Raw genomic sequence first — 57,671 nt, 5'->3', positions numbered from 1 at the left:
CCGACCGCGGGAACATCGGGGACGTCGCGTCCCCCCGCTCGACGACAGCTGCGCCGGCGGCATCGAGGGCCACCGCGGTGCCGTGATGCTCGCTCTCGACGAATCCCGAGCGGACGACGTGTGCCAGCAGCGCGTGAACCATGGCGCGCAGCGTAGGGGTTCGAGAGGTGCTCGGGCGGTGCGTCCGGGCCGTGTCAGTGCCCTGCCAGTGTGCGAGGGCCGGGGCCAGTTTCGGGGCCGGTTACAGGGCTGGGTCAGGGCAGGGCGATCGGGACGTGCCCGGCCTGGTAGCGCCGGGCGATCTCACCGGTCAGCCGATCGACCACGTTCTGCACCTGGCGACGAGAGCGGCTCAGCCGTGCCTCGACGTCCGCGAGGTGGTCGATCGCCCCGCGCAGTTCCGGTTCGCCGAGGTGGGCCAGGTCGGAGCCACCGACGTCGGAGACCGCCCGCTCGGCCTCGCGCCGGTTCTCACCGATGCGGCTCGGGAGCAGGGCGGACAGGTGACGCCCCAACCCGCGACTCTGCCGCGGCGGGTCGGCCAGCGCCTTGGCGAGGCGCTCGGCCAGCTCGGCGTCCGTCGACTGCCCGGGCGGACGGCCGGCCATGCCGCTCTCACCACGCGCGCGGGCCTCCTGCTCGGCGCGCAGGATGTCGAGCCGACCCTGCAGCAGCCTGCGGGCGTAGGACAGGTCGGTCTCCTCCTGCTCGGCCTCGGTCTTGCGTGCCCGGAGTTCGTCCATGTCGAACTGGTCGATGCCCTCGAGGTAGTCCGGGGCCAGGACGCGGTCGATCCGGCGGCGTCCACCCACCATGTACTCGGTCATCTCCGCGCTCCTCCCGTCGACCGTGACCAGGAGCCTACCGTGAGTGATGCCTGAACGTGTCGTTCTGACTACTCAGAGGCATAACTGGTGAGAATCGGGCTCACCACGGGCCGTACGGGCCGGGCTGCCCGCCACCCCCGCGGATCTGCCGGACGGCGGGGCGCACATCGGCGAGGTACACCGCCGCGGCCGCGAAGGCGATGATCGGCAGGAAGTTGAGAATGGTCATGAAACCACCCGGCAGCGCCAGGAACCCCACGGCCGTGGCGACACCCAGGATGCTGAGCCACTTGGGCTTGCTCAACTTGCCGGCGACCGGAAAGGCGTCGGCGCGGGTGCGGGCCGCATCCACGAGGGCGTAGACCTCGGCGCCGAACGCCACGACGCCCAAGCCCCACAAGACGTACAGCTGCAAGTCACCCATGCCCGTCAGGGTACGTAACTTCGGCCGCAGATGCCCGCGACCCACCCTGCCCTGATGGCGGGGTGGGTCGCGGAACGCTCATCCCAGGCGAGCGCGATGTCACGTTGCGCTCGCTGGACGAGCGCGATGTCACGTTGCGCTCATGCCGGATGGGCGCGACCGCGCGATCGGCGCTGAGTCAGTCGCCGATGGTCTCGGCGGCCTGCTCGGCGGCCTTGGCGGCCTTGGACGCCGCGCCACGGGCGGTGGTGGCCGCACGCTTGGTCGCGCTGCGTGTGGTGGCCGCCTTGGTCTTGGCGGTGGCGGCCGTCTTCTTCACGGCTGCCCGGGTGGACTTGGTGCCCTCCACCACGGCCTGCTCGACCTCGTCCACGACCTCGTCGAGCTCCTTGCGGCCGACGGTGAGGGTGGCCTTGGCGTCGGCCAGGGTCGCCTCGGCGGCGTGCTGGGCCGTCGTGACCAGGGCCTTGCCGCGGCTGACGGTGGCCTTGCTCTGCTGCACGAACTCCTGGGTGGCCGGGGCCTCCTCGAGACGCAGCACGAGCTGCTTACCCCGCTCGGCCAGGTCCTCGTAGCGGTGCTCGACCTTGCCGGCCATCTCGAGCGCCCGGGTCAGGGCGAGCGCCGGAACCTCCTTGGCCTGCGTCTGCAGTGCCTTCGGGTCGAACGTCTTGGCCAGGAACTTCTGCAGGTAGGCGGGGTCGATCGAGCCGACCGCCTTCTCGACCCGCAGCTGGATCTTGGTCACCCGGGCCTCGAAGCCCTCCTGCAGGTGGCCGGCCTCGGCCACGGCCTGACGGACGCGCTCGACGGCCAGGTCGGTGACGCCCACGGCGGCCATCACCGGAGAGGCCTGGGACACGGTCTTGCGGATATCGGTACGAACGGACATGAGTCCTTCTCCTCGCTTCACCCGTCGGAGGACGGGTTCTGTTGGGTCTTGGCAGTTCTTGATGTCTTGGGAGCGCCGGCCTTGGTCGTCGCCTTCTTCGCAGCGGTCTTGCTCGCCGCACGGGTCGTGGCCGCACGCTTGGTGGCCGGGGTCTTGGTGGCCGAGCTCTTGGCGGTCACGGGCTTCGCGGTCACGGGCTTCGCGGTCACGGAGGACTTGACGGTCGCCCGCTTCGCGGTCGCGGTCTTGGCCGCCGGAGTCTTCGTTGTCGCGGCCTCGGCCGCCGAGGCCTTGGTGGCCGAGGCCTTCGACGTGGCGGTTCGGGCCATCCGCCGAGCGAGCGGACGACGAGCCGGCGGCGCGGCGTCCAGACCCACCCGGGCGTTCTCGGCACAGAAGGAGGTGTAGATGTCGAGCAGCGCGCGGCGCTGCCGGTCGGTCAGTGCCGGGTCGGCGCCGATGGCGGCCTCGACGTCCGGGCGGCCCTCGCCGTCCAGGATGCCGGCCCGCACGTAGAGCGCCTCGGCCGAGATCCGCAGCCCCTTGGCGATCTGCTGCAACACCTCCGCCGACGGCTTGCGCAGACCCCGCTCGATCTGGCTCAGGTAGGGGTTGCTCACCCCGGCGAGGGTGGCGAGCTGACGCACCGACAACTTGGCACCCTCCCGCTGCTCGCGCAGGTAGTCACCGAGGTCGCCGACCTTCTCCGAGATGCTTGCCACAGCATCCATTCTGCTTGCATTTGTTAGCACCCGCAAATCGAAACCGACATGATCCGGCTCACACCCCAGCGCGCCGGCCCGGCGAGATCAGCCGCGATCAGGACGATCAGGCCGAATCACTCTCGTCCGCGAGAGTCCGGGTCAGGCCGCCGGACGGATCGCGAGCAGCGCGCGGGCGTCGTCCGGACTCATCGCGGGGCGCTGCACGATCGATGCCAAACTCGCTGCCCGCTCGACGAGTTCGGCGTTCGAGGCCACCGGGCGACCCTTCGCGTAGGTGAGCGTGTCCTCCATGCCCACGCGCAGGTGGCCACCCAGCGACAGCGCGCCCGGCATCACCGTGAGCGAACTACGGCCGACACCCGTCGCCGACCAGGACGTCACCTCGGGAACCTGGGCCTGCAGCGCAGCAGCCATCGTGGCGAGCGCCGCGCCCGTGGCCGGCGCCGCCCCGGGCACCCCGAGCACCAGGTCGCAGTGCACCCGGCCGCCGTAGGGCAGCCCACACAGATCGATCAGCCGGCGCAGCGAGGCAATGTGGCCCAGATCGAACAGCTCGAACTCGGGTACCACCCGGGCCTCCTGCGCCGCCCGGTACAGGTCCACCATGAACGGCCACGGATTCAGGAACACCTGGTCACCGAAGTTGACCGTGCCACACGTGAGCGAGCACGAGTCCGGGGCGGCGTCGAGCACGCCGAGCCGGTGACCGAGCGGGTCGTGCACGCTGCCCCCGGTCGAGAGTTGGACGACGAGCGAGGTCGCCTCCCGCAGCGCCGCCACGGTGTCGGTCAACCGCGCCAGGTCGAGCGACGGCCTCCCCGCGTCGTCCCGGATGTGCACATGAATCAACGCGGCACCGGCCGCCTGACACGCGACAGCCGTCTGGACCAACTCGGCCAGGGTCACCGGCAGCGCCGGAGCGTCCGCCTTGTCGGTCTCGGCCCCGGTGGGCGCGACCGTGATCAGGGTGCGGTTCGCGATCGAGACGGGATTCGGCGAAAGGCTCACGCTGCCCAGGCTATGACGCAGCGAAGCGTCGACACCAGCCGCCGAACGGGAAGACCTTCGGTCGATGAGGCGCGTTTCAGGAGATTGTCGCGTCCGCGACGATTGCCTCCTGAGACGCCGCCTGACCCCGTTCACCATCCGGCGACGCACCCGCGGGGAGCACCCGCAGGGCAGCGTCCGTGGGGAGTGACCGTTTGACCAGCGCGAGGGCGATCGGGCCCCATTCGTGGTGGCGTACCGGGCTGGTGACCTGCCCGACCGGCCGGCCCTGCCGCACCGAGGCGACCCCGTCGGGCACGTCGGCGGACTCGTCGGGATCGCCAGAGCCGCCCCCGGCCCCGGCCCCGGGCATCAGGTAGACCGGGTCACCCGCCGCCGGCAGGTCGTGCTCGGAGCCGTCCAGGTGCAGCATCACCAGCCGGCGCGGTGGCTTGCCCAGGTGATGCACACGCGAGACCGTCTCCTGCCCGCGGTAGCACCCCTTGTTCAGGTGCAACCCGGTGCGCATCCAGTCCACCTCGTGCGGCAGCGTGCGGTGATCGGTGTCGCAGCCGGCTCGGGGTCGCCAGGCCGCCACCCGCAAGGCCTCGCTCGCCCACGACCCGGCCAGCGGTAGCGCCGCGACGGCGTCGGCGAAGCCGGCTCGCGGCACCCACACCTCGCGCCACGGCCGGCGCCACCCGGGGTGATCGTCGAGGGTGCCGGCGGTGTACAGGCCGGTGTTCTCCCCCGGAGCCGGCCATGGGTCCTGCCACGACGGCGGCACCGGCCCGGTGCCGTCCGGCGCGCCTGCTGCCGCGAACGCAGCGTCGACCGCAGCCTGGACAGCGGGCGGCAGCGCAGCGTCGGGGGCCAGCACCATCCCGATGGCCGCCCACTGCCCCGTGACGTCCTCGATCGTCACCCGAGTGCGAAATCGCATGCTGCGCAACCAGTCTGCCAAGGGCTCGGCCGTCGACGCCGGGTCGAGCGCGGGGCGCATGGACGTCGCGTCGACCGAGATCCAGGCCCGCTCACCGTCGTCCACGAGGTGCAGCGCGTGCTCGACGTGGCCATAGGGGCTGAGCACCAGCGACTCGACCGGTCGGCCCGGCGCCAGATCGCTCACCTGCTGGGTGGTCAACGCCTGCAGCCAGCTCAGCCGCGCCTCACCGGTGACGATCAGCAATCCCCGGTGCGACAGATCGGTCACCGCCTCGCCCGCCGCGAGCAGGCGTTGCTCGCGCATCGGGTCGCCGTAGTGCCAGGCCACCCCGGCATCGGGCGCGGACGCCGTCCCGCCCGGTGTGCCCCCGCCGCTGGGCAACGGCACGGCCCCCGGCACCCGGTCGAGCAGCGGCGAGTCAGGTGGCTGCTGCCCTGCGGACGGTGTGGTGGATTGCGTGGTGGATGGTGTGGTGGGCGATGGTGCCATCAGGTCACGACCTCGGTGGACGCGCAACGGACGCAGAGCCCGTGCAGGGACAGGTGGGACAGGTCGGTGACGAAACCGTGCCGGGCGAGCACCGCAGCGGCCAGTTCGACCGCCAGCGCGGCGTCCGCCTCGGCCACGGCCCCGCACCGATGGCAGACCAGGTGGATGTGCTGCTCGTCGCCCCGGGCGTGGTAGGTCGAGGCACCGTGGGTGAGGTGGGTGTGGGTGACCACGCCGAGTTCTTCGAGCAGTTCGAGCGTGCGGTACACCGTCGACAGACTCAAGCCGGGAGTGCTCTGTTGCACCCGCTCGCACACCTGCTCGGGCGTGGCGTGGCCCAACGCCACGACGGCATCGGCGACCAACCGCCGCTGGGTGGTGGCACGCAGGCCCCGGGCGCGCAGCGCGGAGCCCAGCAGGTCCGAGCCATCGACAGGCGCGGTCAGCTCAGATTCACCCGCTTCAACTGCGCCGAGACGTGCGGCGTGAGCGGCGTGCCCATGGCGGCCATGTCCATCGTCCACAACAGATCCCCCTCGACCAGGCCGTAGAGGCGGGAGGCTCCGGTGTACTCCTTGGCCGTCGACGTCCGGGCGACGACATCGGTGGCCATGGTGATCCGCGGCCCCTCCACGGCACCGTGGTAGATCTCGACGAACCCGGTCGGGTGGGTCAGCAGGAGTTCGACCTCGGTGCCGCCGGCCTCGGCCGGTCCGCCGGTGCGCCAGAAGCCGGTCTCGGTGGCCAGCGGGCGCACCTGGTTGCCGTCCTCGTCCAGCAACCAGGTCCGCGACCTGTAGGACAGGAACGGCCGCCCGTCGTGACCGAACTCGACCTCCTGGCCGAAGCGCTGGTCCTGCGCCATGGTCGGGTAGCCGACCACGCCGGCCCCGACCCACACCCCCACCAGCCAGCTCAGCGGAACCAGGGGCGGCGGCATGTCTGCGGAGAGCTCGATGGGCATGTGCCCATCTTGCTATGTCGAACCCGAACCGGACGGCTCAGTTGCCCGACAGTCGCGCCACCGCATACGCCACGGTGCCCACCGCGCAGACCGGACCGGCTGCCGCCGCGGGCAAACCGATCAGCCGAACGGCGGCGTGCTGGGACTGCAACAACATGGTGGTGCCGGACGCCACAGCCGCCACGGCCACCCCGACCAACGCCGTGGCCAGCAGATCGCCGTCCGAGACCACCACGGCGGCCAGCGAGGCGACCACGGCCCCTGCGGCGAAGGCAGCCCAGCCGCGCACATTCGACTCGATCGGCAGGCCGACCACGACGACCGAACCCGCGAGGGCAGCGGCGGCGACCGTGAGCCCGGCCAGGCCGAGCCGGGTCTCGGGCAGCAGCATCCACCCGGCACCGAGCACCGCGATGACCTGACCGGAGAGTGTGGCAGTGACCGATTCGACCAAACCGCCGCGTCCGTCACGCCGCAGCAACTGATGGGCGAAGGCCAACAGGACGCAGCCCGCGATCAGCCCGGCGAAGGCGGCCAACGGCTGAACCCGTTCGGCGGTGCGCAACGCCAGCCCGACGCCGCCCAGGCCACTGACCGCGATCACCACCGCGGTGGTGACTCGCGAACGTTCGAGCTCCAGCAACGCACCCCAGCCCAGCGCGACCAGCACCACGGCGAGCGCCACGGCCCCCGCGAGCGCCGTGGCACCCCAGTGCGCCGCAGCGACGAGACCGACGGCCAGGGCCACCGAGACCAGTGAGCACAGCAGTGACATCACGACCGGCATCCTGACAGATCCCGGCGAGCTGACCCGCGCGATCTCCCGGTCGCTATCCTGGGTGGACGTCTCGCTTCCCGCAGTGACGCGGCGCGGCCCGATCGCATTCGCGATCACACACCAGGCGGGTCATCGAACCCACCTGGGAAGGAGGCCTCGTGGCCCAGTTGCTCCTGCTCACCAACGCACTGGCGCCCTCGTCCGAGGTGCTACCCGCTCTGGGGCTGCTGGCCCACCAGGTGCGCGTGCTGCCGGCCGAGCCCGCCGTCCTGGTCGACGCCCCGGTCGCCGACGCGATCCTGGTCGACGGTCGCCGCGATCTCGCCGGCGCACGCTCGCTGTGCCGGCTCTTGCGCACGACGGGATTGTCGTCGCCCCTGTTGCTGGTGCTGACCGAGGGTGGCCTCACCGCCGTCGCCGTCGACTGGGGCATGGACGACGTGCTGCTGGACGCCGCGGGCCCGGCCGAGGTGGAGGCGCGACTACGCCTGGCCACCGCCCGCAGTCGTGCCCTCGAACTCGATCGGGAGCCGGAGTCCAGCGAGATCCGCAACGGTGACCTGGTGATCGACGAGGCGACCTACAGCGCCCGGCTGCGACGTCGCTCCCTCGACCTGACCTACAAGGAGTTCGAGCTGCTCAAGTACCTCGCACAGCATCCCGGCCGGGTGTTCACCCGGGCGCAGTTGCTGCAGGAGGTCTGGGGGTACGACTACTTCGGCGGAACCCGGACGGTCGACGTCCATGTGCGCCGATTGCGCGCCAAATTGGGCACCGACAACGAGGCCCTGATCGGCACCGTACGCAACGTGGGGTATCGCTTCGTCCCCAGTGGGCGCGCCGTCGATGCAGACGGCGACACCCCGGCCGAGGTCGAGGCATCCCCCGGACGCGTCGACGCCTGAACCACGACCCACCCCACCCCACCCCCCGAATCACCCCCCAAACCGCGTCATGCTCCGCGGGTGACACGCGACGCCGGCGAAAACCGGTCGAAATGCGTCACCCGCGGAGCATCAGCGGTCACCCGCGGAGCATGAGCGGGTTCTCGGGGTTGGGTTGGGTTGGGGTCAGGGCAGGACGGTGATGCGGGTGGGGCTCGGGGGTGCGGTGGCGGGGTGGGTGCCGAGCCAGGCGACGAACTCGTCGAGATCGACGCCGCCGCCGACGCGGTTGGTGCCGTTCTTCAGCTCGGCGAAGCCGTCACCGCCGTCGGCCAGGAAGTTGTTCACCGTCACCCGGTAGGTCGCGGTCGGGCTGAGGGTGACCCCGTCGAGCTTGATCGTGGCGGGGTCGATCTTGCTGCCCTGCGGCGCCGAGGCCGAGTACGAGTAGGTGAACCCGCGCGAGACCCCGTTGATCAGGATCGGGCGCGACCGGGCACTGTTGAACTGCTGCTCCAGCACGGTGTCGATCTGCGCGCCGGTCAGGGTCAGGGTGACGAGCAGGTTGCCGAACGGCTGGACGGCGAACGCCTCGCTGTAGGTCACCTGGCCGTCGCCCTCTCCGGCAGGCGACCCGGCGTAGAGCAGGTCGGCTCGCACGCCGCCGGAGTTCATGAAGGCGATCTGGGCGCCGTTGGCCGTCGTCCGGTCGAGCTGGGCGTCGGCGATCAGGTCACCCAGGCTGGATTCGGCGGCCCGGTTGTCCGGCGTCCCGTCGGCATTGGTGGCCCGCTTGATGTCGGCCGTGATCGACCCGACCAGGCGATTGCCCAGCGGCGCGGACAGCGCGTCCCACTTGGCGATGATCGCGCTCTGCACCGGATCGGGCGTGACGGTGCGCAGCACGGGCCGGTTCACCGCGACCACCGACGAACGGATGACGTCCTTGGTGCGACGGTCGAGCTTCAGGTTGGTCTCGGTCACCAACCGGCCGAACGCCATCGCACTGGTCACCGATCGCGGGTTGCCCGCCGGGTCGGGGATCATGCAGGTGTACGGCTGGTGGGTGTGCCCGCTGACCACCATGTCGATCCGGGCGTCGAGGTTCCGGGCGATCTCGACGATCGGACCCGAGATCGACGATCCGGTGTTCTCACCGGTGCACGGGAAGTTGTAGGCGGCACCGGTGGGCGGCACGCCACCCTCGTGAATCAGCACCACGATCGCCTTGACCCCGCGCTGGGCCAGGTCGGCCGCGGCCAGGTTGGCGCTGGCCACCTCGTCCTTGAAGGTCACGTTCTTGATGCCGGCCTGCGCGACCAACTCGGGGGTGGCCTCGAGGGTCATGCCGATGAAGCCGACCTTGACATCGCCGACCTCCTTGACCCAGGTGGGCGGCAGGATGGTGCGACCGGTGCGCGACCTGAACCAGTCGCCGTAGTCCCGGCTACCGGCGGGAGCCTTGACCTTGACGCCGTTGGCGTAGGCCACATTGGCCGCCAGGTACTGGAACCTCGCCCCGCGGTACGGCGTCGGCAGGTAACACCCGCTGTCGGTGCGGCAGCCGCCGTACTGCATCCGCAGCAACTCGCTCACGCCCTCGTCGAACTCGTGGTTGCCCACGCTCGAGACGTTGAGCTTCAGCGCGTTCAGCGACTCCACGCTCGGCTCGTCGTGGAACAGACCGGACAGGAACGGACTGCCCCCGATCAGGTCACCCGCGGCCACGGTGAGCGTGTTCTTCTTGCCGGCACGCAACGCCGACAGCGTGCTCGACAGGTACTCGACCCCGCCGTGAGCGGTCGTACCCTGGCCCGGTAGCTGGCTGTCGGCGCCCGCCGGTGGCTTCAGGTGACCGTGGTAGTCGTTGAAGCTCAGGATCTGCAGGTCGACCGGCGTGGGTGCCGCAACGGCCGCTGAGGACATGGACACGGCCGCCACCGTGGCGCTTGCCACGGCCAGCCCGAGAAGAGTGCGCCGTCGGCGCTCCTGTCGCAACATGGTTGTCTCCTCCGGGGCCAGGATGCCCCCTCGCCGAACTCCGCCTGATGGTGTCCGGGACGGTACTGCCCCGCGCCCTCCTCGTCACCCGAACGGGCCACGCCGACCCCGCCGACTCCGCGCGACACTGCCTCGTGACCACGCCACCCGGCCAGGCCTCGTAGGGTCTGCGCATGAGTTCGGTGACCGTGCGCGTCGCCCCGCTGCTCACCCCTGCCCAGGTGAGCGCCGTGACGGCGGTGTGTCACCACGCAGCGCACGCCGACGGCACCGAGCCGTTGAGCGAACACGTCCGGTTGCACCTGCTCCGCGGTGGGGACCACGACGGCCGGCCGGACGGCGGAGACCGACACCTGCTCGCCCTGCGGCCCGATGACCGGATCGTCGGATATGCCCATCTCGACCCGACCGACCTGGTCGACGGAGCGGCCGCCGAGGTGGTGGTCGACCCTGCCGAGCGAGATCAGGGGGTGGGGCGTGCTCTGGTGGAGGCGACCGTCGAGGCCTCCCCCGACGGCCGGCTGCGACTGTGGTCGCACGGCTCGCACCCGGCCGCCCGCCGGCTCGCGGCGTCCCTGGGGTTCGCCGAGGGGCGACGGCTGGAACAGTGGCGCCGTCGACTCGACGTGCCACTTCCGCCGGTCGCGCTGCCGGACGGCGTCCGGCTGCGCAGCTTCGTCCCGGGCTCGGACGACGCCCCGTGGCTGGCCTTGAACGCCCGGGCGTTCGCCGATCACCCGGAGCAGGGCGGTTGGACCAGCCGTGACCTTCAGGTACGTCTGGCGGAGACCTGGTTCGACCCGCAGGGGTTTCTCATCGCCGAGGAGGGTGAGGCCGAACACCCCGAGATGGTCGGCTTTCACTGGACGAAGGTGCACGGCTCCCCGGCGGGACATGCCCACGAGCCGATCGGCGAGGTCTACGTGGTCGGCGTCGACCCGGCGCACCAGGGTCGTGGGCTGGGCCGCAGCCTGACCCTGGCCGGGCTGCACCGGCTCGCCGAGGCCGGGCTGAACAGCGCGATGCTCTACGTCGAGGCCGACAACGCCGCAGCCAAGGCGGTATACCACTCGCTGGGTTTCGCCCACCACGAGACCGACGTGATGTACGTGCGGCGATCAGGTGGCTCGAAGGTGCCCTGAGTCCCTAACGGCAAGTTGCCTCGCCGTGAAACGATGCCGGGCATGACCAGCTCCGCGACGACCCCGGCGTCGCCTGCCGGCCCTGCCCGGCGGCCGCGAACCTCTCGTACCCGCACCTCCGTTGCCGCCGTCATGGCCGCGTCGAGCGCCAAGGACGCCGCGCCCTCCAACGGTGCCGCCGCGCCGCTTCCGGACGAGGCAGCACCCACCTCGCCGCCAGCGCCCGGCGCCCCGGTGTCGGGCGCCGCGAGTGACGGCCGGGCAGTCGGCGTCCCGGCCGAGCCCGAACCGCTGCGCAGCGACCGGTTCCTCGATCGCGAACTGTCGTGGTTGGCCTTCAACACCCGGGTGCTCGAACTCTCGCGGGACGAGAACCTGCCGTTGCTGGAACGTGCCCGGTTCCTCGCGATCTTCGCCAGCAACCTGGACGAGTTCTTCATGGTGCGCGTGGCCGGTCTCAAGCGCCGGATCGCGACCGGGCTGGCGGTGACCGCGGCCAGTGGCCTCGAACCGCGTGACCTGCTCGAGGCGATCAGCGAGCGCGCTCACGAGATGATGTCGGAGCACGCGAAGATCTACACCGACGAGGTGGCCCCATCGCTGCGCGAGGCCGGTATCGCCCTGGTGCACTGGGACGCTCTGTCCGCCTCCGAGCAAGACCGGTTGCACACCTTCTTCCGCGAGCAGGTCTTCCCCGTGCTGACCCCACTGGCGGTCGACCCGGCGCACCCGTTCCCCTACATCTCCGGCCTGTCGCTCAACCTGGCCGTCATCCTGCGCAACCCGGTGACCGACAAGGAGCACTTCGCCCGGGTCAAGGTGCCGCCGCTGCTGCCCCGCTTCATCCGCGTGGACGGCGACGACCTGCACCACTCCCGGTTCGTGCCGGTCGAGGACGTGATCGCGGTGCACCTCGATCAGCTGTTCCCGGGCATGGAGGTCCTGCAGCACCACACCTTCCGGGTGACCCGCAACGAGGACCTCGAGGTCGAGGAAGACGACGCCGAGAACCTGCTGCAGGCCCTCGAGAAGGAGCTGTTGCGGCGCCGGTTCGGGCCGCCGGTGCGGCTCGAGGTCGCCTCGACCATCGACAACCACGTGCTCGAGCTGCTGGTTCGCGAGCTGGGTGTGAGCGGCGCCGAGGTCTACAACCTCTCCGAGCCCCTCGACCTGCGCGGTCTGAACACCATCGCGGATCTCGACGTCCCCGAGCTGCACTACCCCAAGTACCTGCCCAAGACCCACCGCCACCTCAACGAGGTCGAGACCGCCAAGCCGAGCGACGTGTTCGCGGCGATCCGGGCTCGCGACATCCTGCTGCACCACCCGTACGACTCCTTCTCGACCAGCGTGCAGGCCTTCCTGGAGCAGGCAGCCGCCGACCCGCGGGTGCTGGCGATCAAGCAGACCCTGTACCGCACCAGCGGTGACTCCCCGATCGTCGATGCCCTGATCGACGCGGCCGAGGCCGGCAAGCAGGTGCTCGCCCTGGTCGAGATCAAGGCCCGGTTCGACGAGCAGGCCAACATCAGTTGGGCGCGCAAGCTGGAGCAGGCCGGCGTGCACGTGGTGTACGGCATCGTCGGGCTCAAGACCCACGCCAAGCTGAGCCTCGTGGTGCGCCAGGAGGCCGAGGGCCTGCGCCGCTACTGCCATGTCGGCACCGGCAACTACAACCCCAAGACCGCCCGGCTCTACGAGGACCTGGGCCTGCTCACCTGCGACCCCCAGGTCGGCGAGGACCTCACCCGGCTGTTCAACCAGCTGTCCGGCTACGCGCCCAAGACCGCCTACCGGCGGCTGCTGGTCGCCCCGCGGTCGCTGCGCAGCGGTCTGGTCGATCGCGTCAACCGTGAGATCGCCAACCATGCCGAGGGTCACCCGGCGCGGGTGCGGTTGAAGATGAACTCGATCGTCGACGAGGTGCTGATCGATGCGCTGTACCGCGCCTCGCAGGCCGGGGTTCCGGTGGACGTCGTGGTGCGCGGTATCTGCGCGATCCGGCCGGGTGTGCCCGGGCTGAGCGAGAACATCCGGGTGCGCAGCATCCTGGGTCGCTACCTGGAGCACTCCCGCGTGTTCTGGTTCGAGAACAAGGGCGAGCCGGTGGTCTACATCGGCAGCTCGGACATGATGCACCGCAACCTCGACCGCCGGGTCGAGGCCCTGGTACGCCTCAGCGACCCGGGTCACCTGACCGAGCTGGATCAGATGATGACCCTGGCCATGGACGAGGAGACGATCTCGTGGCACCTCGGCCCGGACGGTGACTGGGTGCGCCACGGCGGAACGGACGGCCAGCCAGGTCGGGACCTGCAGGCACACATGATCGCGACCCGGCCCAGCCGGCGCGCAGTCACCCGACGACGCTGAAACGGAGCGCCTTTGTCCACCTCGCCGGGGGTCGAGTCCAGCGCGGAGCAGCCCGCAGATGCGGCTTTGCCGTCGGCCGAATCGGCGGCATCGGCCGGGTCGGCAGCGACGGCGAGCACCGCGCGAGGGTCGGCGGCGTCCAATGGGTTCGCGGCGGCCTCGCTCAACGGGACCGCGCCAACGGTGTTGGCCGCCGGCGTCCTGTGCTGGCGGACGACGCCTGCCGGCCTCGAACTGCTCATGGTGCATCGGCCCAAGTACGACGACTGGTCGTTCCCCAAGGGAAAGCTCGAAGTCGGTGAGAGCCTGCCCGAGTGCGCCATCCGGGAGCTGGCCGAGGAGACCGGTGTCGAGGCGGTCCTGGGCCGCGCGCTGCCCTCGGTGCGCTACATCGACCAGAACGGCGCGGTGAAGCAGTCCAGCTACTGGGCCGGACGGGCGCTGCATCAGGGCCGGGCCACGGCTCCGACGACCGAGGTGGACGGCGTGGCGTGGGTGCCGCTGGAGCAGGTCGGTGAGCTGCTGGCCCACCCGACCGACGCGGCGCCGCTGGATGTCCTGGCGGCGATGGCTGCGGACGGTGAGTTGGACACGACCCCGGTGCTGATCATCCGGCACGGCACGGCACGGCCGCGCGATGCCTGGGCCAGGGCCGACGCCGACCGACCGCTGATCGCCTCGGGCCGACGACAGGCAGCCTCGCTCGCCTCGCTGCTGGCCTGTTGGCAGCCCGAGTACCTGCTGAGCTCGTCCTGGCGTCGATGCGTCGACACCGTCACCCCGTACGCGGCGCTGGCCAAGGTGAAGATCCGCACCAAGGGTGGACTCACCGAACGAGCCTTCCGGCGCGACCCCAACAAGGCGCGCCGTCACCTGTTCGACCTGATCGAGCGGGAGCGGCGGTCGGCGATGTGCACCCACCGCCCGGTGCTGGCGGGGGTGTTCCGGGCGCTTCGCGAGCGGACCACGCGAGAGTTGATCAAACACGTACCGCAGGACGACCCCTATCTGGCGCCCGGCGAGGTCTTGGTGGCCCATGTGATCCACCCGAGTGGACGTCGCGCCACGATCGTGGGGATCGAACGGTACGTCGCACTGCGCTGACGTCTCGCTCGCTCAGCCGTCTCGCTCAGCCGTCTCGATCAGCCGTCTCCCTCGGCCGTCTCGATCAGCGTCAGCCACGCCCGCCGCACCGGACAGGCGACGCTGTGTGACGGATCACAGGCGCGCTCGTCCAGATCGGTCACACTCTGCCCCGATTCGGTGACAACGCTGTCGATGAACCGACCGCCGAGGTTCACCTGCCGTGTACGCCGCGCGATCCAACCGGCTGCCCTGGCTCTCTAGCGTCGTCCTCGGAGCCGGCCCGCGCCGCCGTGGTGGGTGGGCGCGGGTTCGGCTCCGACACCCGGTCCGCAGTGTCGCGGCCAGTCCACACATACCCGTCGAGAGGGACGCATTCCCGTGACGAAGACCCGCATCCTCGCGTTCACCGCGGTCGCGATGACCAGCACCCTGGGCCTGGCGGCCTGCGGAAGTGACGCCAACACCACCGGCTCCACCACGACCGGATCTGCTGCCGGCGGCACCTCGGCCGCCTCGGCCCCCGCCGCTGACTGCCCGTCGGGCACGCTCAAGGCCGAGGGATCCTCGGCGCAGAAGAACGCCATCGAAGCGGCGATCTCCTCCTTCCAGAGCGCCTGCGCCGACGTGACGATCAACTACAACCCGACCGGATCCGGCGCCGGCATCAAGCAGTTCGTGGCCGGGCAGGTGGACTTCGCCGGCTCGGACTCGGCGCTCAAGCCCGAGGAGGCCACCGCCGCCGCGGCGACGTGCAAGGCCCCGGCGTGGAACCTGCCCATGGTTGCGGGCCCGGTTGCCATCGCCTACAACCTGCCCGGTGTCGACAAGCTGATCCTCAGCTCCGACGTCGCCGGCAAGATCTTCGCCGGAAAGATCACGGCCTGGAACGACCCGGCGATCGCCGCCCTGAACGCCGGCGTGACGCTGCCGAGCGACCCCATCAAGGTCTACTTCCGCTCGGACGAGTCGGGCACCACGGACAACTTCCAGAAGTACCTCACCGCCGCAGCAGGCACGTCCTGGGGCCTCGAGGCCGGCAAGAAGTGGAACGGCCCGTCCGGCGAGGGCAAGGAGAAGTCCGCTGGGGTCGCCGGCGCGGTCAAGGCGCAGAAGGGCGGCGTGACCTATGTGGAGTGGTCCTACGCCCAGCAGAACGGCCTCGGCATCGCCTGGGTCGACAACGGTGGCGGACCGGTCGAACTGACCGGCGCCACCGTGGGCGCCATGATCGGCGGAGCGAAGCAGAAGGGCACCGGCAACGACCTGTCCCTCGAGCTCGACTACGCGACCAAGACCCCCGGGGCCTACCCGATCAACCTGGTCACCTACGAGATCGTCTGCTCGAAGTACAGCGACGCCGCCAAGGGCAAGGCCGTCAAGGCCTTCCTGAAGCACTTCGGTGGCGCCGAGGTCCAGGGCGGGCTCGAGAAGCTGGGCTACGCCCCGCTGCCGACCGAGGTCGCGGGCAAGGTCACCGCCGCGATCGACGCGATCGGCTGAGCGGGTCCTCGTGAGCGCGATGCGGGGGCAACCGGCCATGGCATCCGAGGCCTCGTCACGGTATGCCGCGGCGGGTGGCCCGCGGCCCACCGTTCCGGGCGGTACGCCGTCCGGGACGGTGGGCACCGCCGTCCGCCGGTGGCCCGATGTGGTCTTCGTCGGCACCGCCCGCGGTGCCGGAATCCTGGTGGTCGCACTGGTGAGTCTGATCGGGGCGTTTCTGCTCTCGCAGGCGCTCCCGGCGCTGGCCCGCAACGAGGCGAACTTCCTCACCTCACGCGAGTGGACCGTCGACGGCGATCACCCACGTTTCGGCGTCGCCGACCTGGCCTGGACGACGGTGAGCGCCTCGGTGATCGCGATGCTGCTCGCCGTCCCACTCGGGGTGGCGGTCGCCCTGTTCATCACCGAGTACTCCCCGAGCTGGCTCAGCCGGCCGGCCGCCACCCTGGTCGACCTGCTCGCGGCCGTGCCCTCCATCGTCTACGGCCTGTGGGGGCTCATCGTCGTCCGCCCGATGTTCACCCCGATCGAGACGTTTCTGAGCAGCCATCTGGGGCGGATCCCGCTGCTGGAGCCGACCGGGATCACCGGTGGCACCCTCTTCTTCATCGGGGTGGTCCTGGCGGTGATGATCCTGCCGATCGTCACCGCGATCTCGCGAGAGGTCTTCGCCCAGACGCCGACGCAGCACAAGGAAGGCGCACTCGCCCTGGGAGCCACCCACTGGGAGATGATCCGCACCGCCGTCCTGCCCTTCGGCACCCCCGGCGTGATCAGCGCCGCGATGCTCGCCCTCGGGCGGGCGCTGGGCGAGACCATCGCCGTCACCTTCATCGTGTCGACGCTCGCCACGGGTAGTCCGTGGAGCTGGTCGGTGTTCAACGGCGGCGAGACGTTCGCCTCCCGGATCGCCAACAACGCCGCCGAGTTCGACTCCCCCGCCAAGACCGGCGCGTTCATCGCCGCGGGCCTGGTGCTGTTCGCCCTCACCTTCGTGGTGAACGCCCTGGCCCGGATCGTCATCGAGCGCAGGAAGGCGTTCAGCGAGTGACTTCCGCAGAGATTCCCTTCACCACCTCCCGACTCGAACTCGTGTCCTCCGACGTGGACGCCGAGCGCGAACGCTCGCCCCGGCTCGACGGCCGGGGCACCGACGCGGCGCGAGCGCTGCGCGACCGTCTCGCCCGGGTCGTCGCCTGGGGTGCGTTCGGCACGGCACTGATCCCCCTGGTCTGGATCCTGTGGACGGTGGTGTCCCAGGGCATCGGCCTCCTGGCGACCAGCACCTGGTGGACCCATTCGCAGCGCAACATCAACGCGGCCGACGTCGGCGGCGGCGCCGTCCATGCCATTCAGGGCACCCTGATCCAGGCCGCCGTCACCGCGGCGATCTCGGTGCCGATCGCCGTGTTCACCGCGATCTACCTGGTGGAGTACGGCCGCGGCAAGCTCGCCAGGACGATCTCGTTCATGGTCGACATCCTGTCCGGGGTGCCGTCGATCGTGGCTGCTCTGTTCATCTACGCCGTGTGGGTGACCACCTTCGGGCTGCAGCGGGTCGGGTTCGCCGTGAGCCTGGCGTTGGTGTTGTTGATGATCCCGGTGGTGGTGCGCTCCACCGAGGAGATGCTCAAGCTGGTGCCCAACGAACTGCGCGAGGCCTCCCTCGCCCTCGGGGTGCCTCGGTGGATCACCATCACCAGAGTCGTGTTGCCCACAGCCTTCTCGGGCATCATCACCGGCATCCTGCTCGGCCTGGCCCGGGTGATGGGCGAGACGGCGCCGTTGCTCATCCTCGGCCCCTACACCAAGAACATCGCGACCAATCTGTTCTCCGGCTACATGCCGACGTTGCCGACGATGATCAACCAGGACCGCACCGAGACCGGTATCGACTCGGCCGTGGAGCGCATGTGGGCCGCCGCGCTCACCCTCATCCTGCTCGTGCTGCTGCTCAATCTGACCGGGCGACTCATCGCCCGCTTCGGCGCCGTGCGGTCCTGACTCGTCCCGCCTCGACACCCGACCCAGCCCTCCGCCACCTCATCCCCCGAAGGCGAAACCCATGGCCAAGCGCATCGACATCGACGATCTCGACATCTTCTACGGCACCTTCAAGGCCGTCGAGGGCGTGAGCATGACCGTGCAACCCAAGTCGGTGACCGCGTTCATCGGCCCCTCGGGCTGCGGCAAGTCCACCGTCCTGCGCTCGCTGAACCGGATGCACGAGGTGATCCCCGGCGGGCGCATCGAGGGTCGGATCACCTTGGACGGCCAGGATCTGTACGCCGGCTCGGTCGATCCGGTCACGGTGCGCCGCACCATCGGCATGGTGTTCCAGCGTCCGAACCCGTTCCCGACCATGTCGATCTACGACAACGTCGTGGCCGGCCTGCGGCTCAACGGAGTCAAGAAGTCATCGGTGCTGGACGAGGCCGCCGAAGCCTCGCTGCGCGGCGCGAACCTGTGGGACGAGGTCAAGGACCGATTGGCCAAGCCCGGCGCCGGCCTGTCCGGCGGTCAGCAGCAACGACTGTGCATCGCCCGCGCCATCGCGGTGCGTCCCCAGGTGCTGCTGATGGACGAGCCCTGCTCGGCCCTGGACCCCATCTCGACGCTGGCGATCGAGGACCTGATCGACGAACTCAAACAGGACTACACCATTGTGATCGTGACCCACAACATGCAGCAGGCCGCACGGGTCAGCGACCAGACGGCGTTCTTCAACCTCGCCGCCACCGGGAAGCCGGGCAAACTGGTCGAGATCGGCGACACCAAGGTCATCTTCAGCACCCCGAGCGTCAAGGCCACCGAGGACTACATCAGCGGCCGATTCGGCTGAGCCCCAGGACGTCGGCTGCGCCTGCGCCTGCACCCGACCGGCGCCCTCAGGTGGCCAGCCGTCCTGCACCCACCGACGCCGCCGCGAGCGCGAACGTCACCACCGGAGTAGCCACCCAGGCGAGCACGATCCGGCGCGCCGTCCCCCACCGGATGGCGCGCAGGCCTCCGCTCGCCCCGGCGCCCATGATCGAGGCCGTCACGGTGTGGGTCGACGACACCGGGATGCCGACCAGGCCCGCCGAGGCGTACAGCATGGCCGAGGCGACGCTCTCGGCGGCGAAGCCGGTCGCCGGGGTCATCCGGACGATCCGTCGCGAGAGTGTCCGGATGATCCGCCACCCCCCGGCCAGGGTTCCCAGGCCCAGGGCGCCGGCGACCAGCAGTTGCAGCCAGGTGGGGGTGACCGCGCCGGTGCTCGCCCCCGCACCCAGTGCCAGGGCGATCACGCCCATGGTCTTCTGCCCGTCCTGCAGGCCGTGCCCGACGGACATGGTTGCCGCGGTCACCGACTGGGCCATGCGAAACCCCTGGATCGCCCGCTCGTGAGCCGCATCGCGGAACACCCGTAACACCACGATCATCAGCAGCCAGGCACCGAGAAACCCGAGTACGGGCGAAATGACCAGGGGCAGCGCGAGCCAGATCGTCAACAGCTCCCAGTCGACCTGCAGACCCGCGGCGAACCCTGCCCCCGCCAGCGCACCGATCAGCGCATGGGACGACGAGGAGGGCAATCCGAACCACCAGGTCACCAGGTTCCACCCGAAGGCACAGACCAGGGCCTGCAGGATCACGGACGGTCCGGGCCCGTGCACCGGAACCGCGACCAGACCGAGGCCGAAGGTCTCGGCCAGGCGCACCCCGAGCACGGCTCCCACGACGTTGAGCAGGGCCGACATCGGTAGCGCCACCCGGGGAGTCAACGCCCCGGTCCCGAGGGACGTCGCCACGGCGTTGGCGGCATCGTGCATGCCGTTCATCCAGGCGTAGGCGACGCCGGCGAACACCACCAGCACGACCAGCGTGGCCTCCACCGATCAGCTCTCCGTCACCACGACGGTCTGCAGGGCATCGGCAACGGAGTCGACCGCATCGATCAACCGACGCAAACTGGTAGCGGCCTCGACATGGCGCATCAACAGCGTCGGCTCGGAGATCGTCGTGGTGATGTCGAGCAGCAGCCGACGGTGCAGTTGACCTGCCTGCTTGACCAACACCGTCAGGTCCACCCACGGCGTGGCCAGGTTGCCCGGATCACCCAGCCGCGGCACCGCGGCGGCGATGATCTCGGTCGCCCGCACCACGAGTTGCACCAACTCGGCGGTGCGCGGGGGCAGGTCGCCCAGCCGCAGCACCTCGAAGGTGTCCCCGACGGCATCGGTCCGGGCGGCGGCCCGACGCATGGCCCAACTCAGCCGGAAGATGTCGGCCCGGTCGAAGGGTGTGACGAACGAGGCGGCCAGGCCACGCAACACCGCGTGGGCGGCGTCCTCGGCGTTCCGGTCGGTCTCTTGCAGCCGCCGAACGGCGGCGGTGCGCGCCTCCGGGTCGCTGTCCAGCGCGGCAGCCAGGTGATGCGCCGCCGCGGCGAGGTGCCGGGCACACTCCGACAACGCCTCACCCAGCAATGACTCGTCGCGGCGCAAGCGGAACATCACGACGGTGACGCTACCGGCCCCGCCGCGACGGTGTGGCGGGCTCGGCGGCACCGAGTGCCGCCGGCGTGCTCGGTGCGGTATCCGGTGTGGAGCCGTCGTCGGACGGCGCCTCGCTCCGGACGACGGTGCGCTCCACCGAGGCCGAGGCGAGCCCGAAGCCACCCACCGTCACCTCGTCGTAGGCCAGTACCTGCCCGGCCCGCTCTCCCGATCGGGCCACATAGAGCAGCGTGGCCTCGAGGGGCAGCGGGTTGCCGTCCCGGATGGCCTGGAAATCGGCCGAGATCCCGGCACCACCGGTCGATCCCTCGCGCATCTCCCGGGTGCCCGTGGCCTCGTCCAGCTCGACGTGGCGGGAGTGGAAGTGCCCGTCGAGCACCAACGGCACCGTGCCCCGCAACGGTGGAACGGAATAGGGCTCGTGCACCACGGCGACGTCCACCGGAGTGGTCGGATGCGCCTGGTTCCACGCCGTGATCACCTGCGCCAGCCGGATCCCGGCCTCCACCTGGATCTGCGAGGAGCCACCGGTCGCCGTGATCGTCGGACCCGACGGAATCGCCCCGGCCGGAGTGGGCTCAACGCTGCCCCGGACGGGGGGCGGGACCCGCCGGGCGCCGTCCGGGGTGAACACCGGGTCGCCGATCCCGGCGAACCGCAGGCCGGCGACCTCCTGCACGGTGCCGTCCAGCACCACGGCATTGGGGAAGGAGGCAATGAGTGCCTGGGTGCTGCGCGAGTCGTGGTTGCCGCGCACGAACACGTACGGCACCTTCAGCTCGCCGATCCACGACAACGTGGCCGACTCGACCGAGGAGCCCCAGGTGGTGATGTCGCCGGAATCGACCACCACCTGTACCCGGAAGTCGCGCACCAGGCGTTGCACCAGATCGAAGCCGAGCGGGTTGAGGTGCAGGTCGCTGACGTGCAGCACCGTCACCACGTCGTCCGGGCCCCCGGTCGAGGGCGGGACCACAGGCAGGTCCCCGCTCATGGCGTACAGGGTGGTCACGCCCTGCACGATGTCGGCGACGCCGGCCCGGTAGTTCTCCAACCGCTGCGCCAGACTGCCCGCCTCGCCCGCAACGTAGGGGGCCTGGCTCAACAGGCCGGCGAACCGGGGCTCGGCGAACCGATCGGCGTCGAAGACGAGCACGGTGCCGCCCGAGACGGCGGTCAACAGGCCGAGGACGCCGAGCATCGAGTAGGCGGTACGTCGCCAGCGCCCCCGGTAGATCAGCCCCGACAACGTCCCCGCCCCGATCAGGGCCGATGCCGCCGTCAGTCCTGCCGCCTTCAGCGTGGCGGCGCGCAGGTCCTGGGGCGCGGCGGCCCCGAGGTCACGGACCGCGGAGGGCGAGCCGAGCAGCGTGCGGGCCTGGTTCAGGTCGACGGTGACCACGTTGACGGTCACCGCCACCGGCGTCCAATGCGTGGCGAAGGAGACCTCACCCGCCGGCGGCAACAGCACCCGAACGCCCCCGCCCACGCTGGGACGGACCCGGATCTCCGCCTCGAGCGGCCCGACGTGCGTGGTCACCGAGGGCGCCAGCGCGGCGCCGATGGCCGAGCCGAGCAGCACCACCACGATCATCCCCAGGGCTCGCCAGGCCTGGCGGCGCGCTCTCGTGCGTGCCCGGATCCGGGCAGAGACCGCGGCCGAACCGGTACCGACGGGGCCGACGGTGCCGACGGGGTCGTCGGCTGCGTCGGCTGCGTCGGCGGTGCCGGCTGCGTGGTCCATGCGGATTCACCGATTCAGGTGGTCGAGTCGTGGGCAGGTCGCCGCCCCGATGGCCAGAGCAGACCGCCGCCCCGGCGCATGGCCGGGGCGGCGAGCCGCACTGCCAGGCGTCGAACCGGGAGCACCTCTCGGTGCAACGGCCGCTCGAAGCGGCTTTTCATGGGACCCGGGGCTACCGCGGATCGACGCCCGGTGAGACCCCCGGAGGAGTGTCACCAGTGGCAACCAACACGGTCACCGTCGTCCATGTTCCCCGAAGTCTTGAGAAATCGACAGTCGGGCCACGCGGTCAGTTCAGTCCACCCTCACGCCAGCGGGTCGCGGCGAGTTCGAGTTGGACGCCGGTACGCAGCAGATCGGCGGCACGTCGGGTCAGCCCCGCAGCGGGGGTCACCGGCACCGGGGTGGACGGCGTCGCCGGATCGGCCGCCAGGTCTGCCGCGGCAGCACGCCACGGATCCAGCGGGTCATCGAGGGAATCGGCCAGCAGCGCCCACCCGATGGAGACCACCCGGCAGAAGGCGGCTGCCCGCTCCAGGGCCACGCCGAGGTCACCGGTGAATGCGCCGGCCAGGACGGCGTCCGCAACGGTGCGTACCTCGTCCGGGCCGGGCGGCTCACCGACGCCGGCCACCGCCTCGTGCACCGGAGCCCGGTGTCGGCCCGCCTCGAACGCGCGGGCCATGTCGACCGGGTCGCGACGGATGCCGGCTCGCAGCGCATAGAGGCGCCACAGGGCGCCCGGCAGGGTGTCGGCGGGGCGGTCGGCCCACAGGTGGGCCATCTCGTCGATGCCGTGCTCGTCCGCCAGGGCCACCAACCGGGCCGTGCGCTCGTCGTCCCCGTCGCGGCCGTGGCGCACCAGTGCCTCGGCCGTGGCGTGGGCGGCCTCGATGCGTTGGGCGGGATCAACGGCACCCAGGTAGGAATCAGCGGCCGCCGGCGGCAGGAACGCCGGCCTGCGGGGCCGCTCGGGGTACCGCGGATGCGGGCTCATCCGGTCATGGTGACATCGCTCACCCCACGAGCGCATCGCCGGAGCCGGGCCGAACAGATCACGTCCACGGACCTGTGCAGGCCCTCGACGCCACACCTGGTGAGCCGGTAGGCCGCCCGTGCGCTCCGCGAGGGCGAATACGACGCAGGCGGGTGACCCGTCGTGGGTCACCCGCCTGCGGTGGTGAGGTGGATCAGGCCTTGCCCGCCAGCGGCCGGGTGGCCGTCCGGGTGCGGGTCGGTGTACCAGCCGGACGACGCGGGCCGGGCACGGTCGCGCGCACCGTGGCGCGCGGCGCGGCGATGCGTGCGTTCGCCAGGGTGGTGCGCTTGGCGGCGATCGTCGCGATGGTGCGGGAGGCGGCCTTGGGGGTCGCGGCCGGCTTGGGGGCCGACTTCGTCACGGGCTTGCTCACCGGCTTGGCCGCCGGCTTGGCCGCCTTCGTCACGGGCTTGGCTTGGCCGCCGGCTTGGTGGCCGGCTTGGTGGTGGCCTTGCTCACCGGCTTGGCCGCCGGCTTGGTGGTGGGCTTGACTGCCTTGGTGGTGGGCTTGGCTGCCCTGGTGGTGGGCTTGGTGACCTTGGTGACCCGGTTGGTGGCGGGCTTGGGTGCGGGCTTGACGACGAGCTTGGTCGCGGGCTTGGCGACCGGCTTGGCAACCGGCTTGGCGGTGCGCTTGGCCGTGGGCTTGGCCACGACCTTGGCGACCGGCTTGGCGGTGGGCTTGACCGTGGGCTTGATGGCGCGCTTGACGGCGCCGGCCTTCGCCACAGTGGCCTTGGGCGCTGCCTTGGCGACCGGCTTGGTGGCCGTCGTCGCCGTGGTCTTGACGGCGGTCTTCGCCGTGGTCTTCGCGGTGATCTTCGCGGCGGCCGTCACGGTCGTGTCGTCCACCGTCGCCGCAGCAGCGTTCGCGCGGATCGAGCTGATGCCGCTCTGGGCGGCCGCCTTGCTGGCGTAGGCCTTCGACGTGGCCACGATCTGGCCATTGGGGGCGGACAGGGTGAACCGGAACGTCCCGGCCTTGTCCTTGCGGATGGTGAACTTCGCGGGCATGGAGCCTCCGATGTCGGGCGACGATGCGTCGCCGTGTGGTGTCTTCGGCAGTCCTCGCCGAAGCTGCGCCGGGTTCGGCGCACCCCCCGTGGGGCGCGGAGCGGTCGAAGCCGCTGCGGTCATGCCCACGGGGAATCCTCGAGGTGCTCGTCCATCGCCCCGCCCGGGACGCAGTCGGCGCTGCGGTACTCCTCGGGAAGGTGGGGGTAGACGGAGAGCAGGTAGCGGCGCGCCAGGTCGCGCGCCTCGGAATCGGTCGCCCCGAACAGCGTCGCCGTCCGGTGATCCCGTTGCAGCGCAGCGCATTCCGCGCGCGCCTCGTCGATGAGGCCCTTCATGTGCATCGCCTCGTGGCTGAGCACGTGCACCGCCAGGACCTGGTCCTCGGTGGCGTTGCGGTGGTCCGAACGCACCCAGGACTGCAGGTCCTGACACGTGTCGTAGGTGATCACTGCGTGTCGTTCGGGGACGCCGTCCGCACCGAACATCACGTAGCCCCGCTCGGGGTGAGCCTGCACCCAGGCCTCGCCCACGGTCTCGCAGCGCACCGTCACCTCGACGCCGGCGAGTTCGCTCGCGACGTCCGCCAAGCGGCCCTCGAGCTGAGCGTGACGGATCAGCGGAATGGTGCAGACCAGCGCGGCCACGGCAGGCATGCCCACCGAGAGCACGGGGAACGGCCGCGTGCGTCCGAGGACGTCAACGCGGGTCACCCCCCAGCGCAGGGTGACGACCACGGCCAGCAGGCCGAGACCGAGAGCCACAGTGAGCAACACACCGGCCACATCGGCACCTGTTCGGCGTAACTGAAGGACGACTTTGCTCACGCGGGGTTCCCGCGACGCCGCCGGCGACCGAACGACCGACTGGCTGACCGGTTGGCCGACGCGCCGCAGCATCGGAAAGACTCGCCCTACTGCCGGACAGATGATGGTGTGAGCTCCGTGGCGACGCGTGCCGAACAGTTCGAGCAACTGGCGCGCGCCGTCCAGGCCCCGGTGTTGCGCTATCTGTTGCGCCGAACGGACGCCGAGACCGCAGCCGACGTCCTGGCCGAGACCCTCGCGGTGCTGTGGCGCCGGCTGGACGACGTCCCGCGCCCCGAGCGTGGGCACCCCGACCCGGACGCCGTCCCCGAGGATCAGCTCGGGGCACCGTTGGCCTGGAGCTACGCCGTGGCGCGGCGCTGCCTGGCCAACGCCGAGCGAGGTCTCCGTCGGCAGCGGGCGCTGACGGCCCGGCTCGTGGTGCTCGACCCGCCGGCGAGCGCCGTGGCCGATGAGAGCGAGACCTCCGCGATGGCCGACGAGGTGCACCGAGCGCTGGCCCGGGTTCCGGCCGAGGACGCCGAGCTGTTGCGGTTGTGGGCCTGGGAGCAGCTCGAACCGCGCGAGATCGCCGTGGTGCTCGGGATCAGCGCGAATGCTGCCTCGATCCGGCTGCACCGGGCCAAGACGCGGCTGCGCGCGGTGATGACCCGACAGGATCCCGGTGTTGCCGGACAGGAACAGGTAGCGGGAGGTGATCGACCGTGACCGACCACCTACGAGACTGGCTCCGAGGCGGCGACCCCACAGTGGCGCCGTCCGGTGCGATGCACGCGTCTCGGCCGCCCACCCGGCTCGACCCGGCATCCCTGGAGGCTGTGATGAACGAGATCGTGTCCACCCCACCCACCCCGGACGCCGCTGCCCGGCGCCGGCCCCCGTTCTGGGCGTTCGGCCCGGCCGCAGCCGCCGCTGCGGTGATGGTGCTCGTCGCCCTGGTCGGGGGTGGGGTCTGGTGGTCGCAACGCACCCCCGCGAACGCCCCGATCGCCGCACCCTCGGCCACCAGCATCACCCTCACCGACATCGCCCAGGACCCCAGCGCCTCGTGCATGCGCGCCGAGGCCGCCACGATGCGCGCCAACGCCGACCTCGCCCTCGCCGGTACGGTGCGCGCGACGTCCGCCACCAGCGCCACCATCGCCGTCGAGCGGTGGTACCGCGGCGGCACCGGCCCGGCCACGATCGTGGTGCAGCGTCCGGCCGACACGGCGCCCGGCATCCTCTACTCCCCCGAGCTGACCGCCGGGCAACGCGTCCTGCTGGTCGCCAAGGACGGCGCCCTCCACCTCTGCGACCCCACCGGCCCATGGAGCCCCGAGGCCGAGCAGCTCTACGTGGCCGCCTTCGGCCCCGGCACCCCCGCCACCTGACGAACCCCGCTCCCGATCTCCCTCCCCTCGCCCACAGGACTCATGATCGAATCGAGGGGTCACGAAAGCACCGTCGCCAGCGCGGAAACGGTACTTTCGCGACCCCTCGATTCGATCATGACCCCTCGGGCGTGTGGATAACTCGCTCACCTGTGGACAACTCGCCTGGAGTCATCACAACTCGGGCAGAGTCTCGGGCGTGCGCGAGATTCCCCTCGAACTGCGGAGCGGACCGTTCACGCTCGCCCGGGCCGCCGAGCTGGGCGTGAGCAGGCGAATGCTGGACGGCGCGCGCTTCCGGACGCCGTTCCCGGGCGTGCGGGTGCTCGCCGAGGCCCCCGACACCCTTCCCGAACGCTGCCGGGCCGCCGCGCTCGTGCTGCCACCCCAGGCAGCCTTCTCACACGACACCGCGGTCTGGCTCGGTGGCTGGCCCCGCCCACTGCGTGCCGGGGACTCACCGATTCACGTCAGCGTCCCGACCAGCCTGCCCCGGCCACGGATCACCGGCCTGCGTGGTCATCGCGTCACCTGGCGGCCGGCCGACGTCTCGACCGTGAACGGCCTGCGGGTCACGGCTCCTGGACGCACCTGGTGCGACCTCGCGGCGTCCGGGTGGAGCATCCTCGACCTCGTCATGTTCGCCGACGCCCTGCGCCGACGGTGCGAGAGCACGGGTCTGGCTCAGCTCCACGAGCACCTGGAGTCCTGGGAGGGGCAGCGGAGCGTCCGCCGATTGCATCGAGCCTTGGCCCTGAGTTCGGATCGGGTGGACTCCCCCATGGAAACCCGAATGCGGCTGCTCTTCCGCGTCGCCGGCCTGCCCACGCCGCAGGTGAACGAATGGGTAGAGGACTCCTTCGGTCACAAGATCCACCGGCCCGACCTGAGCTGGCCACAGTGGAAGGTGGCCGCCGACTACGACGGTGCACACCACCTCGAGTGGGACGCCGAGGCCGACGTGATCGCCGGACGACGCAGCAACTGGCGCCGCCGACAGGACCTCACCCGCCAGGATCAACTCGCCGCCGAGGGGTGGCAGCTGCGGGTCTTCACGGCCTTCGACCTCTTCACCCTGCACCCCCGAGCGGTGGCCCGGATGCGCGAGACCCTGAAGCGCGCCGGGTGCCCCATCAGATCGACCCCATGATCCAATCGAGGGGTCGACAAAGCACGGTTTGCCGTCTCGAAACGGTGGTTTCTCGACCCCTCGGTTCGATCATGACCTCAGCTGGTGATGTCCTTGCGGGTGAAGTGCCACCAGGCGGCCGTCAGCAGCACCAACGTGTAGGTCAGTGACCACAGGACGCCGCGCGCCATGGCGTCCCAGGCGATCTCGGGGGCCATCAGGTCGAGCCAGGCGTAGGAGTAGTGCGTCGGCAACGCCACCCGCCACGGGTCGAGGGCCGGGACGGCGTCCAGGATGTTGGTGACGATCACCAGCATCACCGCGCCGCCGACGGCTCCGAGCGGGGCATCGGTCCACACCCCGAGCAGGAACGCCAACGCCGAGGCGAACAGCAGGCTGAGCCCGATGAACACCACCGCGAGCGCCACCCGGCCGAACGCGTCCCAGCCGCCGACCGAGGTGCCCAGCGGGGTGCGGATCGGCGCCCAGCCGAAGAACAACCCACCCGCCAGGAACGCCGAGGCCGGCAGCAGCACCATCGAGAACGCCGAGAACCCCAGCGCCACCGCCAGTTTGCGTCGCAGCAGGACGCCGCGGGGAACCGGTACCGCCAGCAGGTAGCGCAGGCTCGACCAACTGGCCTCACTCGCCACGGTGTCGCCGGCGAACAGCGCGAACACCACGACCAACAGGAAGCCGGTCGCCGCGAACAGCACGAACAGCGTGAAGTTACCCGCGCCCTCGGTGGCCACCTGCACCAGCCCGGGTGCCCCCGAACCGGGCTCGTCGCCGCCCAGCTTGAACGCCGCCACCAGCACGAACGGCAGCACCACCAGCAGCCCCAGCGTGATCTGGGTCCGCCGGCGCCGCAGTTGGCGCCGCACCTCGACCCGCCACGGCAGTGTGGCCGAGGCCCGATACCCCGCCGCCGCGCCGTCCGCGCCGGGCGAGCCGGCACCGATCGCGCCGCCGGTGCCGACGGCCCCGTCGGCGCCGGCCGTCGCGCTCGCCGTGTCGGCCAGGGCGTCCAAACCGTGGTGATGTCCCCGCTCAGGCATCTGCCGCTTCCTCTCCCACCAGGGCCAGGAAGGCCTCTTCCAGGCCACGCCGAGGCGCGACCCGCTCGACGTCCAGCCCGGCCTCGACCAAGGCCCGCACCAGGGCCGAGCGCGGCGTCCCGATCAGCTCGAGCGTCAACCCGGACGACGTCCGGCTCACCTCGCGCGATCCGGGTACCGCCTGCGCCACGGCGAAGGCCCGCTCGATGTCGGCGTGGCGGCCGTTCGCGGCGTCCCCGATGTCGACCACCAGCGCGGTGGCCGACCCCACCAGCTCGGCGACCACGCCGTCGGCCACCACCGAGCCGTGGTGCATCACGACCACATGACTGCAGGTCTGCTCGACCTCGGCCAGCAGGTGGCTCGACACCAGCACGGTGCGTCCGGTCGCGGCATAGCGGGTCAGCACCTCACGCATCTCGCGGATCTGCGGCGGGTCGAGCCCGTTGGTCGGCTCGTCCAGCACCAGCAGGTCCGGCAGACCGAGCATCGCCTGAGCGATCGCCAACCGCTGCCGCATGCCCTGGCTGTAGGTGCGCACGGTGCGGTACACGTCGTCGCCGAGCCCGGCGACCTCGAGCGCCTCGTCGAGGTAGGCCTGCTCCAGCGGCCGCCCGGTCGAGGCCCAGTAGAGGCGCAGGTTCTCCATACCCGACACGTGCGGCAGGAAGCCCGGCCCCTCGACGAACGCCCCGAGCCGCGACAGCACCGGCGTACCCGGGCGCACCTGGTGACCGAACACCCGGATCTCGCCCTCGCTGGGGTGGATCAGCCCGAGCACCATGCGCAGCACCGTGGTCTTACCCGCGCCGTTCGGCCCGAGCAGGCCCAGCACCATGCCCCGCTCGACCCGGAGCGAGACCTCGCGGACGGCGCGGTAGCCGTTGGCGTAGGTCTTGCCGAGCCCGGTGATCGCCAGCGGGACGCCGGCCAACTCCGCGGACGGCGCGGCGTGCGCCACCCGGCGACGGCGCCACACCCCCACGGCGATCACGAGGATCGCGGCTGCCAGCAGGATCAGGGTCCAGGGCAGCAGACGGGTCAGGCCCGCTGCGTCCAGCACGGTCATCTCGACGCTGGGCAGTATCGCCTCGCCGGTGGTCAGCGCCGGCTTGTCGGCGGTCGTGCCGGCAGCACCCTGCCCGGTGAGCGCGACCCGATAGGTCCGCCCGTCGGCGGGCAGGAAGTACGCCTGGTCGGTCGAGGAGACCGCCACCCGCAACCGATGTCCGGCCTGCAGGTCGCGCAGGGCCGCGGGCAACTGCACCCGCACCGTGGTGCCGGCTGCGCCGATGCCGGTGATCCGCACCGGTGAGACCAATCGGCCGGGGATGCGCACCGTGCCATAGGGCGAGACGTCCTGGACCGAGACGAACAGCGTGGCGTCCGGCGCGCTCGACCAGACCTTCAGCTCGATCTGGCCGGCCCCCACCAGGCGCAACGTGTCGGTCAGCGGCTCGGAGTCGAAGGTCGCCACCTGACCGGGCAGGCTGGCGAGCGATCCGGCCACGGCCGACAACGAGGTGCCACCGCCCAGGCCCGGCAGCGAGGTCACCGCGGCGGGCCAGCCACCGGCCGGCGAGACGATGGTCTGCTCCCGCCCGGACAGCGGGACCCGTTGCCAGCTCAGCGATCCGGCGTCCGGGTTGATGCCCGGGGCACCCGCGGCCGCCCGCACCGTGGGTTCGAGCCGGCTGTCCTGCGACGAGATCGCGGCAGCCGGCACGGTTGCCTCGAAGCGGGTGTCCACCCCGGTGTCGACACCCTCGGCGCTGTCGGTCGCTCGGCCCTTCAGGTGCCGGTCGAACCAGGCCAGGGTGATCGCGCGCAGCCGATCGGTCTCGTCGACGCCACCATCGTGGCCGCCCGCGGTCCAGACCAGCTTGACCGGGGTGCCGTTGGCGGCGATCCCGGCCGCGTTGGCGTCACCCTCGCCGAGTGGGAACAGCGAGTCGACGCTGCCCTGCATGATCAGGGTGGGCGCGGTGATGCGGTCGAGCACCCGCGCCGGGCTGGACGCCGCCAGCAGGTCGAGGATGGCCTGCGTCGGGCGTCCGGTGCGCGCCACCTCGAGATAGCCCTGGCACAGCTCGGGCGCGAGCCGACCACACAACGGCCCGGACGTCGCGCCCGGACGAGGCGTCCCCGCCCCGGCCCCGGCAGCCCCCGCTGCACCGGCGGCCGCTCCGCCCGCCAGGTCCGCCGGACTCGCGGAGCCCGAGCCGAAGAAGACGCCGGCCCAGGCCTTCTTGAACACCCCGGGATCCACCGGAGCCGGTGCCGCCGCGGTCGCCGGGGTGGCGCCGTCCGTCAGCAGTGCCTGCGGGAACAGCGCCCGTCTCAGGTCGTTCCACGTGATCTGAGCGCCGACCGCATCGATGCGCGGGTCGCTGCCGGCCAGCAGCAGGCTGAGTCCCCCACCGTACGAACCGCCCGCCACCCCCACCACGGGGTCGTGCGCACCGGACGCCGCGGCGCCGGTCTCGACGGTCACATCCGGCCGGGCCGCCAGGTGGTCGAGCAACAGCTCGGCGTCGGCGACCTCGTAGGAGGGGGCGTCCAGGTGCACCAGTCCGCCGCTGCGCCCGAAGCCGCGCGAGGTCCAGGCGAGCACCAGGTACCCGGCGCGCGCGAGCTGACGTGCCTCGCCGTCCACGGAGTTCTTGGTGCCGCCGTACCCGTGGGCCAACATCACCGCGGGCCACGGACCCGACCCGGACGGCGGCCGGTAGATCCGGGTGTCCAGCGAGACCGGTTGCCCGGCCTCGGGGACGCCACGCAGCTGCAGGTCCTCGGTGCGCACCACCGGGTCGGGCCGGGCGCCGAACGCCACGATCATCCCGGTCACTGCGGCGAACACCCCCAGCGGGATGGCGACTCGTCGTGGCGGTCGTCGCAGCCGCCACCACGGGCGCGGCCCGCCGTTCGTGTCAGGAGGCATCGGGGGTGCCCGCCTGTGCAGCGGACTGCTCCGATGTCGGGGCGGTGTCGGGGGGCGAGGCACCCGGCACGCTGACGGACGATTCGGGCGAGGGCGTCACGGACAACTCACTCGGGGTCGGGGTGTCGGTGGGACCGGAGGACGAGCCAGGCTCCGGGGACGACTCGGTCGGGTTCGAACTCGGCTCGGTGGGCTCCGAACTCGGGGCGTCCGAGTCGTTGGTGAAGACCCTGCCGACGGTGGTGCCGCCGGGCGAGCCCGACACCGACCCCGAGACCGGGTGGCCGAGGGCAGCCTCGACCAGACTGATCGCACCCATGGCCACCGCGAACACCACGGCGGCCACCCCGAGCGCCGCACCCCAGGCGAGATGGCGGCGGGTGGCCGGCTCGGCGGCGCTCGGCTGAGTCGGCTGAGAGGGCAGAACCGGCAGGGTCTGCTCGCTCTGATGTGTCGAGTCGGCCAGATCCGTTCCGTCGCTCACCCCTGCCACCCCGCTCGGCACCGAGGTCGGATCGGCCGCGTCCCGCCCGGGTACGGCTCGCACGATCCGAGCCCGGGTGGCCACCACCCGAGTCTGGGCGCGGTCGAGAGAGTGGGTGTAGAGCGCCCCGGCGATCGTCGAGATCACCGACCCGAACGCCGCCCCCAGCACCGTGCCGGTCACGCCCAACCGCGAGGCGGCCAGCGCAGCCGTCACGGCGGCCAGAGCGCCGCCCCCCACATGGGTCAGGCTCAAGCCACCCAGGGCGGCGCGGGATTCATGACGAGACATCGACCCAAGCCTGCCATGCCGCTCGTCTCGCCGCCGACCAGCCTCGGCGCAGCTCCGGCCCAGCGCAGCCCAGCCCAGTGGCCGGCTCAGCGGAATGGCGCGGCGTCCTGACGACAGTAGGCCCCGCTGCGCGGCGGCTTGCGCGTGAGCAGGTAGTACGAGACCGACCGCTGTACACAGGCGCTGGGCATCGCCGCGCTGGTGTGGCCGTAGCCTCGCACCGTCAGCAGGCGAGCCCCCGGGAATCGCCGGGCGGTGGACACGGCACCGCTGTAGGGGGTCGCCGGGTCGAAGGTGTTGCCGATCACCAACAGCGGCGTCGCGGTGCGCGCCCCGAAGGTGCCGCGATAGGCATTCGGGTCGGTGAGCCGCCACGTGGCGCACAACGCGCCCGACCAGGTCCAGGCCCGACCGAAGTAGGGGTAGGCGTCCTCGGCGGTCTGGGCCGCCGAGACCCATTCCGCCGACTGCGTGGGGTTGCGGCTGTCGGCACAGGTCACCGCGGCGAAGGAGGCCAGGCCGTTGTCGGCCGGGGCGATCGCGGGCAACGGATCGGGCTTGGTGGGCAACGGTTTCTCGTGCGAACGCGGTACCTCGAGGGCCGGCACCGGGCGCGCCGCGGCGTCCGTCGCCCGCTTCGCCACCCGTCGCGCCAACACCCGCAGCCGGGTGGCGCGGGCCGCCGAGGCGCCGGCCGCCGGTGCGGGCACCAGGGCCGAGGCCGGGGTGGTCAGCTCGACGTAGAGCGCCTGGAGCTCGGCGGCGAACGCCTGCCAGTACGACGGGCTGTAGAGCATCGAGGCGGTCGCGCTGACCAACGCCGGGTAGTCGAGCTGGACGCCGGCCCCCAGGTCGATCGGCTGGGCCAGCAACTGGTCGGCGATCCACCGATAGGTCGTGGCGGGGTTGCCCTGGGTCGCCAGCTCGCAGCGCGTCCGTCCGGCGGCACGACACAGCCGGAAGAACTCCTGCAGGCTCGCCGACGAGCCGTGCGCGCTACGGATGCGAGCGCTGAACGGGCTGGAACGCCACTCGTCACCCTGGCCGGACACCCAGGCCTGGGCGTCGAGCACCCCGTCGAGCACCATCGCGCCCACCGTGCGGGGGTAGAGCTGGGCGTACACCTGCCCGAGGTAACTGCCGTAGGAGTAGCCGACGTAGGTGAGTTGCTTGTCACCGACCGCACGCCGCAGCAGCTCGAGGTCACGCGCGACGGAGGCGGTCGAGGCAAACCGCAGGTAGGAGTGCTGGGCGCACTTGGCGGCATAGCCGGCCTGGGCGTCGAGGTAGTCCGCCTCCTCGGACGAGGTCACCGGGAAGGCCGGCACCGACGAGGCGAAGCTCGCGTACTCCTCGTCGTACAGGCAGGTGGCCGCCGGGCGGCTGTCGCCGACGAATCGCGGGTCGAACCCGACGATGTCGAACCGGGCGCGCACCGCGGCGGGCAGGAAGGACGGGTCGCCCAGCATCAGTTCGACGCCCGAGGCACCGGGACCGCCGGGGTTCACGAAGATCGTGCCGAGCTTGCGGGCCTTCGACGTGGCGGGCAGCTTGGCCAAGGACAACGAGATCTTCGTGCCCTTCGGGTGGGACCAGTCCAGTGGCACCGCGACCCGAGTGCACTGCAGCGGCGCGCCACAGGCCCGCCAGCGCAACCTGGGCACCGGGAACGCGCCGAACGGCGAGGCCGAGGACGCCGCCGTCCGGGGTGCCGCGGCGGACGTCGCGGCCAGCGGAGCACGGGCGGGGCGGGCCGCACCGACGCCGGCGACCGCCTCCGGGCTGATCGCGGCCGACGCGGGAGCGGCGGCCAGAGCCGTACCTGAACAGAGGAGTCCGACCAGACCCGCCACCAGCGCCCGGCCCGCTCGCCGCGGTCCGCCGGGCGCCTCGATCTTCACCGTCCAGACCCTAATGACACCCCGGCCGGGGCACGAATCCCCGGCATGTCGCCGCGAACCCCTCCTCCGTTCGGTGGATTGCCTTGGTGGCGAGGGAGTCCGGTCGACGGCACCTCGGGCCGTCGACCTCACCCGATGACCCGGATCGGCACGGGGTTTGCGAGACTGATCCGGTGAGCCGACCGACACTCGACACCACGCGGCAGCGCCCCGTGCTGCCGATCGGTGCCGATGTCGACGTCGCCGTCGATCGGCTGCTGCACGGCGGATTGGTGGGCCTGCCCACCGAGACCGTCTACGGGCTGGCCGCCGATGCCGAGTCACGGACAGCGGTCGCGCGGATCTACGCCGTCAAGGGTCGGCCCGCCGACCACCCGCTGATCGTGCACCTCACCCCCGCACACGCCCTGCTCACCGCAACGGACGGCGGCGGCTGGGCGCGCGACGTCCCGGAGTATGCCCGGCGGTTGGCCGAACAGCTCTGGCCGGGCCCGCTCACCCTGATCCTGCCGCGCGGGCCGCGGGCGGGTGACCACGTCACCGGTGGCGGTGACAGCGTCGGGTTGCGCTGCCCGGCGCACCCGGTGGCCGCCGCCCTGCTGGAGGCGTTCGCGCGGACGGCCGGGCGCCCGGGTGCCGGCCTGGCCGCCCCGTCGGCCAATCGGTTCGGACGGGTCAGCCCCACCCGCGCTCACGACGTCGTGGTCGAGTTGGGCGACCTGCTGGACGGCGCCCGCGACTACGTGCTGGACGGCGGGTCCAGCCGGGTCGGGGTGGAGTCGACCATCCTCGACTGCACGGGTCCGGCCCCCGCCCTGTTGCGGCCGGGCGCGGTGAGCCTGGCCGAGGTGGTGCGTATCGGTGGGGTCGAGGCGGCCCCGGCGCCCCGGCCCGGGGTGCGCGCCCCCGGGACCTTGGCGACGCACTATGCCCCGCGCGCTCGGGTGCTGCTGGCCGCTGACGACGCGGCGGCCGACGTTCTCCTCACCCAACTCACCCAGCTCCCCGAACTCCCCGAGCCCACCGAGCTCGCCCGAGGACCACGCGTCGGGCTGCTGGCGCTCGAGAACATCGCCACCCCGGACGGCGTGGTGCGCCTGGCCGCGCCGGAGCAGGCCGAGGGGTACGCCCACGCGCTCTACGCCGCTCTGCGGGAAGCCGATTCGCTCGGTCTCACCGAGGTCGTCGCCGTCCCGCCGCCGGGGACCGACGCGCTGGCGACCGCGGTGACCGATCGGCTGCGCCGGGCCGCCGCGGGGGCACGATGAGCCGCTGGTCGCGGCGGCTGTCCGCCGTCGTGGTGCTGACCATGGCCGGCTGTTCGGCGCCGGCGGCCCCGGAGCCGATCTCAGCACTCAGCTCGGCGAGCTACCCCTCGGCGCCGACCAGCTCGACGGTTCTCACCACCCCCGGGAGCCCCGCGAGCCCCCGGGCCGTGGCGGCCAAGCCGTTGGCGGGCAGGGTGATCGTGCTCGACCCCGGACACAACGGCCGCAACGGCGCCCATCCCGAGGTGATCTCCAAGCTGGTCGACATCGGCAACGGTCGCAAGGCGTGTGACACCACCGGCACCCAGACCAACGCCGGCTACGCCGAGCACGCCTTCACCTGGGACCTGTCCAATCGGCTCGCGGCGGTGCTACGGGCTCGCGGCGCCACGGTGATCCTCACCCGACGCCACGACGCCGGGGTGGGGCCCTGCATCACCGAGCGCGCGGCCATCGGCAACCGCAACCATGCCGACGTGGCGCTGTCGGTGCACGCCGATGGTGGGCCGGCGTCAGGTCACGGCTTCCACGTGATCGCCCCGGCACGGGTGGGCGGCAACGCCCCGATCGTGGCGCCGTCCCGGCGTCTGGCCGATCAGGTCCGCGCGGCGATGCGACGAGCCGGCGAACCGTATGCCACCTACACCGGAGGGCGTACCGGGCTCACCGTGCGCCGCGACCTGGGTGGGCTCAACCTGTCGCGGGTACCCAAGGTGTTCGTCGAGTGCGCCAACATGCGCCACCGCGGCGACGCCGCGCACCTGTCGAGTTCGACGTGGCGGCAACGGATCGCGGTGGCGCTGGCCGACGCCGTGACCGCCCACCTGCAGGCCGAGGCCCGTCGCTGAACCGGAGCCGTGACCGGCTCCGACGGCTCAGCGGACGACGTCCTGAGCGGGCGTTGCCGTCACGGGCTCCGGGAGTGAAGGGGGCGGCGCCACGGCGACGTCCGATCTCTCGGGTGAGTCCGGCGAGCTCGGTGAGTTCGGCGAGCTCGGCGAGTTCGGTGAGTCCGGGACGGCCGTGATCGACCACAGCGATCGGCTGCTCAGCGCGAGTGCCACGGCCAGCGTCATCACCGCGGCGTAGACCAGCACCGTGACGCGCACCCCGATCCACTCACTGATCGGCCCCACCGCCGCAAACCCCAGCGGTACCAACGTGAACGACATCGCCAGTTCGATGGAGCTGACCCGCGACAAGGCCTGCACCGGGATACGCGTCTGGGTCACGCTGGCCGACAGCACCTCGCCCAGGTGCATCGACAATCCCGAGATCAGCATGCCGCCGGCGAACACCCACAGCGGCGCCCCCAGGCCCATGGCCAGGAAGGGCGCCACCCAGCCCAGACCCCACAGTGAGGCCGTGGCCAGCGGGCGCCGGGCCGGGATCCGCAACGCCAACATGCTGCCGACCAAGAACCCGACGGTCTGCGACCCCACCGAGATCGACCAGCCGATCGCGCCGTGGAAGTGCTCCTGGGCGAACACCGGCCCGAGCACGTAGATACCGCCCGCGTTGCAGAAGTTCAGGACGGCGAACTGGGTCAGGCTGATCATCATCCACGGCCGTGAGGTCACTTCCCGCAGCCCGCCGCGCCATTCCGAGATCATCGAGCTGCGGTCGGCGCGCGCGGTGCCGGGCAGGGCGAGGCCACGCAAGAGTGCCGCAGACACGAAGAAGGTGGCGGCGTCGACCATGAGCGCCCACCCCGGGCCGAACACGGCCACGAGCACCCCGGCACTGGTGGCGGCCAGGATGCGAGCCGCATTCTCGCCGGTCTGCTTGGCAGCTTGCGCCTGGCGGACCCGACTGAGCGGCACCAACAGCGGCAACACGCCGTCCGCCGCCGGCAGGAACATCGAGATGAGGGCGCCGTTGGCGAAGGACAGGATGATCAGCAGCGGCACCGTGGCATCTCCGGTGAGCAGCAACACCGCCAGCGCCGCCTGGCTGAGGCCGGCGCCCACGTCGGCCAGCACCATGGTGTGCTGACGCGAGAAGCGATCGGCGAGCAGGCCACCCCAGAAGGTGAAGATCACCTGGGCGAGGAACCGGAAGAACAACACGATGCCGAGTTGGGTCGCCTGACCGTCAGCACCGAGGCCGAGGATGGCGAAGCTCAGGGCGATCGGCGCAATCGTGCTGCCGTACACGGAGACCGTGCGCGCAGCGATGAACCGCCGGTATCGCCCATCGTGCAAGAGCCCTCGAACGCCGTCCATGGGTCCGTTTCTGTCAGGCGGTTGGGCCGAACCGCACGGGAGGGACGTGACTCGATCAGCCTAACCAGACACGGCGCACCGAGCGAGTCCCTGACGTCCGGGAAGCGCGGGCGTCGGTCGAACCCGTCGAGACGCGAACGTCAGGCGACCGCGCCGGGCGACTGGGCCGCCGAGGGCTTGACGGTCGGCGGCGTGGTCGGGGGCGTGGTCGGCGGTGTCGTGGGGGGCGTGGTCGGCGGTGTCGTGGGGGGCGTGGTCGGCGGCGTCGTGGGAGGCGTCGTCGGCGGCGTCGTCGTCGTGGGTGGCGTGGTCGGGGTGGTCGGCTTCGGCGTCGGCGTGGTCGGCTTCGGGGTCGGCGTGGTCGGCTTCGGCGTCGGCTTCGGCGTGGTGGCCTTGGTGGTCGGCACGGTGGACTTCGTCGTCTGCTGCCCGGAGCCCTGACCAGCGCCACCACCCGGGGCGGCAGGTGCCACCGTCTGGTCGTTGCGGCCGATCACGGAGATCCCGGCCGGTGAACTGGCCACGGGCACCGAGGCAGGCGGTAGTCCGTCTCCGCTGCCGGGTACCGGGGCCTCGCCCTCGGTACCGAGCTGTACGCGCTGCTCACCGGTCTGGTTCATGGCCGCGACCACGACGGCCCCACCGACGCCGAGGGTCGCCGCGACGCAGGCGACGATCAGGGCCAGGCGGCCGCTGCGTCGGCCACGCTCGGACGGCACCGACCCGGTGAGATCGATCAACCCGCCGGACGACTGCGCGCGGCGCGAGCGGGTCGGACCGGTCGGTTCCAGCACCCGCACCGGCGCCTGCGACGGCATCCTCACGGGGGCGTTGGCCGACAGGTCCATCACCACGAGGCGCCCGTAGGCATCACGAGGACTGCCGTGGCCTGCCCCCTCGTCGCCCTGGCCCCACCCGGCACCCGAGGCATCGGCGCGCACAACGGTCTCGGCCGAGGGGTCCGCCGACGGCGGGGCGTAGCTCGCCTGGGTGCCATACCCCGACGCGACTGGGCCCGATGTCGCAGCGGCGGGATAGCCCTGCGCCGGTGGATTCGAGGGGGCCGGCGGGTAACCGGCCGCGGCGGTGGGCGGCGCCTCACCGGCCGGCTGGAGCCAGGCAGGCGCCCCGGCATACCCGGGGGGCGGGTAGGCCGGCGGGAGCGGCACGTCGGGCCCGGCGGACGACCCGGCCACAGTCCAGGACATCACGCCTCCTCGAGGGCATCGGGTCGCCGGCAGCCGCAGGGACGCGGCTACAGGACTGGCGAACCCTACGGTAGGCCACCTGAACGGATCGGCGTGCCAATATCACGTCGACATAACGGTCGCTTACACAAAGTTGCGACCAACGGTCTTCCCTGACATGCCGTGATGTCCACCTTCGCGGCGTTCGCCCAGGCAGAACCCGCTGTGCATCACGCGCCGTCCCTTGGGCGTTGGTGCCTCTCGGTAATCGTCAGGTCAACTACACCTCAAGCTCGGACCGCGTTCAGACCTCGACGGCAACGGCCTCGGGCCGACGCGGCGCCGGCACGAGGCTGCCTGCCTGAAGCCGGGTGCGAGCCTCGAACGCATTGAAGGTCAGCAGCTTCTCGCTGGCGATCCCCGAGCCCCAGTCGAGCTCGGTGTAGCGGCCGTCGGCCAAGGCGCGGTCCACCACCGTGGACTCCAGCAGCCGGCCGGGAGAGTACCGCGAGTACGAGCTGTCGAAGTGCCCGTCGAAGACGCGGTAGCTGCGTCCGTCGGGCAACGCGATGACGTAGGCGGCCAGCTCGCTGTCGATGGTCAGCGTCGCCACCTCGATCCGGCCATCCGCGGCACAGGCCTGGATCAGCCGACGCCACAGGTGCAGGCTCTCGGCGTCGTCCAGGTCGCTGGCCCGGCCCGTGCTGTGATCCCGATCGACGTGGACCCGTTCGATCTCGGGCAGCAGCTGCTGGATCTCGGCGTCGTCGCGGGTGAAGTCGATGTGGACCGCCCGACCGTCGGTGACCAGGCGGTTGCTCGCCTTGCGCAGCTGACGGCGCATGTTGGTGCTCAGCAGGTTGTCCCCGCTGCGATAGTCAGCGAAGTCGACCCGCGGGATCGGCATCAGCTGACTGATCTCCGCGCCCGGCAGTTGCTGGGCCAGGATGCGGGCGACCCGGTCACCTTCGGGCAACTCGGGCATATCGAGGCGCCAGCGCCCACCGGAGGGCAGCGCATCGATGATGCCGCGGGCGAGCATCCGGGCGCCTCGATCCGAGCGCGAGGCGAGTCGGGTGCACTGCAGTGGGCCGCGGCCGATGGCGATCACGTGATGGACGCCGTCCACCACCTGCTGCGCGAGCAGCGCCGCAGCCTCGATCCGGTAGCCATTGCGCTCCCGCACGATGACGGCCATCGGGTCCCAGTCGCGGTGCACCGAGGTCCACGGTCGCAGCCACGTCCAGGTGGACATCAACGGCTTGCCCAGATCGGAGTGCAGCAGCTCGAGGTCCGAGGCGATGCCGTCCAGATCGTGCACGCCCGCCACCAGCTGCACCTCCAGCGCCGCGGTACTGACCGGCGTGGTGCGGGTGGCACCCCGGGTCGGCGCGAACAATGCCTCGGCACGTCGTGCGGGCAACGGGATGGAGAACAGGTACCCCTGTCCCCCGATGCAGCCCATCCCGAGCAGCTCGGTGAACTGGGCCTCGTCCTCGATGCCCTCGGCCACGGTGTCGATCTCGAGCCGGCGGGCCAGGTCGACCACGGCCGCCACCAGCGAGCGCGAGGTCGAGGAGACCGCCAGTTCCTGGACGAACGAGCGGTCGATCTTGATCACATCGACCGGGAAGTGCCGCAGGTAGCTCAGCGCCGAGTACCCGGTCCCGAAGTCGTCGATGGCGATCTTGACCTGCAAACCCTTGAGCGCCTCGAGCGTGGTCGTGGTCTGCCGGGTCTTGGCCAGCAGCATGCTCTCGGTGATCTCGAGGGTCAGCGCCGAGGGATCCAGGCCCGATTGGGCCAGGGCATCGGTGACGAAGTCGACCAGCCCCGGGTCGTGCAACTGCATCACCGACAGGTTCACGCTCACCCGTTGCGGTGCCGATCCGGGGTAGAGCCGCTGCCAACGGGCCACCTGGTGGCAGGCCTGCTGCAGCGTCCAGGCCCCGATCGAGGTCACCAGACCGGTTTGTTCCGCGAGCGGGATGAACTTGCTCGGGGTGATCAGGCCCCGCGTCGGGTGGTGCCACCGCAGCAGGGCCTCGACCGAGACGATCCGGCGGTCGGTGAGCCGGACGATCGGCTGGTAGTAGACCTCGAACTCACCTTGGGCCAGGGCCACCTGCAGGTCGGCCTTCAGCTCGAGCCGTTCCACGGCCTCGCTGCGCATCTCCTGAGCGAAGAACTCGAACCGCCCCTTGCCACTGGCCTTGGCGTGGTACATCGCCGCATCGGCGGCGCGCAGCAGGTCGTCGGCGTCCCGGAAGTTCTCGGCGTCCTCGACGGTGATCCCGACACTCGCCGACAGGGTGACGCTGCGATCGCCCAGCATCACGTGACCCGACAGAGCCTCCTGCACCCGGCGCGCCGCCGCCACGGCGTCCTGACGATCGACGGCGCTCTCGACCAGGATGGCGAACTCGTCACCGCTCAGGCGCGCGACCAGGTCCTCGTCACGCACACTCGCGAGCAACCGCTCCGCGACGAGCTGCAACAGTTGATCACCGCGCTCGTGGCCGAGGCTGTCGTTGACCGTCTTGAAGTCGTCGAGGTCGATGAACAGAACCGCGATGATGCCCGCCGAACGGGACCGACCGAACTCGTTCACCCGGCGGGAGAACAGCACCCGATTGCCCAGACCGGTGAGGGCGTCGTGCATCGAGTCGTGGCGTGCCTGCTTCTCGTTCTTCTGGATCACCCCCACCAGGGTCACCAGCCGGACGATGACCAGCAGGAAGAGCAGGCTCGAGCAGACCGTGGTCAGCAGCTTGTCGACCGGCTGGCCCCACAGCAGGTCGATGGCCGGCACCATCAGCGTGGTGAGGGTGAGCACCGCGATCCCCGAGTGGGTCATGCTCAGCCCGAGATCACGCTCCGTCGGCGGCTCGGCCATGTCCGGGTGCAGCGCTGCGGCAGCCAGCAGAATGTAGAAGCCCAGCCAGAACACATCGGCCACGCCACCGGTCTCGAAGACGCCGGCGGAGTTCAGGATGCCGTAGATCAGGTCGGCCACGAGCAGGCTGCACAACCCGGCCAGCAGCAGCCCGAAGGCGGGCCGGCGTAGGTGCACCAGCCCCATCAGTCGCGCAGCCACGGCGATCAACGCCACGTCCATGACCGGGTAGCAGACCGAGATCACCCGCCCGGCCAGGGTCAGGTTCGGGTCGGCGAGATACCGGTCCATGACCAGGACGCCGAACGCCGCGAAGGTGGCCACGGCGACGATGGCGGCATCGACCAGACTGGACCAGTCCCGGCCAGGCGAGGTCTGTGCCACCAGCCGCAGCAAGCCCATGATGACCAGGGGATACATCCCCAGATAGAACAGGTCGGCCACCGAGGGGAACGGGGCCTCGTCGGCAAGTGACTCGAGGATGTAGTAACAGATGTCGGCGGTGAGGAAGGATGCCTGGCCGGCCACGATCAGAAGCCAGGGACGACGATCGGCGGGCCGATTGCGCCGGATCCCGAACAGGACCGCCACCACGGCCGACAACCCGATGCCGTTGTACAGGAGCAAGTGGGTCAGATCGCTGCGCGGCACGAGGAAGTAGCCGGTGGCCACGAGCGAGGCGGCTGCGACGTACCCAGCCCAGAGGCGTCCTTTCACTCTCGGGCTATCGGCGCGGGAACGGCCCCGGTTGAATCAATCCCGCGACCTCGCGTCGATCGTGGCCGGCGGTCAGCCGGCCCGGAGGTTCGGGTTCACTTGGATCTTGCGGCCGATGCCCTGTTTGAACTGGTCCAGCGCCCGCGGGTAGTCCTCCAGCGGATACCGGTCGCTGATCATCACGTCCGGGTTGAGCACCCCGGCGGCGAACAGGTCGGCCGCTCGCTCGTAGGAGTGCAGCACCGCCATCGACCCGGCGATGGTGATCTCCTGGTTGTAGATCTTGAACGGCTTCCAGGTGGCCACAGCCCCCTCGTCCGAGACCCCGAACTGCAGGAAGGTGCCGCCCTTGCCGACCCGATCCAGGCCGTCCTCGATGGCCGCCACCACGCCGGTGCAGTCGATCACGATCTCCCAGCCGCGAGGCCGGTCGAGCTCATCGGCCGAGGTGACCGCGTTGCTCACGCCGAGGGTCCGGGCCGTCTCGAGCCGGTTGGGGTTGAGGTCGACGATGTCGACGCTGGCTGCGCCGGCACGCTTGGCCAGCTCGAGGTTCATCAGCCCCATGGTGCCGGCGCCGTAGATCAGGTAATGGTCACCCAACCGGGTGTTCAGCACGTCGAATCCGCGCACCGTGCACGACAGCGGCTCGATCAGGGCGGCGTCCGCGGTGCGCACGTGATCGGGCAGCTTGACGCAGTTGGCGACCGGGGCCTTGCAGAATTCGGCAGCACCGCCGGACACACTGACCCCGATCGCGTTCCAGCGCTCACACAGATTCCCCCGGCCCTGGCGACAGTAGTAACACTCACCGCAGAACAACGAGGGGTCGGCGGCCACCCGGTCACCGATCGCGAGTTCGGTCACCTGCGAGCCCACCTCGACCACGGTGCCGGCGAACTCGTGGCCCGGCACCACGGGCAGGGTGGGTGCGAACTCACCCTGCAGGATGTGCAGGTCGGTACCGCAGATGCCGCAGCCCTCGACGGCGATGACGACCTCGCGCGGCCCCGGGGTGGGGTCCGGCACGGTGGCGACCTCGACCTGCCCCACACCGGTGATGACTGCGGCCTTCATGGCGATCCTCTCTGGTGATGACGCGTGCTTACTTGACGGCGCCGAGGGAGAGGCCGCGGACGAGTTTGTCCTGTGCGGCCCAGCCGGCGATGAGGACGGGCAACGAGACCATGGTGGCGGCGGCGCAGAGTTGGGCGAGGAAGAGGCCCTCGCTGGTGATGAATCCGACCAGGAAAACCGGGGCGGTGCCGGCACGGACGCCGGTGAGGTTGACGGCGAACATGAACTCGTTCCAGGAGAAGATGAAGCAGATCAGCGCGGTGGCCGCGACGCCGGGCATGGCGACGGGCCAGACCACGCTGACCAGGACGCGCAGCAGACCGGCGCCGTCGACCTCGGCGGCCTCCAGGATCTCCTTGGGTACCTCGGCCAGGAACGAGCGCATCATCCAGATCGCGATCGGCAGGTTCATCGAGGTGTAGAGGATGATCAGGGTCCAGACGTTGTCCAGCATGCCGAGCTTCTTGACGATCAGGTAGATCGGCAGCAGCGCCGCGATCGCGGGCAGGAACTTCGTCGACAGGAAGAAGAACATCACGTCGGTCCACTTCTCGACCGGTTTGATGCTCAACGCGTAGGCGGTGGGGATCGCCAGGGCCAGCACGATCAGGGTCGAGATGATGCTGGCCATCGCCGAGTTGATCAGGAATGTCTCGATGCCGCGGGTGAACAGGGCGCGATAGCCGGTCAGGGTGAACGGCGCGAAGATCGAGGGTGGATTGGTGGCGGCGTCGGCCTCGGTGTGAAAGGACGTCAGCACCATCCAGGCGACCGGCGCGAAGAAGATCAGCGTGGCGATCCAGGCGATGATCGTCCAGACCGCCCCCGCCTGGGGCGCCAGGCCGGGTTCGGTGTTCTTGGGGCGGCGCATCAACCGCCGGGCCGCCGCAGCGACCGGGGGTGAGGTGTCGGCGGGATGGCCGGTGGTGGTCATGACGTGACCTCCTCACGGAACAGCGACGAGATGGTGCGCAGGGCGAAGGTGGCCACGATGATCGTGCCGGCCACCACCACGACCCCGGCCGCAGCGGCCTCGCCGTACTCGAACTTGCGGAACATGGTCAGGTAGATCTCGTAGGGCAGGTTCGTGGTCGCCCGGCCCGGACCACCCTGGGTGATCGTGTAGACCGCGTCGAAGGTCTGCACCAGGTAGATCGAGCCCAGCAGCACCGACAGTTCGATGTACTGACGTAGGTGGGGCAGCGTCAGATACCGGAACATCTGCACCCCGCTGGCCCCGTCGACTCGGGCCGCCTCGAGGATGTCACCGGGCTGGGCCTGCAGCCCGGCCAACAGGATCAGCATCATGAACGGGGTCCACTGCCATACCAGGGCAGCGACCACCGCAGCCATCGGGGTGTTCGACACCCAGTCGATCACCGGGCCGCTCTCGGCCCCGAACAGCCGGTAGATCCAGTTCAGGATCCCGTTGAACAGGCCGTAGTCGGGGTTGTAGAGCGCGTGCTTCCACAACAGCGCCGCCGCCGCGGGCATCACCAGGAACGGCGCGATCAGCAGCGTCCGAGCCAGACCGCGCCCGGGGAAGCGCCGATCCAGCAGCACCGCCAGCCCCAAGCCGAGCAGCAGGCTCAACACCACCGACGACGCCGTGAGCACCACGGTGTTGACCACCGCGGTGCGCAGCCGGTCATCGGTGAACACGGTGACGTAATTGGACAGACCCGCGAACGACCCGTAATGGCCCAGGCCGAGGAAGCTGGAACTGCCCGGACGCATCACGTTCCAGTGCAGCAGGGAGATCCCGATGGTCACCAGGAACGGAATCTGCGTGACGATGACGGTGAAGATCAGAGCCGGTAACAACGGCGCTCGGCGCCGCATCCGCTGGGCAGCACTCGGGCGGTAGGCCAGGGCCGCGATCTCCTCACGAGACCGGACACCCTCGGACACAGTGGCCATGAACAACCTCCGACAGGCAGAAGACCTCGAGGAACAGGTGACATCGACCGGGCCCAGACCAGGGTCCGGTCGCCCGCTCACACGGACGACCGGACCGGCCCACGGGGGACCCCGAGGCTACTTCTGGTACTTCTTGCCCACCTCTTCAGCCAGCTTCTGGCCGTTGGCCAGGGCCTGCTCGACGGTGCCCTTACCCGAGATCGCCGCCGAGACCTCCTGGGCGACCTTGGTACCCAGGTCGGCGAACTCCGGAACGGTCACGAACTGGATCCCGACCGTCGGACGAGGCTGGACACCCGGGTTGGCCGGGTCGACCTCCTGGATCGACTTCAGGGTCAGGTCGCCGAAGGCCGCAGCAGCGGTCTTGTACTCCGGCAACGCATAGGTCGAGGCCCGCTTGCCCGACGGCAGCCGCGACCAGCCCAGCTTCTCGCCGACCAACTTCTCGTAGTCCTTGCTGGTCGACCACAAGATGAACTTGGAGGCCGCATCGGCGTTCTTGGTGGTCTTGGGCATCGCCCAGGCCCACGCCCACAGCCACCCCGAGGTCTTGGTGACCTCGACCGGCGCATAGGCGTAGCCGACCTTGCCGGCCACCTTCGAGACCGCGGGGTCCTCCAACGAACCGGCCGCCGACGTGGCGTCGTACCACATGGCCACCTTGTTCTGGCTCATCGCGGTCAGGCACTCGGTGAACCCGGCCTGCCCCGCACCCGGCTCGCCGTGAGCCTTCACCAGATCGACATAGAAGTTGACCGCTTTGGTGAACTCCGGGGAGTTGACCTTGGCGTTCCAGTCCTTGTCGAACCAGGTGCCGCCCATCGTGTTGACCACCGTGGTCAACGGCGCGAACACCTCACCCCAACCGGCCAGACCCCGCAGACAGATGCCCTTCATGCCCGGCTCGGCACCGTCCAGCTTGGCCGCGAGATCGGCCACCTGGGTCCAGGTCGGCCGCTCCGGCATGGTCAGACCCTTGGCCGCCAGGATGTCCTTGCGGTACATCAGGAACGAGGACTCGCCGTAGAACGGCAGCCCGTACGCCTTGCCGTCGTCGCCCGACAGACCCTTGATGATCGAGGGAAGCACGTCGGGGTAGTCGTAGTTGGCGTCGGCCTTGGCGTAGCTGTCGAGTTCGTGCAGCCACCCGTTCTTGGCCCAGATCGGCACCTCGTACATCCCGACCGTGGCGACGTCGTACTGACCGCCCTGGGTGGCGACGTCCTGCGTCACCTTGTCCCGCAGTTCGTTCTCGGGCAGCACCGTGTAGTTCACCGTGATCCCGGTGTCCTTGGTGAACGTGTCCGCCGTCAGCTTCTGGATGTCGGTCATCTGGGGGTTCGCGACCATCAACACGTTGATGGACTTACCCCCACCACCACCGCCCGACGCCGACGCGTCACCACCACTGCCGCTGCTGCCGCCGGCACCCGCACACGATGTGAGCGCGAGCACCGACGCCAGGCCGAATGCTGCGGTCACGGCAAGGCGACGACTCTGTGCCTTGAGTTCCATCGATCCTCCGAAGATAGTGACGCCTGAGCGCTCAGATGAGCGGGGCGGGACTCAGATGAGGCATAGTGAGTGTGTTGGAGCCATCAATCCCGGGTCAACGGTCGATGCGAGAATGAGACCTATCGTGCTCAAACGAGCGCATCGGACACCCGGTTCGTCATCGGGAGCCGGCATGTCCACCACCGCACCCGCAGGTCCGGCCGAGATGGTGCTCATGGCCACCGTGGCCCGTCGCTACTACCTCGACGGGGTCGCCAAGAGCGACATCGCCCAGCAGATGGGCCTGAGCCGGTTCAAGGTGGCCCGCCTGATCGACCGTGCCGTGCAGACGGGGCTGGTGCAGATCCGGATCGGCTGGCCCGGCGATCTCGACGTCACCCTGTCCACCGAGCTCCAACAGCGATTCGGGCTGCGCCACGCCCTCGTGGTCGATGTCAACGACGAGCAGCCGGAGGCGCAGCGGGCGGCGGTCGGGGCCAAGGCCGCCGAGCTGCTCTCCGAGACGGTGACCACCACCGACGTGCTCGGTCTGGCCTGGGGTCGCGCCCTGGCCAACATGGCCCGATCGCTGCGCCGGCTGGCCTCGTGCGACGTGGTGCAGCTGACCGGGGCGCTGCAGATCAAGGACGACGCGGAGTCGAGTTCGGTCGACCTGGTCCGCGATGTCGCTCGGCTCTGCGGCGGGGCGGCGTACTACTTTCACGCGCCGATGATCGTGGCCACCGGCGAACTCGGAGACGCCCTGCGCGCCCAGCCCGAGATCGCCCGCGCGATCAGCCGGTTCCCCGCGGTGACCAAGGCCTTCGTGGGAATCGGCGGCTGGCGACCCGACGCCTCGACGGTGTTCGACGCCCTGCCGCCCGCACAAGCCCTCGAGTTGGCGCGGGCCGGGGTGTGCGCCGAGATCTCGGGGATTGCGATCGATGCGACCGGCACCCCGGTGCCGGCGTCCCTGGTGAGACGCACCATCGGGATCTCGGCCGAGCAATTGGCGGCCGTTCCCGAGGTCACCGCACTGGTCTACGGAGCCACCAAGGCCCCAGCCGCGGCGGCGGCACTGCGCAGCGGCATGGTGCACGGGCTGGTGACCACCCGCGACCTGGCCCTGGCCCTCCTGGCACTGCCCGACTGATCGGGTGCCGTCCGCCCGGCATGGGCATGATGGGGCCATGGGGTATCCAGCGACCGGCGAGCCGGACTATCTGACCATCAACCGGGCCATGTGGGACGAGCGCGCTCCGGCGCACGCGGCGTCCCCGGGGTACGCCGTCCAGCAGTTCGTGGACGACGCCACGCACCTGTCGCACGTGGTGCGGTTCGACCTGCCGCGCCTGGGCGACGTCAACGGCCTCGACGGACTGCACCTGCAGTGCCACATCGGCACCGACACGCTCTCCCTGGCGCGGCTCGGCGCCCGGATGACCGGGCTGGACCTGTCCCCCGCGTCGCTGGCCGAGGCCCGCACGCTGGCCGGGCGGCTCGGACTCGACGTGCCGTTCGTCGAGTCCGACGTGTACTCGGCCGTCGAGGCCCTGGGCGAGAAGCGATTCGACCTGATCTACACCGGCATCGGTGCCCTCTGCTGGCTGCCCGACATCTCTCGCTGGGCGCAGGTGGTGGCGAGCCTGTTGCGTCCGGGCGGACGACTGTTCCTGCGCGAGGGCCATCCGATGCTGTGGACCCTCGACGAGAACCAGCAGGATCGACTCACCGTCGCGTATTCCTATTGGGAGCAGGCCGAACCCTTCGTCGAGGTCAGTGACGAGACCTACGTTCCGACCGAGGTGCAGTTCACCGAGAACCTCTCGCACTCCTGGAATCACAGCCTCGGCGAGGTGGTCACCGCCCTCCTGGATGTAGGGCTGCAGCTGACCATGTTGGTCGAGCACGACAGCGTCCCGTGGGAGGCACTGCCAGGGCAGATGCAGCTGGACGACGCCGGCGAGTACCGGTTGACCGAGTGCCCCGAGCGGGTCGCGATGAGCTACACCGTGCAGGCGATCAGGCCGGTGGTCAGGCCTGGGTCGGCGCCGTGAACTGACTGACGTAGAGGTCGTGATACACCCCGCCGGCGGCCAGCAGCTCCTCATGGGTACCCCGCTCGACGACGTCACCGTGGTCCATCACCAGGATGGTGTCCGCATTGCGGATCGTCGACAGCCGGTGAGCGATCACGAAACTCGTTCTCCCGGAACGCAATCGAGCCATCGCCTGCTGAACCAACACCTCGGTGCGAGTGTCGACCGAACTGGTCGCCTCGTCCAGGATCAGGATCGGCGGATCGGCCAGGAAGGCCCGAGCGATGGTGAGCAGCTGCTTCTCACCGCTGGACAGGTTGGACGCCTCGTCGTCCAGCACGGTGTCATAGCCGTCGGGCAGGGTACGCACCAGATGGTCGACGTGCGCGGCCTCGGCGGCCCGGCGCAGCGCGTCGTCCACGCCCTGCGGTGCACTCTGGGCATCCGATGTCCCGTTGGACGAGACGTGACCGTTGGCCGCCACCAGGTCTCGGCTGTCGCCGTACCGGATGTTGTCCGCGATGGTGCCGCCGAACAACCACGCGTCCTGCAGCACCATGCCGAAGTTGCGGCGCAGATCGTCGCGACGCAGGTGACGGATGTCGACCCCGTCGAGCCGGATCGCCCCGCCGTCCAACTCGTAGAACCGCATCAACAGGTTGACCAGCGTGGTCTTGCCGGCGCCGGTCGGCCCGACGATGGCCACCGTTTGCCCAGGCTGGGCCTCGAGCGACAGATCGGTGATCAACGGGGCGTCCGGGGAGTATCCGAACGCGATCCGGTCGAAGACCACATGACCCCGCGAGCGCTGTGGCGCGACGTCCGGCGCCGCGGGCTCGGGCGATTCCTCGGACTCGTCGAGCAGCTCGAAAACCCGCTCCGCCGAGGCGATCCCGGACTGCACCAGGTTGGCCATACCGGCCAGCTGGCCGATCGGCATCGCGAACTGCCGGGAGTACTGGATGAAGGCCTGGACGTCGCCCAGTGACATCGACCCGGAGGAGATCCGCAGCGCGCCGATCACCGCGATGCCGACATAACCGAGGTTGGAGATGACATTCGTCGCAGGCATGATGATGCCGCTGACGAACTGGGCCTTGCGGCTGGCCTCGTAGACCTTCTCGTTCGAGGTCTCGAAGGTGGCCACGGCCTGCTGGCGCCGACCGTAGACGGCGACCAGCTCGTGGCCGGAGAACATCTCCTCGACGTGGCCGTTGAGCTTGCCGGTCCACATCCACTGGGCACCGAACTGGGGCCGCGAACGCTTGGCCACCATCACGGTCACCACCACCGACAGCGGCACCGTGACCAGGGCGACCAGGGCCAGCAACGGGCTGATCCACAACATGACCGCGAGAATGCCGAACACCGTCGACAGCGCGGTGATGGCCTGGGTCAGCGATTGCTGCAGCGTGGTCGAGATGTTGTCGATGTCGTTGGTCACCCGACTGAGCAGGTCGCCCCGCGGGTGAGAGTCGAAGTAGCGCAACGGCAGCCGACCCAGCTTGAGGTCGACCCGCTCGCGCAGCAGGAAGATTGCCCGCTGCGTGACGCCGGCCATGATGTAGGCCTGCGCCCAGCCGAACAGCGCCGCGGCGGCGTAGACGCCCACCACGATCAGCAGCGCCCGGAACAGCGCACCCAGATCGACGCCCTGCCCGGGCACCAGGTTGTCGATCCCGGCGAGCATGTCGGCCATGCGGTTCTCGCCCCGGGCGCGTAGAGCCGCCACGGCCTGCTCCTGGCTCACCCCGGCCGGCAGCTGCCCGGCGACCACGCCGCGAAAGACCACGTCGGTCGCGTTGCCCAGCAGCTTCGGCCCCGCCACCGAGAACCCCACACTGACCAGCGCCATCGCCACCACGGCGATCACCTGCGGCCGGTCCGCGTCGAGCAGTCGGAGCAGCCGGACGAACGATCCCTTGACGTCCTTGGGCTTGGCCGGCGGCGGACCGCCGCCGCGCATGAACCCCGGGCCGTGGCCGCTCATGCTGCGTCCTGCGCGGAGAGCTGGGACTCGACGATCTCGCGGTAGGTCTCGCAGCCGGCCAGCAGCTCCTCGTGACGCCCGGTGCCCACCACCCGCCCGGCGTCCAGCACCACGATCTGATCAGCGTGCAACACCGTACTGACCCGCTGCGCCACGATCACCACCGCCGCGTGCGTGGTCTCGCGCACCAGCGCGGCCCGCAGCCGGGCATCGGTGCCGTAGTCGAGCGCCGAGAAGCTGTCGTCGAACAGGTACACCCGCGGACGGCGCGCCAAGGCCCGGGCGATCGCCAGCCGCTGTCGTTGCCCGCCGGAGAAATTGGCCCCTCCCTGCTCGACCACGTGGGCCAGGCCATCGGGCAGCTCCCGGACGAAATCAGCCGCCTGGGCCACCTCGAGGGCATGCCACAGCTCGTCGTCCGTGGCCGACGGAGCGCCGAATCGCAACGTGTCGGCGATGGTGCCGGTGAACAGGAACGCCTTCTGCGGCACCAGGCCGAGCTGGCCCCACAGATGCTCCCGGGGAATCCGGCGGATGTCGACGCCGTCGAGCAGCAGCGACCCGTCGCTGACGTCGTAGAGCCGAGGGATCAGGTTGACCAGGGTGGTCTTGCCCGACCCGGTGCCACCGACGATGGCGGTGACCTGGCCGGGGCGCAGCGTCAGGTCGACGTCGTGCAGCACCGGCTCCTCGGCCCCGGGGTAGCGGAAGTCCACCTTGTTCAGCTCGATGATCGCCTCGCCGGACTCTGCCGAGCGCGCCGTCGGGACCACGGCGTCGTCGGCGTCGGTGATCGCCGGTGCGGTGTCGAGAACCTCGTTGATCCGCTCGGCGGAGGCGGCGGCACGCGGCACCATCGCGATCATCATGACGGCCATCAGCACCGAGAACAGGATCTGCATCATGTAGCTGATGAAGGCTCCCAGGGTGCCGATCTGCATCTGGTTCTGGGAGATCAACCGGCCGCCGTAACCCACCACACCGACGCTCGCCACGTTGATCACGAACATCAGGACGGGGAAGGTGAAGGCGAACAGCCGGGCCACGGCGAGCTGGGTGTCGGTCAGTGCCCCGTTGGCCTCGGCGAATCGTGCCTCCTCGTGCTGGGTGCGCACGAAGGCGCGGACGACGCGCACCCCGGTGAGGTTCTCGCGCAGTACCTGGTTGATCGCGTCGATGCGCTTCTGCACCACCCGGAACAACGGCAGCGCCCGGCGCAACGTGAGCAACACGATGGCCATCATGATCGGGATGATCACCACCAGCAGCGTCGACAGCCGGGCGTTCTCGCGTACCGCCATGATCACGCCGCCGATGACGGTGATCGGGGCCATCGCCATCAGGTTCAGACCCATCAGCACCAGCATCTGCAGCTGCTGCACGTCGTTGGTGGTCCGGGTGATCAGGGACGGCGCACCGAACGTCGTCACCTCGCGCAGCGAGAACCGCTCGACCTGGGTGAACAGGGCCGCACGCAGGTCACGGCCCACCGACATCGCGACCCGGGAGGACAGATACGTCCCGGCGATCGCGGCGAACCCGACCACCACCGAGATCACGAGCATGATCACGCCGAGTCGCATGATGTGCCCGGTGTCGCCGAGCAGAACCCCCTCGTTGATGATGTCGGCGTAGAGCGTGGGCAGCACGAGCGCCGCGATCGCCTGGGCCAGCAGCAACACGAAGATCACCATGATGGTGGCCCGGTAGGGCGGCAGCACACGCCGCAACAGTGGCATCACCCGGCCATCATGACTCACCCCTCGCTCGGCTGTGACGCGGGGGCGATGGTCACCGTAGGGTCAACGCATGCTCGACGACCGCCGGGTCACCGGCCCCTCACCCGGCCTCGACCCGGCCGCCATCGATGCCGTCGTGTTCGACATCGGCGGGGTGTTCGTCATCCGTCACCACGAGCCCATCCGCCGTGGGTTGGGGCGGGCCGGGTTCGAGCTGCCCGAGGACCCCGAGCTCTACCACCGCGCCCACCACGTCGCCGTCCGGGCGATGTCCGACCTCGTCGCCGAGCTGGGCACGGTGCACGAGTACGACCGGGCGATCTGGCGTACCTGGGAGCAGGCCTACCTGAGCTGCCTCGGGGTGAGCGCCGACCAGATGGACCTGGCGCTGCAGGCGATGCTCGATCAGGTGCACACCCACGACGTCAAGAGCCTGTGGCGCCAGCTGCTGCCGCGCAACATCGACGGGTTCCACCGCATCGTGGCCTCCGACCTGCCGGTGGCGGTGGTCAGCAACAACAACGGCACCGCCGAGGAGCAGTTGAGCCACTTCGGGATCTGCCAGGTGGGTCCCGGCTCGCTGCCGAGCGTGACGATCGTGGTGGACTCGGCCCTGGTCGGCCTGACCAAGCCGGACCCGGCGATCTTCGAGCCCGCGCTGGCGGCGCTGGGCACCCAGGCCGCCCGCACCCTCTACGTGGGCGACACGGTGCACGCCGACGTCCAGGGTGCCCGAGCCGCCGGCATGCCCGTGGTGCAGCTCGACCCCTACGACCTGCACGCGGACTTCGACCACGCGCGCCTCCCCCACGTCGACGCCCTCGCCGACCTCCTCCTACCGTGATCATGCAATCCGCGCACATTTCCCCCGTGATCATGCAATCCGTGCACAAAAGGGTCCGATACCCGCTCCTGATCCGCTCCACGAGGGGGGCCTCAGCCCTCGGACGCGTGACCGCGGCGCATGGCCGACACCACCATCCTCGAGCTCCGCCGAGGCCTGGTCCCCGGTCCTACCCTGGTGGTCAGCATCGGCAAGGAGGCGGCGTGACGCTCGCAGGGCTCGATCTCGACGCACTCACCCGCTGGTTCGACGCGGCCCACCCCGCGCTGCGACGGGGGCCACTCCACGCCGAGCGCCTCACCGGGGGGTTCTCGAACCTGACCTACCGGGTGAGTGACGGCGTCACCACCTGGGCGCTGCGCCGCCCCCCGCTCGGTCACGTCCAGGCGACCGCACACGACATGTCCCGCGAGTTCCGCATCCTGCGCGGTCTGCACGGCAGCACGGTGCCGGTCGCCGAGCCGATCGCGCTCTGCGAGGACGTCGCCGTGCTCGGCGCGCCGTTCTACCTGATGTCGTTCGTGGACGGCGTGGTGCTCGATCGGCCCGAGGTGCTCGCCACGCTGGCAGCGCAGGACGCCGGTCGCAGTTGCGTGCTGCTGGTGGACGCCCTGCTCGCCCTGCACCTGCTGGACGCCGACGCCGTGGGCCTGGGCGCGCTGGGGCGGCCGGAGGGCTTCCTGGAACGGCAGATCCGACGCTGGACGACGCAGTGGGGCACCTCGCAGACCGAGCCGCGCCCCGCCGTCCAGGAGTTGATCGACCGCCTGGCCACCGACGTGCCGGCGCCGTCGGCCGCGGGGATCGTGCACGGCGACTACCGGCTCACGAACGTCATCTACACCCCGGACCTCGACCGGGTGGCGGCCGTGGTCGACTGGGAGATGGCCACCTTGGGCGACCCACTCACCGATGTCGGGCTGCTCGTCGTGTACCAGGAGCTGTCGAACACGGGCGGCTTCGTGATGCCGCGACTGTCCCCCGAGAAGGGATTTCACACGGCCGATCAACTCGTCGAGCGCTATGCCGCCGGCTCACCGCGCGACCTGACGCGGCTCGGCTGGTACGTGGCGTTCGGCTGGTTCAAGCTCGCGGTGATCGCCGAGGGGATCCACTTCCGGTACCTGCAGGGCAAGACCGTCGGCCCCGGGTTCGACTCGGTCGGGGCCTCGGTGCCGTTGTTGTTGGCCTCGGGGTTGGCCACCCTGGACGCCTGAGATACGCCACCAGCACCACGCAGCAACACCCACCAGCAGCGAGGATGACGTCATGGACTTCCGGCACAGTGAGCGCTCACGCGCCGTCCACCAGCAGGTCGAAGCCTTTCTGGCCGAACGCATCTACCCCAGCGAGCACACCTTCGAGGCCCAGGCCGCCGCGCACCGGGCCGCCGGCACGCCGCACCGCACCCCGGTGGTGATCCAGGAGCTGAAGGACGAGGCCCGCAGCCGGGGGTTGTGGAACCTGTTCCTGCCGGACGACGAGCACGGCGCCGGGCTCAGCGTGCTCGACTACGCGCCGATCGCCGAGCTGTCCGGCCGCTCGCCTGCCCTGGCCCCCGAGGCGATGAACTGCAACGCCCCGGACACCGGCAACATGGAACTGCTGCACCTGTTCGGCACCGACGAGCAGAAGCAGCGGTGGCTGAACCCGTTGCTGGACGGGCAGATCCGCTCCTGTTTCTCGATGACCGAGCCGGACGTCGCCTCCTCCGACGCCACCAACATCCGCGCCACCGCCGAGGTGGTGGGCGATGAGATCGTGCTCAACGGGCGCAAGTGGTGGTCGACCGGGGCGATGCGCCCCGAGTGCGAGATCTCCATCGTCATGGCGGTCACCGACCCGGACGGCGAGCGCCACGCCCGGCACTCGATGATCCTGGTCCCGATGGATGCGCCGGGGTTGACGGTCGAGCGGTCGACCCTGGTGTTCGGGTACGACGACGGCCCCCACGGTGGGCACGGCGTGATCAGCTACGACGACGTGCGGGTGCCGGTGAGCTCGGTCCTCGGCCCGCGCGGGGGTGGGTTCGCCATGGCCCAGGCACGCTTGGGGCCGGGTCGGATCCACCACTGCATGCGTTGTCTCGGCATGGCCGAACGGGCGCTGACCCTGATGTGCGAGCGGGTGTCGACCCGGACGGCGTTCGGGCAGCCGCTCGCCCAGCAGGGCGTGATCCGCGAGTGGATCGCCGAATCCCGGATCCGCATCGAACAGGCCCGGCTGCTCACCCTGAAGGCCGCCTGGATGATCGACACCGTGGGCGCCGAGAACGCCCGCACCGAGATCGCCGCGATCAAGGTGGTGGCACCGCGGACGGCGGCGTGGGTGCTCGACAAGGCGATCCAGGCCCATGGTGCCGCCGGCGTCAGCGACGACACCCCGCTGGCCGAGATGTGGGCGCAGGTGCGCACCCTGCGGCTGGCCGACGGACCGGACGAGGTGCACCTGCGATCCATTGCCCGCGAAGAGCTTCGGGCTCTGCGTCAGTCGTGACCACGACCTCGAGGCCGGCCATCACCACCAGGCCGGCCGAACCTCAGCGGTAGCCGAACTCCTCGGCCATCGCCAGGCACTCGGCGAGCGACAGCACGCCGTCCGAGGTGTGCGCCGAGCGCAGGCAGGCCGCGGCAGCACTCACCCCGGCACGCAGGCAGTCCTCCACCGGCCAGCCGTCGTGCAGACCGTGGATCACGCCGCTGGCGAAGGCGTCCCCGGCACCCGTGCTGCTGACGATCTCGGTGCGCGGCAGGTTCACCGACCCGTGCCGCCACACCTGCCCACCAGACGCCGCGGCCACACACCCGGCCGGGAAGTGCACCGCCACCAGCCGGGCCACACCGCGATCGATCAACCGTCGGGCGACGTCCTCGAGTACCGCCCAGTTCGGCGCCCCGCCGGAACTGCCCACCGAGGTCGCCCCCACGGCGTCCAGGTCGACCTCGGCGAGCGCCGTGGCCTCGACCTCGTTGATCACCAGGTAGTCCAGGTGCGGCAGGCACGGCCCGGCGAGGCGGCGTAGTTCATCCGGGGCCAGCGAGACCAGCTCGAGGTTGGTGCGCATGCCGAGCGCTTGCGCGGCGGCGAACACCTGCGGCCAACCGTTGGTGGGCTCACCGTCGAGGCCCGAGCGGGCGGCGTCCAGGGTGCGGTGCAACCCGGGGGCGCCCATGTGCAGGATGCGCGCGGTCGAGGTGGCCAGCGGCACGTCGTCCGGACTCAGCTCGGCATTGGCGCCGGGGTGGTGGAAGAACGTCCGCGAGCCGCCGTCCCGCACCACCATGGCATCGGTGAAGGACGTCGCCGCGGCCTTGGTGCGTCGAATCCCCGAGGCGTCGATCGCGTTGGCACGCAATGCATCGAGCATGAAGTCGGCGTGTGCGTCGTCGCCGATCACCCCGGCGATGGCCAGCGGGAAGTCGGCGCCGAGCCGGTGCAGGTCGACGGCGAGGTTCACCGCCGGCCCACCCGTGCTCAGCGTGACCGAGTCGATCACCGCCAGCAGTTCCTGCGAGGGATAGCGATCGATCACCTTGCCGACATCGACCACGATCGATCCGGCACAGAGCACCCCCGAGCGCTCCTGCGAGTCGACGGGCGACACGGTTCAGCCGATCGCCAGCACGGACTCGGTGATGTGCTGATCCTGCTCCAGGCTGCGCGTGGGCTCGATCCCCTTGCTGCGCAACGTCTCGTGGTAGTTCGCCACACCCTGCTCGGGAGTGAGCTTGCCCGAGACCACCGACCGCATCACGCCGAGCAGGTCGAGCTGCGACTCGGCACGCTGCACCTTGCGGCCGAACAGCGAGACCCGAGCACCGGCACGCTCGCCTTGGCTCAGCAGCTCGAGGGTGTCACGGGTGGTGCCCGCCGAACCGCCCAGAATGCCGACCACGAGGGTCGGATCGTGCTGCACGAGTTCGCTCAACGATTCCGTGCCGTTGAAGGCGA

General features: G+C 70.5%; 51 protein-coding genes (2 of these 51 only partly in view). 18 read left to right on the top strand and 33 right to left on the bottom strand.

Going from position 1 to position 57,671, the window contains the following annotated elements:
* From IPK24_04655 to IPK24_04610, 10 genes are all read right to left on the bottom strand, one after another.
* A protein-coding gene (locus tag IPK24_04655) for an asparaginase (GenBank protein ID MBK8074862.1) crosses the window boundary here: on the bottom strand, window positions 1–142 show its 5' end (the start). The gene continues 803 nt to the left of window position 1, outside the view; 142 of the gene's 945 nt are visible here — the first part of the coding sequence; it begins with the start codon at window positions 140–142; the stop codon falls past the left edge of the window.
* A gap of 112 nt (window positions 143–254) precedes the next feature.
* On the bottom strand, window positions 255–827 hold the full coding sequence (locus IPK24_04650; protein MBK8074861.1) for an aerial mycelium formation protein: 573 nt from the start codon (window positions 825–827) through the stop codon (window positions 255–257).
* A 100-nt stretch (window positions 828–927) separates the two neighbouring features.
* Window positions 928–1,251, bottom strand: a complete 324-nt coding sequence (locus IPK24_04645) for a DUF2516 family protein (protein MBK8074860.1) — start codon at window positions 1,249–1,251, stop codon at window positions 928–930.
* Between the two features lie 178 nt (window positions 1,252–1,429).
* A complete protein-coding gene (locus IPK24_04640; protein MBK8074859.1) occupies window positions 1,430–2,143 on the bottom strand; it encodes a hypothetical protein in 714 nt (237 codons plus the stop codon).
* A 17-nt stretch (window positions 2,144–2,160) separates the two neighbouring features.
* Window positions 2,161–2,874 (bottom strand): helix-turn-helix transcriptional regulator, encoded by a 714-nt coding sequence (locus IPK24_04635; protein MBK8074858.1) that lies wholly within the window; start codon window positions 2,872–2,874, stop codon window positions 2,161–2,163.
* A 132-nt stretch (window positions 2,875–3,006) separates the two neighbouring features.
* On the bottom strand, window positions 3,007–4,014 hold the full coding sequence (locus tag IPK24_04630; protein MBK8074857.1) for a 3-keto-5-aminohexanoate cleavage protein: 1,008 nt from the start codon (window positions 4,012–4,014) through the stop codon (window positions 3,007–3,009).
* The gene (locus tag IPK24_04625) at window positions 3,953–5,290 is read right to left on the bottom strand and encodes a folate-binding protein YgfZ (GenBank protein ID MBK8074856.1); all 1,338 of its coding nucleotides are present in this window, start codon (window positions 5,288–5,290) and stop codon (window positions 3,953–3,955) included. The genes IPK24_04630 and IPK24_04625 overlap by 62 nt, the downstream gene beginning before the upstream one ends.
* Window positions 5,290–5,709: a transcriptional repressor gene (locus IPK24_04620; protein ID MBK8074855.1), complete on the bottom strand. Its 420-nt coding sequence runs from the start codon at window positions 5,707–5,709 to the stop codon at window positions 5,290–5,292. Before IPK24_04620 ends, IPK24_04625 begins: the two co-directional genes overlap by 1 nt.
* A gap of 23 nt (window positions 5,710–5,732) precedes the next feature.
* On the bottom strand, window positions 5,733–6,254 hold the full coding sequence (locus tag IPK24_04615; protein MBK8074854.1) for an FABP family protein: 522 nt from the start codon (window positions 6,252–6,254) through the stop codon (window positions 5,733–5,735).
* A 37-nt stretch (window positions 6,255–6,291) separates the two neighbouring features.
* Window positions 6,292–7,032: a hypothetical protein gene (locus tag IPK24_04610; protein MBK8074853.1), complete on the bottom strand. Its 741-nt coding sequence runs from the start codon at window positions 7,030–7,032 to the stop codon at window positions 6,292–6,294.
* Window positions 7,033–7,190: 158 nt separating this feature from the next.
* Here IPK24_04610 and IPK24_04605 point away from each other — a divergent pair, with 158 nt between their 5' ends.
* Window positions 7,191–7,937 (top strand): response regulator transcription factor, encoded by a 747-nt coding sequence (locus tag IPK24_04605; GenBank protein MBK8074852.1) that lies wholly within the window; start codon window positions 7,191–7,193, stop codon window positions 7,935–7,937.
* Window positions 7,938–8,102: 165 nt separating this feature from the next.
* Here the strand turns inward: IPK24_04605 and IPK24_04600 are convergent, their stop codons facing one another.
* On the bottom strand, window positions 8,103–9,917 hold the full coding sequence (locus IPK24_04600; protein MBK8074851.1) for a bifunctional metallophosphatase/5'-nucleotidase: 1,815 nt from the start codon (window positions 9,915–9,917) through the stop codon (window positions 8,103–8,105).
* A gap of 173 nt (window positions 9,918–10,090) precedes the next feature.
* On the opposite strand from IPK24_04600, the gene mshD reads away from it, so the two are divergent.
* The 7 genes from mshD to IPK24_04565 all read left to right on the top strand — a co-directional run bounded on the left by mshD (window position 10,091) and on the right by IPK24_04565 (window position 18,863).
* Entirely contained in the window at window positions 10,091–11,059 is a 969-nt protein-coding gene (gene mshD / locus IPK24_04595) for a mycothiol synthase (protein MBK8074850.1), read from the top strand.
* A 42-nt stretch (window positions 11,060–11,101) separates the two neighbouring features.
* Window positions 11,102–13,432 carry an RNA degradosome polyphosphate kinase gene (locus IPK24_04590; protein MBK8074849.1) on the top strand — a complete coding sequence of 777 codons (2,331 nt, stop codon included), beginning with the start codon at window positions 11,102–11,104 and terminating at the stop codon, window positions 13,430–13,432.
* Between the two features lie 12 nt (window positions 13,433–13,444).
* Window positions 13,445–14,536, top strand: coding sequence for an NUDIX hydrolase (locus IPK24_04585; protein ID MBK8074848.1), 1,092 nt, complete (start codon window positions 13,445–13,447; stop codon window positions 14,534–14,536).
* 399 nt (window positions 14,537–14,935) lie between these two features.
* On the top strand, window positions 14,936–16,018 hold the full coding sequence (gene pstS / locus IPK24_04580) for a phosphate ABC transporter substrate-binding protein PstS (protein ID MBK8074847.1): 1,083 nt from the start codon (window positions 14,936–14,938) through the stop codon (window positions 16,016–16,018).
* 37 nt (window positions 16,019–16,055) lie between these two features.
* Complete coding sequence (pstC, locus tag IPK24_04575) at window positions 16,056–17,072, top strand: phosphate ABC transporter permease subunit PstC (protein ID MBK8074846.1); 1,017 nt, start codon at window positions 16,056–16,058, stop codon at window positions 17,070–17,072.
* Window positions 17,069–18,025, top strand: a complete 957-nt coding sequence (gene pstA / locus IPK24_04570) for a phosphate ABC transporter permease PstA (protein MBK8074845.1) — start codon at window positions 17,069–17,071, stop codon at window positions 18,023–18,025. The genes pstC and pstA overlap by 4 nt, the downstream gene beginning before the upstream one ends.
* Before the next feature lie 61 nt (window positions 18,026–18,086).
* Window positions 18,087–18,863, top strand: coding sequence for a phosphate ABC transporter ATP-binding protein (locus IPK24_04565; GenBank protein MBK8074844.1), 777 nt, complete (start codon window positions 18,087–18,089; stop codon window positions 18,861–18,863).
* 46 nt (window positions 18,864–18,909) lie between these two features.
* Here IPK24_04565 and IPK24_04560 read toward each other — a convergent pair whose 3' ends face one another.
* From IPK24_04560 to IPK24_04530, 7 genes are all read right to left on the bottom strand, one after another.
* Entirely contained in the window at window positions 18,910–19,899 is a 990-nt protein-coding gene (locus IPK24_04560; GenBank protein MBK8074843.1) for an inorganic phosphate transporter, read from the bottom strand.
* A 3-nt stretch (window positions 19,900–19,902) separates the two neighbouring features.
* The gene (locus IPK24_04555; GenBank protein MBK8074842.1) at window positions 19,903–20,523 is read right to left on the bottom strand and encodes a hypothetical protein; all 621 of its coding nucleotides are present in this window, start codon (window positions 20,521–20,523) and stop codon (window positions 19,903–19,905) included.
* A gap of 10 nt (window positions 20,524–20,533) precedes the next feature.
* A complete protein-coding gene (locus tag IPK24_04550; GenBank protein ID MBK8074841.1) occupies window positions 20,534–22,267 on the bottom strand; it encodes a metallophosphoesterase in 1,734 nt (577 codons plus the stop codon).
* A 289-nt stretch (window positions 22,268–22,556) separates the two neighbouring features.
* The gene (locus IPK24_04545) at window positions 22,557–23,264 is read right to left on the bottom strand and encodes a hypothetical protein (protein ID MBK8074840.1); all 708 of its coding nucleotides are present in this window, start codon (window positions 23,262–23,264) and stop codon (window positions 22,557–22,559) included.
* 193 nt (window positions 23,265–23,457) lie between these two features.
* Window positions 23,458–23,712 carry a hypothetical protein gene (locus IPK24_04540; GenBank protein ID MBK8074839.1) on the bottom strand — a complete coding sequence of 85 codons (255 nt, stop codon included), beginning with the start codon at window positions 23,710–23,712 and terminating at the stop codon, window positions 23,458–23,460.
* A complete protein-coding gene (locus IPK24_04535; protein ID MBK8074838.1) occupies window positions 23,709–24,320 on the bottom strand; it encodes a DUF1508 domain-containing protein in 612 nt (203 codons plus the stop codon). Before IPK24_04535 ends, IPK24_04540 begins: the two co-directional genes overlap by 4 nt.
* Window positions 24,321–24,439: 119 nt before the next feature.
* Window positions 24,440–25,147 carry a hypothetical protein gene (locus tag IPK24_04530; protein ID MBK8074837.1) on the bottom strand — a complete coding sequence of 236 codons (708 nt, stop codon included), beginning with the start codon at window positions 25,145–25,147 and terminating at the stop codon, window positions 24,440–24,442.
* A 117-nt stretch (window positions 25,148–25,264) separates the two neighbouring features.
* Between IPK24_04530 and IPK24_04525 the strand changes: the two genes are divergently transcribed.
* The 3 genes from IPK24_04525 (at window position 25,265) to IPK24_04515 (ending at window position 27,670) form a co-directional block, all read left to right on the top strand.
* Window positions 25,265–25,855: a sigma-70 family RNA polymerase sigma factor gene (locus IPK24_04525; GenBank protein MBK8074836.1), complete on the top strand. Its 591-nt coding sequence runs from the start codon at window positions 25,265–25,267 to the stop codon at window positions 25,853–25,855.
* A 113-nt stretch (window positions 25,856–25,968) separates the two neighbouring features.
* Window positions 25,969–26,520 carry a hypothetical protein gene (locus IPK24_04520; GenBank protein ID MBK8074835.1) on the top strand — a complete coding sequence of 184 codons (552 nt, stop codon included), beginning with the start codon at window positions 25,969–25,971 and terminating at the stop codon, window positions 26,518–26,520.
* Window positions 26,521–26,719: 199 nt separating this feature from the next.
* The gene (locus tag IPK24_04515; GenBank protein ID MBK8074834.1) at window positions 26,720–27,670 is read left to right on the top strand and encodes a hypothetical protein; all 951 of its coding nucleotides are present in this window, start codon (window positions 26,720–26,722) and stop codon (window positions 27,668–27,670) included.
* Between the two features lie 77 nt (window positions 27,671–27,747).
* Here the strand turns inward: IPK24_04515 and IPK24_04510 are convergent, their stop codons facing one another.
* From IPK24_04510 to IPK24_04495, 4 genes are all read right to left on the bottom strand, one after another.
* On the bottom strand, window positions 27,748–28,707 hold the full coding sequence (locus IPK24_04510) for an ABC transporter permease (protein MBK8074833.1): 960 nt from the start codon (window positions 28,705–28,707) through the stop codon (window positions 27,748–27,750).
* Complete coding sequence (locus IPK24_04505) at window positions 28,700–31,546, bottom strand: ATP-binding cassette domain-containing protein (GenBank protein ID MBK8074832.1); 2,847 nt, start codon at window positions 31,544–31,546, stop codon at window positions 28,700–28,702. Before IPK24_04505 ends, IPK24_04510 begins: the two co-directional genes overlap by 8 nt.
* A gap of 91 nt (window positions 31,547–31,637) precedes the next feature.
* Window positions 31,638–32,423, bottom strand: coding sequence for a hypothetical protein (locus tag IPK24_04500; protein MBK8074831.1), 786 nt, complete (start codon window positions 32,421–32,423; stop codon window positions 31,638–31,640).
* 86 nt (window positions 32,424–32,509) lie between these two features.
* The gene (locus IPK24_04495; GenBank protein MBK8074830.1) at window positions 32,510–34,324 is read right to left on the bottom strand and encodes an alpha/beta fold hydrolase; all 1,815 of its coding nucleotides are present in this window, start codon (window positions 34,322–34,324) and stop codon (window positions 32,510–32,512) included.
* A gap of 173 nt (window positions 34,325–34,497) precedes the next feature.
* Between IPK24_04495 and IPK24_04490 the strand changes: the two genes are divergently transcribed.
* Together IPK24_04490 and IPK24_04485 are read left to right on the top strand one after the other, a co-directional pair.
* Window positions 34,498–35,592: a threonylcarbamoyl-AMP synthase gene (locus tag IPK24_04490; protein MBK8074829.1), complete on the top strand. Its 1,095-nt coding sequence runs from the start codon at window positions 34,498–34,500 to the stop codon at window positions 35,590–35,592.
* Entirely contained in the window at window positions 35,589–36,440 is an 852-nt protein-coding gene (locus IPK24_04485; protein MBK8074828.1) for an N-acetylmuramoyl-L-alanine amidase, read from the top strand. Before IPK24_04490 ends, IPK24_04485 begins: the two co-directional genes overlap by 4 nt.
* A gap of 27 nt (window positions 36,441–36,467) precedes the next feature.
* On the opposite strand, the gene IPK24_04480 is transcribed toward IPK24_04485, so the two are convergent.
* The 7 genes from IPK24_04480 to IPK24_04450 all read right to left on the bottom strand — a co-directional run bounded on the left by IPK24_04480 (window position 36,468) and on the right by IPK24_04450 (window position 47,129).
* The gene (locus IPK24_04480) at window positions 36,468–37,817 is read right to left on the bottom strand and encodes an MFS transporter (protein ID MBK8074827.1); all 1,350 of its coding nucleotides are present in this window, start codon (window positions 37,815–37,817) and stop codon (window positions 36,468–36,470) included.
* Window positions 37,818–37,957: 140 nt separating this feature from the next.
* Window positions 37,958–39,025, bottom strand: a complete 1,068-nt coding sequence (locus IPK24_04475) for a hypothetical protein (GenBank protein MBK8074826.1) — start codon at window positions 39,023–39,025, stop codon at window positions 37,958–37,960.
* 283 nt (window positions 39,026–39,308) lie between these two features.
* Complete coding sequence (locus IPK24_04470; protein ID MBK8074825.1) at window positions 39,309–42,617, bottom strand: GNAT family N-acetyltransferase; 3,309 nt, start codon at window positions 42,615–42,617, stop codon at window positions 39,309–39,311.
* A 72-nt stretch (window positions 42,618–42,689) separates the two neighbouring features.
* Window positions 42,690–43,694, bottom strand: coding sequence for a zinc-dependent alcohol dehydrogenase family protein (locus IPK24_04465; protein ID MBK8074824.1), 1,005 nt, complete (start codon window positions 43,692–43,694; stop codon window positions 42,690–42,692).
* Window positions 43,695–43,722: 28 nt separating this feature from the next.
* A complete protein-coding gene (locus tag IPK24_04460; GenBank protein MBK8074823.1) occupies window positions 43,723–44,628 on the bottom strand; it encodes a carbohydrate ABC transporter permease in 906 nt (301 codons plus the stop codon).
* Window positions 44,625–45,614 (bottom strand): sugar ABC transporter permease, encoded by a 990-nt coding sequence (locus IPK24_04455; protein MBK8074822.1) that lies wholly within the window; start codon window positions 45,612–45,614, stop codon window positions 44,625–44,627. The genes IPK24_04460 and IPK24_04455 overlap by 4 nt, the downstream gene beginning before the upstream one ends.
* A gap of 117 nt (window positions 45,615–45,731) precedes the next feature.
* A complete protein-coding gene (locus IPK24_04450; GenBank protein MBK8074821.1) occupies window positions 45,732–47,129 on the bottom strand; it encodes a sugar ABC transporter substrate-binding protein in 1,398 nt (465 codons plus the stop codon).
* A 172-nt stretch (window positions 47,130–47,301) separates the two neighbouring features.
* Here IPK24_04450 and IPK24_04445 point away from each other — a divergent pair, with 172 nt between their 5' ends.
* Both IPK24_04445 and IPK24_04440 read left to right on the top strand, forming a co-directional pair.
* Entirely contained in the window at window positions 47,302–48,261 is a 960-nt protein-coding gene (locus IPK24_04445; protein MBK8074820.1) for a transcriptional regulator, read from the top strand.
* A gap of 37 nt (window positions 48,262–48,298) precedes the next feature.
* Window positions 48,299–49,165, top strand: coding sequence for a class I SAM-dependent methyltransferase (locus IPK24_04440; protein ID MBK8074819.1), 867 nt, complete (start codon window positions 48,299–48,301; stop codon window positions 49,163–49,165).
* Here the strand turns inward: IPK24_04440 and IPK24_04435 are convergent.
* Both IPK24_04435 and IPK24_04430 read right to left on the bottom strand, forming a co-directional pair.
* A complete protein-coding gene (locus IPK24_04435) occupies window positions 49,143–51,137 on the bottom strand; it encodes an ABC transporter ATP-binding protein (GenBank protein ID MBK8074818.1) in 1,995 nt (664 codons plus the stop codon). The two genes, IPK24_04440 and IPK24_04435, sit on opposite strands and share 23 nt — an antisense overlap.
* Complete coding sequence (locus IPK24_04430) at window positions 51,134–52,876, bottom strand: ABC transporter ATP-binding protein (protein MBK8074817.1); 1,743 nt, start codon at window positions 52,874–52,876, stop codon at window positions 51,134–51,136. Before IPK24_04430 ends, IPK24_04435 begins: the two co-directional genes overlap by 4 nt.
* Before the next feature lie 70 nt (window positions 52,877–52,946).
* Between IPK24_04430 and IPK24_04425 the strand changes: the two genes are divergently transcribed.
* Genes IPK24_04425 through IPK24_04415 form a run of 3 tightly spaced genes read left to right on the top strand, consistent with a single transcriptional unit; the run spans window position 52,947 to window position 56,216 of the window.
* Complete coding sequence (locus IPK24_04425; GenBank protein MBK8074816.1) at window positions 52,947–53,720, top strand: HAD family hydrolase; 774 nt, start codon at window positions 52,947–52,949, stop codon at window positions 53,718–53,720.
* A gap of 32 nt (window positions 53,721–53,752) precedes the next feature.
* Window positions 53,753–54,937: a phosphotransferase family protein gene (locus IPK24_04420; protein MBK8074815.1), complete on the top strand. Its 1,185-nt coding sequence runs from the start codon at window positions 53,753–53,755 to the stop codon at window positions 54,935–54,937.
* Between the two features lie 52 nt (window positions 54,938–54,989).
* Window positions 54,990–56,216, top strand: coding sequence for an acyl-CoA dehydrogenase family protein (locus IPK24_04415; GenBank protein ID MBK8074814.1), 1,227 nt, complete (start codon window positions 54,990–54,992; stop codon window positions 56,214–56,216).
* Window positions 56,217–56,259: 43 nt separating this feature from the next.
* Here the strand turns inward: IPK24_04415 and IPK24_04410 are convergent, their stop codons facing one another.
* Together IPK24_04410 and IPK24_04405 are read right to left on the bottom strand one after the other, a co-directional pair.
* Window positions 56,260–57,324 carry a carbohydrate kinase family protein gene (locus IPK24_04410; protein ID MBK8074813.1) on the bottom strand — a complete coding sequence of 355 codons (1,065 nt, stop codon included), beginning with the start codon at window positions 57,322–57,324 and terminating at the stop codon, window positions 56,260–56,262.
* A 3-nt stretch (window positions 57,325–57,327) separates the two neighbouring features.
* A protein-coding gene (locus IPK24_04405; GenBank protein ID MBK8074812.1) for a hypothetical protein crosses the window boundary here: on the bottom strand, window positions 57,328–57,671 show its 3' portion. The gene runs 652 nt beyond the window's last position; 344 of the gene's 996 nt are visible here — the last part of the coding sequence; the start codon falls outside the window, past its right edge; it ends in the stop codon at window positions 57,328–57,330.

The sequence above is a fragment of the Kineosporiaceae bacterium genome, assembly GCA_016713225.1.
Taxonomy (GTDB): domain Bacteria; phylum Actinomycetota; class Actinomycetes; order Actinomycetales; family Kineosporiaceae; genus JADJPO01.
This window is presented reverse-complemented; position numbering and strand designations above follow the sequence as displayed.

Excerpts from the sequence above, each read along its gene's own strand:
- IPK24_04650 (MBK8074861.1), bottom strand. The coding sequence starts at position 827 with ATGACCGAGTACATGGTGGGTGGACGCCGCCGGATCGACCGCGTCCTG.
- IPK24_04645 (MBK8074860.1), bottom strand. The coding sequence starts at position 1,251 with ATGGGTGACTTGCAGCTGTACGTCTTGTGGGGCTTGGGCGTCGTGGCG.
- IPK24_04640 (MBK8074859.1), bottom strand. The coding sequence starts at position 2,143 with ATGTCCGTTCGTACCGATATCCGCAAGACCGTGTCCCAGGCCTCTCCG.
- IPK24_04635 (MBK8074858.1), bottom strand. The coding sequence starts at position 2,874 with ATGGATGCTGTGGCAAGCATCTCGGAGAAGGTCGGCGACCTCGGTGAC.
- IPK24_04630 (MBK8074857.1), bottom strand. The coding sequence starts at position 4,014 with ATGGTGAACGGGGTCAGGCGGCGTCTCAGGAGGCAATCGTCGCGGACG.
- IPK24_04625 (MBK8074856.1), bottom strand. The coding sequence starts at position 5,290 with ATGGCACCATCGCCCACCACACCATCCACCACGCAATCCACCACACCG.
- IPK24_04615 (MBK8074854.1), bottom strand. The coding sequence starts at position 6,254 with ATGCCCATCGAGCTCTCCGCAGACATGCCGCCGCCCCTGGTTCCGCTG.
- IPK24_04600 (MBK8074851.1), bottom strand. The coding sequence starts at position 9,917 with ATGTTGCGACAGGAGCGCCGACGGCGCACTCTTCTCGGGCTGGCCGTG.
- mshD (MBK8074850.1), top strand. The coding sequence starts at position 10,091 with ATGAGTTCGGTGACCGTGCGCGTCGCCCCGCTGCTCACCCCTGCCCAG.
- IPK24_04590 (MBK8074849.1), top strand. The coding sequence starts at position 11,102 with ATGACCAGCTCCGCGACGACCCCGGCGTCGCCTGCCGGCCCTGCCCGG.
- pstS (MBK8074847.1), top strand. The coding sequence starts at position 14,936 with ATGACCAGCACCCTGGGCCTGGCGGCCTGCGGAAGTGACGCCAACACC.
- pstC (MBK8074846.1), top strand. The coding sequence starts at position 16,056 with ATGGCATCCGAGGCCTCGTCACGGTATGCCGCGGCGGGTGGCCCGCGG.
- IPK24_04565 (MBK8074844.1), top strand. The coding sequence starts at position 18,087 with ATGGCCAAGCGCATCGACATCGACGATCTCGACATCTTCTACGGCACC.
- IPK24_04550 (MBK8074841.1), bottom strand. The coding sequence starts at position 22,267 with ATGGACCACGCAGCCGGCACCGCCGACGCAGCCGACGCAGCCGACGAC.
- IPK24_04545 (MBK8074840.1), bottom strand. The coding sequence starts at position 23,264 with ATGAGCCCGCATCCGCGGTACCCCGAGCGGCCCCGCAGGCCGGCGTTC.
- IPK24_04535 (MBK8074838.1), bottom strand. The coding sequence starts at position 24,320 with ATGCCCGCGAAGTTCACCATCCGCAAGGACAAGGCCGGGACGTTCCGG.
- IPK24_04520 (MBK8074835.1), top strand. The coding sequence starts at position 25,969 with ATGAACGAGATCGTGTCCACCCCACCCACCCCGGACGCCGCTGCCCGG.
- IPK24_04510 (MBK8074833.1), bottom strand. The coding sequence starts at position 28,707 with ATGCCTGAGCGGGGACATCACCACGGTTTGGACGCCCTGGCCGACACG.
- IPK24_04505 (MBK8074832.1), bottom strand. The coding sequence starts at position 31,546 with ATGATCGTGGCGTTCGGCGCCCGGCCCGACCCGGTGGTGCGCACCGAG.
- IPK24_04500 (MBK8074831.1), bottom strand. The coding sequence starts at position 32,423 with ATGTCTCGTCATGAATCCCGCGCCGCCCTGGGTGGCTTGAGCCTGACC.
- IPK24_04485 (MBK8074828.1), top strand. The coding sequence starts at position 35,589 with ATGAGCCGCTGGTCGCGGCGGCTGTCCGCCGTCGTGGTGCTGACCATG.
- IPK24_04480 (MBK8074827.1), bottom strand. The coding sequence starts at position 37,817 with ATGGACGGCGTTCGAGGGCTCTTGCACGATGGGCGATACCGGCGGTTC.
- IPK24_04475 (MBK8074826.1), bottom strand. The coding sequence starts at position 39,025 with ATGTCCTGGACTGTGGCCGGGTCGTCCGCCGGGCCCGACGTGCCGCTC.
- IPK24_04465 (MBK8074824.1), bottom strand. The coding sequence starts at position 43,694 with ATGAAGGCCGCAGTCATCACCGGTGTGGGGCAGGTCGAGGTCGCCACC.
- IPK24_04460 (MBK8074823.1), bottom strand. The coding sequence starts at position 44,628 with ATGACCACCACCGGCCATCCCGCCGACACCTCACCCCCGGTCGCTGCG.
- IPK24_04455 (MBK8074822.1), bottom strand. The coding sequence starts at position 45,614 with ATGGCCACTGTGTCCGAGGGTGTCCGGTCTCGTGAGGAGATCGCGGCC.
- IPK24_04450 (MBK8074821.1), bottom strand. The coding sequence starts at position 47,129 with ATGGAACTCAAGGCACAGAGTCGTCGCCTTGCCGTGACCGCAGCATTC.
- IPK24_04445 (MBK8074820.1), top strand. The coding sequence starts at position 47,302 with ATGTCCACCACCGCACCCGCAGGTCCGGCCGAGATGGTGCTCATGGCC.
- IPK24_04440 (MBK8074819.1), top strand. The coding sequence starts at position 48,299 with ATGGGGTATCCAGCGACCGGCGAGCCGGACTATCTGACCATCAACCGG.
- IPK24_04435 (MBK8074818.1), bottom strand. The coding sequence starts at position 51,137 with ATGAGCGGCCACGGCCCGGGGTTCATGCGCGGCGGCGGTCCGCCGCCG.
- IPK24_04430 (MBK8074817.1), bottom strand. The coding sequence starts at position 52,876 with ATGCCACTGTTGCGGCGTGTGCTGCCGCCCTACCGGGCCACCATCATG.
- IPK24_04425 (MBK8074816.1), top strand. The coding sequence starts at position 52,947 with ATGCTCGACGACCGCCGGGTCACCGGCCCCTCACCCGGCCTCGACCCG.
- IPK24_04420 (MBK8074815.1), top strand. The coding sequence starts at position 53,753 with ATGCAATCCGTGCACAAAAGGGTCCGATACCCGCTCCTGATCCGCTCC.
- IPK24_04415 (MBK8074814.1), top strand. The coding sequence starts at position 54,990 with ATGGACTTCCGGCACAGTGAGCGCTCACGCGCCGTCCACCAGCAGGTC.